This window comes from Amycolatopsis deserti, from assembly GCF_014653945.1.
GTDB classification, from domain to species: domain Bacteria; phylum Actinomycetota; class Actinomycetes; order Mycobacteriales; family Pseudonocardiaceae; genus Amycolatopsis_E; species Amycolatopsis_E deserti.
Map to the genome: position 1 here is coordinate 113931 of NZ_BNAU01000012.1, position 56296 is coordinate 170226.

General features: G+C 71.3%; 55 protein-coding genes and 1 pseudogene (2 of these 56 only partly in view). 23 read left to right on the forward strand and 33 right to left on the reverse strand.

Features of this window, described 5'->3' with window-relative positions:
* Positions 1–242, forward strand: the 3' end of a protein-coding gene (locus IE290_RS35260) for a multifunctional oxoglutarate decarboxylase/oxoglutarate dehydrogenase thiamine pyrophosphate-binding subunit/dihydrolipoyllysine-residue succinyltransferase subunit (protein WP_191249070.1). 3442 nt of this gene lie to the left of the window's left edge; only the last 242 of its 3684 coding nucleotides appear in the window; its start codon lies beyond the left edge, outside the window; its stop codon occupies positions 240–242.
* Between the two features lie 496 nt (positions 243–738).
* Here the strand turns inward: IE290_RS35260 and IE290_RS35265 are convergent.
* Positions 739–1926 (reverse strand): annotated as a pseudogene (locus IE290_RS35265) (S8 family peptidase); the annotation flags it as partial.
* A 185-nt stretch (positions 1927–2111) separates the two neighbouring features.
* On the opposite strand from IE290_RS35265, the gene IE290_RS35270 reads away from it, so the two are divergent.
* Positions 2112–3041 carry a hypothetical protein gene (locus IE290_RS35270; RefSeq protein WP_191249072.1) on the forward strand — a complete coding sequence of 310 codons (930 nt, stop codon included), beginning with the start codon at positions 2112–2114 and terminating at the stop codon, positions 3039–3041.
* Here the strand turns inward: IE290_RS35270 and IE290_RS35275 are convergent.
* Positions 2977–4077, reverse strand: coding sequence for an ABC transporter ATP-binding protein (locus IE290_RS35275; RefSeq protein ID WP_308431413.1), 1101 nt, complete (start codon positions 4075–4077; stop codon positions 2977–2979). The two genes, IE290_RS35270 and IE290_RS35275, sit on opposite strands and share 65 nt — an antisense overlap.
* Before the next feature lie 56 nt (positions 4078–4133).
* The gene (locus IE290_RS35280; RefSeq protein WP_373300628.1) at positions 4134–5354 is read right to left on the reverse strand and encodes an NAD(P)-dependent malic enzyme; all 1221 of its coding nucleotides are present in this window, start codon (positions 5352–5354) and stop codon (positions 4134–4136) included.
* Positions 5355–5747: 393 nt separating this feature from the next.
* Here IE290_RS35280 and IE290_RS35285 point away from each other — a divergent pair, with 393 nt between their 5' ends.
* Positions 5748–6350: a dTDP-4-dehydrorhamnose 3,5-epimerase family protein gene (locus IE290_RS35285; protein ID WP_191249074.1), complete on the forward strand. Its 603-nt coding sequence runs from the start codon at positions 5748–5750 to the stop codon at positions 6348–6350.
* Here the strand turns inward: IE290_RS35285 and IE290_RS35290 are convergent.
* Positions 6347–7945 (reverse strand): GMC oxidoreductase, encoded by a 1599-nt coding sequence (locus IE290_RS35290; RefSeq protein ID WP_191249075.1) that lies wholly within the window; start codon positions 7943–7945, stop codon positions 6347–6349. The genes IE290_RS35285 and IE290_RS35290 overlap by 4 nt on opposite strands.
* A 122-nt stretch (positions 7946–8067) precedes the next feature.
* Here IE290_RS35290 and IE290_RS35295 point away from each other — a divergent pair, with 122 nt between their 5' ends.
* Positions 8068–8712: a hypothetical protein gene (locus IE290_RS35295; RefSeq protein ID WP_191249076.1), complete on the forward strand. Its 645-nt coding sequence runs from the start codon at positions 8068–8070 to the stop codon at positions 8710–8712.
* Here the strand turns inward: IE290_RS35295 and IE290_RS35300 are convergent.
* Positions 8706–9173 carry a hotdog fold domain-containing protein gene (locus tag IE290_RS35300; RefSeq protein WP_191249077.1) on the reverse strand — a complete coding sequence of 156 codons (468 nt, stop codon included), beginning with the start codon at positions 9171–9173 and terminating at the stop codon, positions 8706–8708. The genes IE290_RS35295 and IE290_RS35300 overlap by 7 nt on opposite strands.
* A gap of 58 nt (positions 9174–9231) precedes the next feature.
* On the opposite strand from IE290_RS35300, the gene IE290_RS35305 reads away from it, so the two are divergent.
* From IE290_RS35305 to IE290_RS35315, 3 genes are all read left to right on the forward strand, one after another.
* Entirely contained in the window at positions 9232–9813 is a 582-nt protein-coding gene (locus IE290_RS35305) for an acid phosphatase (protein WP_191249078.1), read from the forward strand.
* 96 nt (positions 9814–9909) lie between these two features.
* On the forward strand, positions 9910–11016 hold the full coding sequence (locus IE290_RS35310) for a cobalamin-independent methionine synthase II family protein (protein ID WP_191249079.1): 1107 nt from the start codon (positions 9910–9912) through the stop codon (positions 11014–11016).
* A 52-nt stretch (positions 11017–11068) separates the two neighbouring features.
* Positions 11069–11551: a GNAT family N-acetyltransferase gene (locus IE290_RS35315; protein WP_191249080.1), complete on the forward strand. Its 483-nt coding sequence runs from the start codon at positions 11069–11071 to the stop codon at positions 11549–11551.
* Here IE290_RS35315 and IE290_RS35320 read toward each other — a convergent pair.
* Positions 11548–12018: a hypothetical protein gene (locus IE290_RS35320; RefSeq protein WP_191249081.1), complete on the reverse strand. Its 471-nt coding sequence runs from the start codon at positions 12016–12018 to the stop codon at positions 11548–11550. The two genes, IE290_RS35315 and IE290_RS35320, sit on opposite strands and share 4 nt — an antisense overlap.
* 265 nt (positions 12019–12283) lie before the next feature.
* Here IE290_RS35320 and IE290_RS35325 point away from each other — a divergent pair, with 265 nt between their 5' ends.
* Together IE290_RS35325 and IE290_RS35330 are read left to right on the forward strand one after the other, a co-directional pair.
* Positions 12284–13195: a diacylglycerol/lipid kinase family protein gene (locus IE290_RS35325; protein ID WP_191249082.1), complete on the forward strand. Its 912-nt coding sequence runs from the start codon at positions 12284–12286 to the stop codon at positions 13193–13195.
* A gap of 264 nt (positions 13196–13459) precedes the next feature.
* A complete protein-coding gene (locus IE290_RS35330; protein WP_094008969.1) occupies positions 13460–13711 on the forward strand; it encodes a WhiB family transcriptional regulator in 252 nt (83 codons plus the stop codon).
* Between the two features lie 726 nt (positions 13712–14437).
* On the opposite strand, the gene IE290_RS35335 is transcribed toward IE290_RS35330, so the two are convergent.
* On the reverse strand, positions 14438–15943 hold the full coding sequence (locus tag IE290_RS35335; RefSeq protein WP_191249083.1) for a sensor histidine kinase: 1506 nt from the start codon (positions 15941–15943) through the stop codon (positions 14438–14440).
* Positions 15944–16056: 113 nt separating this feature from the next.
* On the opposite strand from IE290_RS35335, the gene IE290_RS38625 reads away from it, so the two are divergent.
* Positions 16057–16131 (forward strand): 50S ribosomal protein bL37, encoded by a 75-nt coding sequence (locus IE290_RS38625; RefSeq protein WP_369794341.1) that lies wholly within the window; start codon positions 16057–16059, stop codon positions 16129–16131.
* Between the two features lie 79 nt (positions 16132–16210).
* Here the strand turns inward: IE290_RS38625 and rsrA are convergent, their stop codons facing one another.
* Together rsrA and IE290_RS35345 are read right to left on the reverse strand one after the other, a co-directional pair.
* A complete protein-coding gene (gene rsrA, locus IE290_RS35340; RefSeq protein ID WP_191249084.1) occupies positions 16211–16531 on the reverse strand; it encodes a mycothiol system anti-sigma-R factor in 321 nt (106 codons plus the stop codon).
* On the reverse strand, positions 16528–17163 hold the full coding sequence (locus IE290_RS35345; protein WP_191249085.1) for a sigma-70 family RNA polymerase sigma factor: 636 nt from the start codon (positions 17161–17163) through the stop codon (positions 16528–16530). Before IE290_RS35345 ends, rsrA begins: the two co-directional genes overlap by 4 nt.
* 241 nt (positions 17164–17404) lie before the next feature.
* On the opposite strand from IE290_RS35345, the gene ybaK reads away from it, so the two are divergent.
* On the forward strand, positions 17405–17881 hold the full coding sequence (gene ybaK / locus IE290_RS35350) for a Cys-tRNA(Pro) deacylase (protein ID WP_191249086.1): 477 nt from the start codon (positions 17405–17407) through the stop codon (positions 17879–17881).
* Between the two features lie 112 nt (positions 17882–17993).
* Here ybaK and IE290_RS35355 read toward each other — a convergent pair whose 3' ends face one another.
* Positions 17994–18602, reverse strand: a complete 609-nt coding sequence (locus IE290_RS35355) for an alpha/beta hydrolase family protein (RefSeq protein WP_191249087.1) — start codon at positions 18600–18602, stop codon at positions 17994–17996.
* Positions 18599–19369 carry an SOS response-associated peptidase gene (locus tag IE290_RS35360; RefSeq protein WP_191249088.1) on the reverse strand — a complete coding sequence of 257 codons (771 nt, stop codon included), beginning with the start codon at positions 19367–19369 and terminating at the stop codon, positions 18599–18601. The genes IE290_RS35355 and IE290_RS35360 overlap by 4 nt, the downstream gene beginning before the upstream one ends.
* Positions 19370–19478: 109 nt before the next feature.
* Between IE290_RS35360 and rsgA the strand changes: the two genes are divergently transcribed.
* The 4 genes from rsgA (at position 19479) to IE290_RS35380 (ending at position 23139) form a co-directional block, all read left to right on the forward strand.
* Positions 19479–20468 (forward strand): ribosome small subunit-dependent GTPase A, encoded by a 990-nt coding sequence (gene rsgA, locus IE290_RS35365; protein WP_191249089.1) that lies wholly within the window; start codon positions 19479–19481, stop codon positions 20466–20468.
* 71 nt (positions 20469–20539) lie between these two features.
* Entirely contained in the window at positions 20540–21367 is an 828-nt protein-coding gene (locus IE290_RS35370; protein WP_191249090.1) for an SCO4651 family lipoprotein, read from the forward strand.
* 81 nt (positions 21368–21448) lie between these two features.
* A complete protein-coding gene (locus tag IE290_RS35375) occupies positions 21449–22270 on the forward strand; it encodes an SCO4651 family lipoprotein (protein ID WP_191249091.1) in 822 nt (273 codons plus the stop codon).
* 125 nt (positions 22271–22395) lie between these two features.
* Positions 22396–23139 carry an SCO4651 family lipoprotein gene (locus IE290_RS35380; protein WP_229874904.1) on the forward strand — a complete coding sequence of 248 codons (744 nt, stop codon included), beginning with the start codon at positions 22396–22398 and terminating at the stop codon, positions 23137–23139.
* On the opposite strand, the gene pruA is transcribed toward IE290_RS35380, so the two are convergent.
* The 3 genes from pruA to IE290_RS35395 form a co-directional block, all read right to left on the reverse strand.
* Positions 23136–24764 carry an L-glutamate gamma-semialdehyde dehydrogenase gene (gene pruA, locus IE290_RS35385; protein ID WP_191249092.1) on the reverse strand — a complete coding sequence of 543 codons (1629 nt, stop codon included), beginning with the start codon at positions 24762–24764 and terminating at the stop codon, positions 23136–23138. The two genes, IE290_RS35380 and pruA, sit on opposite strands and share 4 nt — an antisense overlap.
* An 89-nt stretch (positions 24765–24853) precedes the next feature.
* Positions 24854–25354 carry a DUF6912 family protein gene (locus IE290_RS35390; RefSeq protein ID WP_094008946.1) on the reverse strand — a complete coding sequence of 167 codons (501 nt, stop codon included), beginning with the start codon at positions 25352–25354 and terminating at the stop codon, positions 24854–24856.
* On the reverse strand, positions 25351–26757 hold the full coding sequence (locus tag IE290_RS35395; RefSeq protein ID WP_191249093.1) for a WS/DGAT/MGAT family O-acyltransferase: 1407 nt from the start codon (positions 26755–26757) through the stop codon (positions 25351–25353). The genes IE290_RS35390 and IE290_RS35395 overlap by 4 nt, the downstream gene beginning before the upstream one ends.
* Before the next feature lie 35 nt (positions 26758–26792).
* Here IE290_RS35395 and IE290_RS35400 point away from each other — a divergent pair, with 35 nt between their 5' ends.
* A complete protein-coding gene (locus IE290_RS35400) occupies positions 26793–27551 on the forward strand; it encodes a TrmH family RNA methyltransferase (RefSeq protein ID WP_191249094.1) in 759 nt (252 codons plus the stop codon).
* On the opposite strand, the gene IE290_RS35405 is transcribed toward IE290_RS35400, so the two are convergent.
* Entirely contained in the window at positions 27529–27909 is a 381-nt protein-coding gene (locus tag IE290_RS35405; RefSeq protein WP_191249095.1) for an HAD-IA family hydrolase, read from the reverse strand. The two genes, IE290_RS35400 and IE290_RS35405, sit on opposite strands and share 23 nt — an antisense overlap.
* Before the next feature lie 112 nt (positions 27910–28021).
* Here IE290_RS35405 and IE290_RS38135 point away from each other — a divergent pair, with 112 nt between their 5' ends.
* Positions 28022–28447, forward strand: coding sequence for an Rv3235 family protein (locus tag IE290_RS38135; protein ID WP_229874913.1), 426 nt, complete (start codon positions 28022–28024; stop codon positions 28445–28447).
* A gap of 493 nt (positions 28448–28940) precedes the next feature.
* Here the strand turns inward: IE290_RS38135 and secA are convergent, their stop codons facing one another.
* Together secA and hpf are read right to left on the reverse strand one after the other, a co-directional pair.
* The gene (gene secA, locus IE290_RS35415) at positions 28941–31754 is read right to left on the reverse strand and encodes a preprotein translocase subunit SecA (RefSeq protein ID WP_191249097.1); all 2814 of its coding nucleotides are present in this window, start codon (positions 31752–31754) and stop codon (positions 28941–28943) included.
* Between the two features lie 197 nt (positions 31755–31951).
* Entirely contained in the window at positions 31952–32635 is a 684-nt protein-coding gene (gene hpf, locus IE290_RS35420) for a ribosome hibernation-promoting factor, HPF/YfiA family (protein ID WP_191249098.1), read from the reverse strand.
* 1106 nt (positions 32636–33741) lie between these two features.
* Between hpf and IE290_RS35425 the strand changes: the two genes are divergently transcribed.
* Positions 33742–34404, forward strand: coding sequence for a ComF family protein (locus IE290_RS35425; protein WP_191249099.1), 663 nt, complete (start codon positions 33742–33744; stop codon positions 34402–34404).
* A 281-nt stretch (positions 34405–34685) separates the two neighbouring features.
* Here IE290_RS35425 and IE290_RS35430 read toward each other — a convergent pair whose 3' ends face one another.
* Positions 34686–35573 carry a MurR/RpiR family transcriptional regulator gene (locus IE290_RS35430; protein WP_191249100.1) on the reverse strand — a complete coding sequence of 296 codons (888 nt, stop codon included), beginning with the start codon at positions 35571–35573 and terminating at the stop codon, positions 34686–34688.
* 129 nt (positions 35574–35702) lie between these two features.
* Between IE290_RS35430 and IE290_RS35435 the strand changes: the two genes are divergently transcribed.
* Genes IE290_RS35435 through IE290_RS35445 form a run of 3 tightly spaced genes read left to right on the forward strand, consistent with a single transcriptional unit; the run spans position 35703 to position 38736 of the window.
* Positions 35703–37094, forward strand: a complete 1392-nt coding sequence (locus IE290_RS35435; protein WP_191249101.1) for an MFS transporter — start codon at positions 35703–35705, stop codon at positions 37092–37094.
* Entirely contained in the window at positions 37091–37525 is a 435-nt protein-coding gene (locus IE290_RS35440) for a GAF domain-containing protein (RefSeq protein ID WP_191249102.1), read from the forward strand. Before IE290_RS35435 ends, IE290_RS35440 begins: the two co-directional genes overlap by 4 nt.
* On the forward strand, positions 37522–38736 hold the full coding sequence (locus IE290_RS35445) for a metal-dependent hydrolase family protein (RefSeq protein WP_191249103.1): 1215 nt from the start codon (positions 37522–37524) through the stop codon (positions 38734–38736). The genes IE290_RS35440 and IE290_RS35445 overlap by 4 nt, the downstream gene beginning before the upstream one ends.
* Positions 38737–38988: 252 nt before the next feature.
* Here IE290_RS35445 and IE290_RS35450 read toward each other — a convergent pair whose 3' ends face one another.
* The 7 genes from IE290_RS35450 to ahcY form a co-directional block, all read right to left on the reverse strand.
* Complete coding sequence (locus tag IE290_RS35450) at positions 38989–40734, reverse strand: LpqB family beta-propeller domain-containing protein (RefSeq protein ID WP_191249104.1); 1746 nt, start codon at positions 40732–40734, stop codon at positions 38989–38991.
* Positions 40731–42425, reverse strand: coding sequence for an MtrAB system histidine kinase MtrB (gene mtrB, locus IE290_RS35455; protein ID WP_191249105.1), 1695 nt, complete (start codon positions 42423–42425; stop codon positions 40731–40733). Before mtrB ends, IE290_RS35450 begins: the two co-directional genes overlap by 4 nt.
* 7 nt (positions 42426–42432) lie before the next feature.
* Positions 42433–43110, reverse strand: a complete 678-nt coding sequence (mtrA, locus tag IE290_RS35460) for an MtrAB system response regulator MtrA (protein ID WP_191249106.1) — start codon at positions 43108–43110, stop codon at positions 42433–42435.
* A 73-nt stretch (positions 43111–43183) separates the two neighbouring features.
* Positions 43184–43831 carry a dTMP kinase gene (locus tag IE290_RS35465; protein ID WP_191249107.1) on the reverse strand — a complete coding sequence of 216 codons (648 nt, stop codon included), beginning with the start codon at positions 43829–43831 and terminating at the stop codon, positions 43184–43186.
* Positions 43832–43854: 23 nt separating this feature from the next.
* A complete protein-coding gene (locus tag IE290_RS35470) occupies positions 43855–44301 on the reverse strand; it encodes a type II toxin-antitoxin system VapC family toxin (RefSeq protein ID WP_229874905.1) in 447 nt (148 codons plus the stop codon).
* Positions 44298–44585 (reverse strand): toxin-antitoxin system HicB family antitoxin, encoded by a 288-nt coding sequence (locus IE290_RS35475; protein WP_191249109.1) that lies wholly within the window; start codon positions 44583–44585, stop codon positions 44298–44300. The genes IE290_RS35470 and IE290_RS35475 overlap by 4 nt, the downstream gene beginning before the upstream one ends.
* A 58-nt stretch (positions 44586–44643) precedes the next feature.
* Entirely contained in the window at positions 44644–46119 is a 1476-nt protein-coding gene (gene ahcY / locus IE290_RS35480; protein WP_191249110.1) for an adenosylhomocysteinase, read from the reverse strand.
* Positions 46120–46205: 86 nt separating this feature from the next.
* Between ahcY and IE290_RS35485 the strand changes: the two genes are divergently transcribed.
* The gene (locus tag IE290_RS35485) at positions 46206–48506 is read left to right on the forward strand and encodes a hypothetical protein (RefSeq protein WP_229874906.1); all 2301 of its coding nucleotides are present in this window, start codon (positions 46206–46208) and stop codon (positions 48504–48506) included.
* A gap of 4 nt (positions 48507–48510) precedes the next feature.
* On the opposite strand, the gene IE290_RS35490 is transcribed toward IE290_RS35485, so the two are convergent.
* The 4 genes from IE290_RS35490 to IE290_RS35505 form a co-directional block, all read right to left on the reverse strand.
* The gene (locus tag IE290_RS35490) at positions 48511–49386 is read right to left on the reverse strand and encodes a hypothetical protein (RefSeq protein WP_229874907.1); all 876 of its coding nucleotides are present in this window, start codon (positions 49384–49386) and stop codon (positions 48511–48513) included.
* Positions 49387–49438: 52 nt separating this feature from the next.
* Entirely contained in the window at positions 49439–50977 is a 1539-nt protein-coding gene (locus tag IE290_RS35495) for an amino acid permease (protein WP_191249111.1), read from the reverse strand.
* A gap of 80 nt (positions 50978–51057) precedes the next feature.
* On the reverse strand, positions 51058–51972 hold the full coding sequence (locus IE290_RS35500) for a cation diffusion facilitator family transporter (protein ID WP_191249112.1): 915 nt from the start codon (positions 51970–51972) through the stop codon (positions 51058–51060).
* A 55-nt stretch (positions 51973–52027) separates the two neighbouring features.
* Positions 52028–52486, reverse strand: a complete 459-nt coding sequence (locus IE290_RS35505) for a DUF2000 domain-containing protein (RefSeq protein WP_191249113.1) — start codon at positions 52484–52486, stop codon at positions 52028–52030.
* Between the two features lie 80 nt (positions 52487–52566).
* Between IE290_RS35505 and IE290_RS35510 the strand changes: the two genes are divergently transcribed.
* Positions 52567–53019, forward strand: coding sequence for an Lrp/AsnC family transcriptional regulator (locus IE290_RS35510; protein WP_191249114.1), 453 nt, complete (start codon positions 52567–52569; stop codon positions 53017–53019).
* Positions 53020–53104: 85 nt separating this feature from the next.
* On the opposite strand, the gene manA is transcribed toward IE290_RS35510, so the two are convergent.
* From manA to IE290_RS35530, 4 genes are all read right to left on the reverse strand, one after another.
* Positions 53105–54328: a mannose-6-phosphate isomerase, class I gene (gene manA, locus IE290_RS35515; RefSeq protein WP_191249115.1), complete on the reverse strand. Its 1224-nt coding sequence runs from the start codon at positions 54326–54328 to the stop codon at positions 53105–53107.
* A 68-nt stretch (positions 54329–54396) separates the two neighbouring features.
* Positions 54397–55491, reverse strand: a complete 1095-nt coding sequence (locus IE290_RS35520) for a hypothetical protein (protein WP_191249116.1) — start codon at positions 55489–55491, stop codon at positions 54397–54399.
* Positions 55475–55687 carry a Trm112 family protein gene (locus IE290_RS35525; RefSeq protein ID WP_094004745.1) on the reverse strand — a complete coding sequence of 71 codons (213 nt, stop codon included), beginning with the start codon at positions 55685–55687 and terminating at the stop codon, positions 55475–55477. The genes IE290_RS35520 and IE290_RS35525 overlap by 17 nt, the downstream gene beginning before the upstream one ends.
* Before the next feature lie 11 nt (positions 55688–55698).
* Positions 55699–56296, reverse strand: partial view of a phosphomannomutase/phosphoglucomutase gene (locus tag IE290_RS35530; protein ID WP_191249117.1) — the end only. It continues 758 nt past the right edge of the window; the window shows 598 of its 1356 coding nt (coding positions 759–1356); its start codon lies beyond the right edge, outside the window; the stop codon is at positions 55699–55701.

Below are 56296 nucleotides of genomic sequence, written 5' to 3' on the forward strand. Positions count from 1 at the left end.
CGAAGAAGAAGCTGCTGGCGGCGCTGGAGCGCTACACCGGCGCCGAGGTCGTGTGGGTCCAGGAAGAGCCCGAGAACCAGGGCGCGTGGCCGTTCTTCGGCCTCCACCTGCCGCGCATGTTCCCGGACGTGCTCGGCAAGCTGGACGTGGTCTCGCGGCGCCCGATGGCTGCCCCGTCGGCCGGTTCGTCCAAGGTGCACGAGGTGGAGCAGAAGGCCCTGATCGCGAAGGCGTTCAGCTGATCTAGCAACAGAAGAAGGCGCCCCTCCTCAGCCCCGAGGAGGGCGCCTTTTTCTTTGCAACAAACCGCAAGCCGGCAACGAAGAGCAAGCGACTACCCCAACCAGACCTCCCCCGCCCCCGATCCACAGCCGATCTTTGGTCGCCGATCAGCGCCGTGAGGCGTCTTTTTTGCCCGCCCGCAGGGCGGGCTCTTCGCCTGCCCCAAGTCACGTCTAAAGATCAAGAGATGTCCTCGCCGGACGGGCAGGCTCCGGGATGACGGGGACCGTTGTCGCCTCACCTTGTCGAGGTGGGAGCTGGGTGGTCATCCCGTCGCCTTCCGGTTTGTGCATATCACCTTGAGCCAGGGCCGCAAGGTTGGCATGGTCGGCCGCCGGTTGGCGGCCTGGGTTGCGGCCCTGGCTCAAGGTGATTGTTGCGGTGTCAGGCGACGGGATGACCACCCAGCTCCGGGTTTGGTTCACTGCACGGCGCTGGCGCGCCGCCTTTTGCTTATGCGCCGGTGTAGAGCAGGACGTTCGGGCTGTTGGTGCCTGGGCTCGTCACCTTGCCCGTCGTGCCGGCGGATACCAGTGCGTCGCGCACTTGCTGCGGCGTGGCGGCTGTGTGGGTTGCCAGGTAGAGCGCTGCGGCGCCCGCCACGTGCGGGGTTGCCATCGACGTGCCGCTGATCGTGTTCGTGGCGCTCGTGCTGCCGATCCAGTCCGAGGTGATGCTGCTGCCGGGCGCGAAGATGTCCAGGCAGCTGCCGTAGTTCGAGTAGCTCGCCCGGGCGTCGGTGCTCGTCGTGGCGCCTACCGTGATCGCTGCGGCCACCCGCGACGGGGACGACGTGCAGGCGTTCGTGTTGCTGTTGCCCGCCGCGACCGCGTACGTCACGCCCGCCGCGATGGACGCCTTCACCGCGTTGTCCACCGCGGTCGAGACGCCGCCGCCCAGGCTCATGTTCGCCACCGCCGGCTTCACCGCGTTCTGCGTGACCCACTCGATGCCGGCGATCACCTGGTCGTAGGTGCCCGAACCCTCGCAGTCGAGCACCCGCACGGCGGTCAGCTGCACCCCCTTCGCCACACCGTACGCCGCACCACCGACAGTTCCGGCGACGTGCGTGCCGTGGCCGTTGCAGTCACTGGCGGTGGAGTCGTTGTCGACGAAGTCGTACCCGGACTTCGCGCGGCCGCCGAAATCGCTGTGGGTCAGGTTGATGCCGGTGTCGATGATGTAGGCGTGCACGTTCGACGCGGTGGTGGAGTAGTTGTACGCCTTGTTCAGCGGCAGGCTCCGCTGGTCCACGCGGTCCAGGCCCCAGGACGGCGGGTTCGTCTGCGTGGCGGCGATCGTGACGCGCCGGTTCTGCTCCACGAACGCCACCGACGGATCCGCCGCGACCCGCTTGGCCTGCGACTCGCTCATCGTCGCCGAGTAGCCGTGCAGGGTCCGGGAGAACGTGTGGTTCACCCGGCCGCCGAGCTTGCCGGTCACCTCGCTGACCAGCGACGACACGGGCGACGCGGATTCCTTGAACACGACGATGTAGCTGTCGGAGATCGCGCCGGCCGCGTCCGCGCCGACGATCGACCCCTCCTGGGCGGAAGCGGGAGCGGCGAACCCGACGGTCGCGACCGCCGCGGCCGCGACCGCCACACCGAGCGATCTGGCCTTGGCGAGCAGGGACTTGGACATGGATCCTCCTTGGCAGGGCCGGTGCGCTGAGCTGGGGATTCGCCCACCGCACCGCAAGGGGTGAGACTTTTTCACGCTAGGACCGCGTCTGCGCCCCGCGGAAGGACTGGCACCCGGGTGGCTCCCGGCGAAAGTAGGGGGACCAGTAACCCGGTGTGGGAAACTGCTCACCTGGGGGTGACGACATGCGCAAGGTCGGATGGTTGTTCCTGACGCCGTTCGTGGCCTACCTGTACGGCCCGTTCTGGCTGGCCCGCCAGCTCTTCGGCCCGTACCAGTTGCTGAACCTGTTCAAGTTCTCCACGAAAGCCCTGCCCTCCCCGCTCCGGCCCGACGACACCATCGGCGAGGCCGTGGACGTGACGCTGGAGCGGGTCCTCACGAGCCGGGCGCTCGTCGCCGCCGGCTTGCTCACCCTGGTGCTGCGCTTCGCGGTCGACCCGCGCGGCGCCGTCGAGCACGTGGACGAGGCGTTCAACGACGCGCTCACCGACGGGTTCTTCGTCCTGATCATCGCCCCGATCGCGGTCGTGCTGCTGGTGCCCGTGCTCATCGCGATTTCCCGCGACCGCGCCGAAACCGCTCGGGCCGGCCTCTGGCCGATCGGCGTGGGTGTCTTCGGATTCGCGCTGCTGTGCGCGTTCTTCGAGGTGCCGGTGCCGCCGGTGCGGGACGCGGTGCGCGCGGTGATCCGCTTCGTGACGTTCGACAGCTTCCCCATGCCGCTGATCGACCTGGAGGTCGAGAAGCTGACCCCGCTCGCCGCGGGGGCGCTCGTCTGGCTCCTGCTGTTCGTCGTCGCCGCCGCCTACCTCGCGCACCGCAACGGGCTGGCGCGCCGGGGGTTCCGGCAGCGGCGCCGCCTGGCCGTGCTCGCCCCGCTGGTGTCGGTCGTCGTGGTGTGGACGACGCTCATCTGCAAGTTCGCCTGGGACTTCCCCGGGTTCGACGGGCTGTCCGGCTGGCGCCTGGCGGTGATCGCCTACTCGACGCCGGTCGCGGCGACCCTCGTCGCCGGTTACGAGCTGCGGCGGCTCGCGCGCGAGGAGATCACCCTCCGGCAGCCGGTGTGGCGGGAGCCGCCTCGATCACGTCCAGCACCTGCCGCGCCGTGACCGCGCCGACCGCCTTGCCCGTCTCGTCCACCACGACGCCCAGCCCGGCCGGGGACGACAGCGCCGCGTCCAGCGCGCCCCGCACCGAGGTGCCGCGCCGGTAGAGCGAACCGCCGGCGACCAGGTCCGACTCGGCCAGCGCACCGTCCACAGTAGAACCCGGCGAGAGCCACCCGCGCGGCTGGCCCGAGTCGTTCACCGCGAGCAGCCACTCGCCGGCCGGGCCGGCGACCTCGTCGCCCAGCGCGACCGTTGCCACGTCGCGCACTTCGACTCCGGAAGCGTCCACAAAAGACAGTCCACGATAGCCGCGATCCCGCCCCACGAAGGACGCCACGAAGTCGTCCACCGGGTGCCGCAGCACGTCGGCCGGGGTGCCGTACTGCGCGAGCCGCCCGCCGACGCGCATCACGGCCACCTTGTCACCCAGCCGAACGGCCTCGTCGATGTCGTGGGTGACGAACACGATCGTCTTGCCCAGCTGGGACTGCAGCCGCAACAGCTCGTCCTGCAGGCCCTCCCGCACGATCGGGTCCACGGCCGAGAACGGCTCGTCCATCAGCAGCACCGGCGCGTCCGCGGCCAGCGCCCGCGCGACCCCGACCCGCTGACGCTGACCACCCGAAAGCTGCGCCGGATAGCGCTTGCCCAGCTCGGCGGGCAGACCGACGATCTCCAGCAGCTCGGCCGCCCGGTCGCGGGCCTTCCGCTTGCCCCACCCGGACAACACGGGCACGGTCGCGACGTTGTCCAGCACCGTCCGGTGCGGAAACAGCCCGGCGTTCTGGATCACGTACCCGATGCCGCGCCGCAGCACCGGCGGATCCGACTCGCGGATGTCCTTGCCGTCCAGCAGGACCCGGCCCGCGGTCGGCTCGACCATCCGGTTGATCATCCGCAGCGAGGTCGTCTTCCCGCAGCCGGACGGCCCGACGAACACCGTGATGGTGCCGTCCTCGACCGTGAGGCTCAGGTCGTCGACGGCGAGCGTGCCGTCCGGGTAGCGCTTGGTCACGCCGTCGAACTCGATCAACACGCCCTCCCCGCGAAGCCTTCCCGGAGACGCGCTGGAACGCCCCCGGGAAGGCCAGCTTAGCCGGTGACGCCGTCCTCGATCGCCGCCTTCGCCACGGCGGCGGCCACCTCGGGGGCGACCCGCGGGTCGAGCGGGCTGGGCACGATGCGGTCCGGCCCCAGGTCGTCCTGCGCGACGGCGACGATCGCCTCGGCGGCGGCCAGCTTCATGTTCTCGGTGATCGCCCGCGCGCCGGCGTCCAGCGCGCCCCGGAACACGCCGGGGAAGGCGAGCACGTTGTTGATCTGGTTGGGGAAGTCGCTGCGCCCGGTCGCCACGATCGCCGCGTACTTGGCGGCCTCCCGCGGGTGGACCTCCGGGTCCGGGTTGGACAGCGCGAACACGATCGGGTCATCGGCCATGCCGGCCAGCAGCTCCGGCTCGATCGTCGACCCGGACAGCCCGAGGTAGACGTCCGCGCCGCGCAGCGCCTCGGCCAGGCCACCGCGCAGACCGGCCTTGTTGGTGGTCTCGGCCAGCTTCTCCTTGACCGGGTTCAGCCCGTCCCGGCCGGAGTGGATGATGCCGCGCGAGTCCAGCACCGTGACGTCGGCGACGCCGGCCTCCTGCAGGATCTTCGCGCACGCCACACCCGCGGCGCCGGCGCCGGAGATGACCACCCGCTGCTGGGCGATGTCCCGGTCGAGCACCAGGTTCGCGCCACGCAGCGCGGCCAGCGTCACGATCGCCGTGCCGTGCTGGTCGTCGTGCATGACCGGGCAGTCCAGCGCCTCCTTGAGCTTGTCCTCCAGCTCGAAGCAGCGCGGCGCGGAGATGTCCTCGAGGTTGACGGCGCCGTAGGACGGGCGCAGCCGCACCAGCGTCTCGACGATCTCGTCGACGTCCTTGGTGTCCAGCACCAGCGGGATCGAGTCCAGCCCGCCGAAGGTCTTGAAGAGCACCGACTTGCCCTCCATGACCGGCAGCGACGCGCTCGCGCCGATGTCGCCCAGCCCCAGCACCGCGGTGCCATCGCTGACGACGACCACGAGCCGGTGCGCCCACGTGTAGCGCTGGGCCAGCTCGGCGTTCTCGGCGATGGCGCGGCTGGCCTTGGCCACCCCCGGCGTGTAGGCGATGGAGAGGTCACGCGGCTGCGAGATGGGTCGCGTCGCCGCCACCGACAACTTGCCGCCCTCGTGCCCGCGGAAGATCTCGTCGTCGGTCACCGGCGAATCGTCGGTACCCGTCGGCGGCACTGCCTCGGCCGCCGTGCTCTTGCTGACCTCGTCGTCCATCGATGTCCCTGTCCTCGTATCAGAGGTCTGAGCGTAGGTCATGGAAAAGAATCCCTCCCGGGACCGTGTGCGGGGACACTGCCCCATCCCCCAGTGGCGTCGTTGATCTCGCAGCTCGGTAGCCCGGGCGCGGTGGCGCCGGCAGCCGGCTCGGCGTCCGTCTCGGCCGTGCGGAGCCCTTGGTGAGGCGACGGCCGCGGACGCGGCGGTCCCCCCAGTGTTGCAGGCCGCCCACCGGTTGTGTTCCCGAGGTGCGGCTGATGTCACAAAAAGCGGAGGTCACACGGGTGATAGCAAGACGTCCGTCCGGCTTGGGAGTGCCCGGCTAGAGGCCGGCCCCTCGCCCACCACCACCCTCAACGGAAGCGCTTCGCGCTGCTCTATGTTCTGGGTATGGAGGTCCGCCCGCTCGCCGTTCCCGACGCCTACGAGTTCACCCCACGCTCTTTCCCGGACCACCGCGGGTTGTTCGTCGCGCCGTTCCAGGAGGCGGCGCTCGTCGAGGCGATCGGGCACCCGCTGCACGTGGCGCAGACGAACCACAGCGTGTCCCGGCGGGGAACGATCCGGGGAGTGCATTTCGCCGACACCCCGCCCGGGCAGGCGAAGTACGTCTACTGCCCGCGCGGCGCGCTGCTCGACGTCGTGGTGGACGTGCGAGTCGGCTCGCCAACCTTCGGCACCTGGGACGCGGTGCGGCTCGATTCGGTGGACTACCGCGCGGTCTACATCGCCGAGGGCCTCGGGCACGCGTTCGTCGCGCTCGAGGACGACACGGTGATGGCTTACCTCTGCTCGACCGGGTACAACCCGTCCGGCGAGCACGGGATCACGCCGCTGGACCCCGAGCTGAAGCTCCCCTGGCCGTCGGACCTCACCCCGATCCTGTCCGAAAAGGACGAAACGGCCCCGGCACTCGCCGAGGCCGCCGCCTCCGGGCTGCTGCCGGCCTACGCCGACTGCGTCGCCCACTACGAGAAGCTCCGCGCCGGCTAGAAGTCCTCGGCCAGCACGCGGGCGATGTTGCGCTCGGCCAGCGCGGTGATCGTGACGAACGGGTTCACTCCCGTGCTGCCGGGGATCAGCGAGCCGTCCGTGACGTAGAGGTTGCGGTAGCCCTTCACGCGCCCGTACAGGTCGGTCGCCTTGCCCAGCACCAGCCCGCCCAGCGGGTGGTAGGTGAACCGGTTCTCGAACGCCCGCGTGTCGCCGAACAGGTCGTACCGGTAGATCGTCCCGTTCGCCGAGTTGATCCGGTCGAACAGGCTCTTCGCGGCGTCGATCGACGGCTGGCCCTGCGCGACGTCCCACTGCAGCACGGCCTTGTCCGCCCCCGGGTCGTATTTGAACCACCCGCGCTCGGGGTTCTTCGTGATCGCCAGGTACAGGCTCGCCCAGGTCTCCAGCCCGGCCGGCACCGGCGCGATCTCGGCGAACACCGGGTGCACCGGGTCGTCCCAGGCGTCGATGCCCAGCGCCGGCATGCCCGACTCGAGGGCGCCCACCGGGTCCCACACGTGGTTGGCCCGGCCCAGCATCACGTTGCCGTTGGTGCCCCAGCCCTGGCCGACGTCCTCGCCGAGGTCCGGCAGCTTGCCGGTGTCGCGCGCCCGCACCAGCAGCTCGGTCGACCCGAGGCTGCCCGCGCCGAGGAACAGGTACTTGGCGCCGAGCTGGCGCACGCCGAGCACGTTGCCCTCGGCGTCGATCTGCCGCACGGTCAGCGTGTAGGTGCCGTCCTGCTGCTGGGCGATGTCGCGGACCTCGGTCAGCGTCTGGATGGTCACGTTGCCGGTGCCCAGCGCGGCGGCCAGGTAGGTCTTGTCCAGCGAGCGCTTGCCGTGGTTGTTGCCGTAGATGACCTCCGAGGCCAGCGCCGAGCGCGGCACCTCGCCGGCCTCCTCGCGGCGCATGTAGTCGAAGTCGTAGACGCTGGGCACGAACGTCGTCTTCAGCCCGGTCTTCTGCGCGTGCTTACGGGACACGCGCGCGAACTGGTAGGAGGCGCAGGTCTCTAACCAGTCCGGGTCGATGTCGTTGACGCCGAGCATGGAGTTCGCGAGCGGGTAGTACCTGCCGTACATCTCGTCGGCGTCGACCTCGGGCAGGATCTCCTCGAAGTACCAGCGCTTCGGCGTCACCGCCATCGCGCCGTTGACCAGCGAGCCGCCGCCGACGCCGCGGCCGACGTAGACCGACATGTCGCCGAAGTGCACACGGTCCAGCACACCCGCGTACGGGTCGATGTTCCGGTTGGCCAGGTCGAGCCACAGGAACGAGGCCAGCGGCGCCTCCGTGCGGCTCTTGAACCACGACGACCGGCGGTCCGGGCTGAGCATGTCCGAGAAGATCTTGCCGTCCTCGCCCGGCGTGTTCCACAGCTGGCCCATTTCCAGCATGAGGGTCGGGATGCCGGCCGCCCCGAGGCGCAGCGCCGTGACGGCGGCGCCGTAGCCGGTGCCGACGACGACGGCCGGCGAGTAGTCGGGGGCCGCCGAGGCGGAGGTCCGGGTCGAGATCGTGGTCAGCCCGAGCGTGGCGGCGGAGCTGAGCGCGGTCAGGCCGAGGAACCGGCGTCGAGACAGAGACATACGCGAACCATATTCGGATTAGCGGTAAACGGTGTTAAGTTCACCCTAGTGGACCAATGTCAGGGTCCGGTCCGGGATGTTCCGGATAGTGCCCGACCACCTGGTCGGACAGGATTTCGATCATGAAGATCGCACTCGCCGCGGCCGCCGTCGCCGCCCTCGCCCTCACCGTCACCGCCGCCATCCCGGCCCGCGCCGCGGAGAACACCTTCGCCGACTGCCCGGCCCTGCCGGCCGGCGCCGACCCCGGTCAGTGGCGCTGCGAGGTGCTCGACTCGACCGCGACGATGTCGTTCGGCACCGTGCGCGACCTCCCGCTCGGCCCGATGCGCCTCACCTTCGCCGAGGGCCAGCTGGACGGTGAGTACGCGCAGGTGTTCGGCGCGCTGAGATCCGAGCCGGTCGCATTGCCCGGGCTCCCGCGCGCCACCGTGCGGTTCGGCTACGGCGGCCACTCCGACTTCCAGTCCAACGACCAGCGCAAGGGCGAGATCGACCTCGTCGCCGAGTTCGACGCGCCCTACCTGCCGCGCGACTGCGCGACCGGCGTCATCCACTCGGTGCTGCAGGCCGACGGGCCGACGAAGGTCGTCTCCACCGATCCGCTGACGCTGGAGTTCGCCAGCCACGACCGCACCATGGCGGTGCCCGCGACGGAGAACTGCGGCCCGCTGAGCCGGGTCGTGAACCGCCGGCTGGGCCTGCCCGCCGCGTCCGGCACGAACTCCTACACGCAGACGACCACGGTCCGCCTGCGCGACTACTGACGCTTGGGCGTGACCCAGATCGTGATGGTGGCGGTGACGACGGTCTTCCCGCTCCGGTCCGAGATCACGACCGGCACCGGCAGCTCGAGGCCCTCGTCGCCGAACTCCGGGATCTCCGGCAGCTCGGCGACCGCCCGCAGGCTCGTCTCCGCCTTGGCGACGTACCGCACGGTCATGCCCTTGGGCAGCCACCGGTGCGTCGCGGGCAGGGTCGACTCGGCGAGCATGCCCATCGCTATCTCCGCGAGGTTGCACGCCGCGATCGCGTGAAACGTGCGGATGTGGTTGTGAACACCCCACCACTTCGGCGCGCGCACCGCGCAGTAGCCCGGGCGCAGCTCCTCCACGGTCGGCAGCACCGAGCCGAAATAGGGCACACGCAGGCAGATCGCGGTCGAGAACAGTCGTTTGCCGCCGGGCAGCGCGCTCAGGCGCTGCCACAGCGAATAGGTCGAAGCCACCGGCACCTCCAATGTTACCGACGAGTAGCAAAGCAGACCGGTGGCTATATTCGCAAACGTGGACCACGAGCTCTTCCTCTTCCGCCACGGGCAGACCGAGTGGTCGGTGAACGGCAGGCACACCGGCCGCACCGACATCCCGCTCACGCCGGCCGGGGAGAACCAGGCGCGCGCCGCCGGACTGACCTTGCAGACGCTGCGCAAGGGCCCCGCGCTGGTGCTGACCAGCCCGCGACAGCGCGCGGTGCGCACGGCCGAGCTGGCCGGGCTGCGGATCGACGAGCGGACCGAGGACCTGGCCGAGTGGGACTACGGCGACTACGAGGGCGTGACCACGCCGGAGATCCGCAAGACCGTGCCGGGCTGGACGGTGTGGACGCACGAGATGCCCGGCGGCGAGACCGTCGAGCAGGTGACCGCCCGCGCGGACGCGCTGCTGGAGCGGGTGCGCAGGGCACTGGCCGACACCGAAGTGATCCTGGTGGGCCACGGCCACTTCAGCCGGGTGCTGATCGCCCGCTGGATCGGGCTGCCCGCCACCGCCGGCGTCCACTTCGGACTGGACCCGGCCGGGGTCACCGTTCTGGGTGACGAGCGCGGCGAGCCGAAGATCGAGCACCTGAACATCCCGCCGTCCTGACCGTAGCGATCCCGTACCGCCCACGGGGCCAGCTCGCTCGACACGAGGTCAACGAGGACAGCCCGGCGTCATCCGTCCCGCTTAGCGTGCATCGGCATGAACTCCTTCGCGCGGGCCACCCACGTCGGCAGCCTCCTCCGTCCGCCGCCGCTGCTGAAGGCGCGGACCGACCACGCGGCGGGCCGGCTCGACGACGCCGGACTGCGGCGCGTCGAGCAGGAATCGATCCTGGTGGCGCTGTCGGTGCAGCAGGACAGCGGCATCGGCGGATACACCGACGGCGAGTACCTGCGCACGGATTTCATGAGCAGGCTCACCGAGCACGTGGCCGGTTTCGCCGCGCAGGCGCCGTCGCTGGAATGGCAGTCCGGCGACCACGCCGAGGAGGACAGCAGCATCCTCCGGCTGATCGGGGGCAAGCTGGCCTACCGCGAACGGTTCACCGACCGCGAGGCCGCCTTCCTCGCCGCGCACGCGCCCGGCCCGTTCAAGATCTCCATCCCCGAGGTCACGAACTTCGTGGTCGCCAACTGGGACCCGCGGGTCAGCGGCCCGCACTACCCCACCCGGGCCGACATCGTCGACGACCTGACGGCCGTCCTGCTGCAGGAGGCCGCGGCGCTCGCCGAGGACGGCGTCCGGCACGTCCAGATCGACGCGCCGTGCTTCATCGCCTTCGCCAACCCGCGCATCCTCGCGCTCCTGGACTCGGAGGGCATCGACGCGCGTGCCCTGCTGCGGCGCTGCATCGAAGCCGACGCGGCCGTCGTGCGGCTGCTGCGCGACCGCGGCGTCACGGTCGGCATGCACATCTGCCGCGGCAACTACCGCGGCCAGTGGTTCAACGAAGGCTTCTACGACGACATCGCGGCGGATGTGTTCGGCGGCATCCCGGTGGACCACTGGCTGCTGGAGTACGACACCGAACGGGCCGGCACCTTCGAGCCGCTGCACCACGTGCCCGACGGCGTGCGGGTCGTGCTGGGCCTGATCACGACGAAGACCGGTGAGCTGGAGAACCCCGACGACCTCGCGCGCCGGGTGGACGAGGCGGCGCGGATCGTGCCGCTGGCGGACCTGGCCGTCAGCCCCCAGTGCGGCTTCGCCTCCGAGGTGCGGGGGAATCCGCTGACCTGGGACGACCAGCGCCGGAAACTGGACCTGACGGTTTCGGTGGCACAACGGGTCTGGGGCGGGGTCTGAGTCTGGCAGTATCGACGCCGACAGCACCCGCTCCGAACGCCTGGGGACCGCCATGCCCGACAGCCGCATCCGCCGTATCCGCGAGTCCGATGTGGACGAAGTCGCGCAGCTGGTGCACGACCTGGCCGCCTACGAGAAGGCGCCGCAGGACTGCCACCTGACGGCCGACCGGCTGCGCGCGGCGCTGTTCGGCGACGATCCGGCGGTGTTCGGGCACGTCGCGGAGCAGGACGGCGAGGTCGTCGGGTTCGCGCTGTGGTTCCTGAACTTCTCCACCTGGCGCGGCGTGCACGGCATCTACCTGGAGGACCTGTTCGTCAAGGCCGAGCTGCGCGGGTCCGGGCTGGGCAAGGCGCTGCTCGCGACGCTGGCGAAGGAGTGCGTGGACCGCGGCTTCGCGCGGCTGGAGTGGTCGGTGCTGGACTGGAACCCGGCGACCGGCTTCTACAAGTCGCTCGGCGCGATCCCGATGGACGAGTGGACCGTCTACCGGCTGACCGACACCGCGCTGGACAAGCTCGCCGAGCTCGCCTAGTCGTCCTCACCGCGCTCGCGGCGGCGGCCGGCCATCCCACCGCGCTCGGCGGCCTCCTCCTCGGTCTCGTCCTCGTGCTGCCCGAGCGCCCACGCCCGCGCGGGCTGGCGGAACAGCAGCACGATGATCGCGACGCCGAGGGCGATGATGGGTACCCCGAACGCCGGCCGTCCGGACGGCCCCGCCATGTACCAGCCGACGCCGGCGGTGATGAGCGCCATGACGAGGCCCGGCGAGCGGGCCCAGGTGTGGCCGAACAGCAGCCCGATCGCGCAACCGATCACGGCGAGCGCGAACAGCACGTAGAAGGCGCCCTCGGCGAGCACGCTGGTCAGCGGCATGCTGTCCCCGGGCGAGGCGAACAGCAGGACGCCGAAGACCAGCAGGCCGATCCCCGGCAGGACGGTCAGCGCGCCGGCCGCCCTGACCTCGCGCGGAGCGGGTGAAATCTTGTCGGCGAGCGCCATCGCGAAGGGCCTTCCACCAGCGGATACGCGGCACGGGTGACCGTGCGTGAACACCCCCGATACTAAGCCACCCGGTCGGCCGTTTTCGAACCGCGGCCATCCGCGTCAAGATCTGGGTGTCGTCGATGAGCCGGCGGACGCCCGGGGTGCACTTGTCACGACGAACGGACCGTGCCGAACGACGGGAGGTCAACCGGCAGTCTTTTCGCAGTGATGAGGTTCGCGCTCGCGCTTGGGATGTGCCCGATTGGCCTACCCTGCGGGTATGCGCGCGATTCTGGTGGTCAACCCGCAGGCCACGTCCACCACGGCCGGCGGGCGGGACGTGCTCGCGCACGCACTGGCCAGCCAGGTGAAGCTGGAGGTCGTGGAGACCGACTACCGCGGCCACGCGCTCGCGGTGGCGCGGGACGCGTCCCGGGACGGGGTCGACCTGGTGGTCGCCCACGGCGGGGACGGGACGGTCAACGAGGTCGTCAACGGCCTGCTGGCCGACGGGCCCGATGCGGAGCTGCCCGCGCTGGGCGTCGTCCCGGGCGGCTCGGCCAACGTGTTCGCGCGCGCTCTCGGCATTTCACGGGACCCGGTGGAGGCCACGCACCAGCTGCTGTCGGCCATCGAGTCGGGCCGCAGCCGGCGCGTCGGGCTGGGGTTGGCGGACGGGCAGTGGTTCACGTTCAACGCGGGCCTGGGCTGGGACGCCGACGTGGTCGCCACGGTCGCCGACCGGCGCGGGAAGCAGACGAACGCGCTGCTGTACATGCGGGCCGCGGTGGCCTGCTACTTCCGGCCGCGCTCGCCCCGGCTGCCGCTCACCGTGCACGTGCCCGGCGAGGAGCCGGCCGAGGTGCGGATGGCGTTCGTGTCGAACACCGATCCGTGGAGCTACCTCGGTGAGCGGCCCGTTCACCTCAACACCGGCAGCTCGTTCGACCGGGGGCTGGGGTTGTTCGCGTTGCGCAAGCTGTCGTTGCCGCTGGTGTTCCGGCACGTGCGCCAGGCGCTGCGGACGGAGGCCAGGCACCGGGGCAAGGCGCTGGTGAGCCACGACGACCTGGCGAAACTCAGCGTGACGGCCGAGGAGCCGGTAAACTTCCAGGTGGATGGCGACCTGATCGGCCGCCGGACGCGGGTCGACTTCACGAGCGTGCCCGGCGTCCTGAGCGTGCTGGCGTGAGTGATCGGTCCGGCGATCTGCAACTTGCCGTTCGTCGACGCACACGGCCCACTCACCGCATCGTCCTTCCCCCGCGGAGGCCGTTTCGGAGAGAAACCGCAGGTCAGCGGGGTCGCCTGACCAGGTGAGCTGACTCACCGATGTTGCGAAAACACTTGTCGAAAGCGGTGCTTCGTGAAAGCATTCACAAGCACCCCAAGAAACGATCCGCCATGACGACCTGTGGCGCAGCACGCTCTGCGCCCCGAGAAGGAGCTCACAGAAATGGACTGGCGCCACGACGCTGCCTGCCGCGACGAGGACCCCGAGCTGTTCTTCCCTGTCGGGAACAGCGGTCCCGCCGTGCTGCAGATCGCCGAGGCGAAAGCCGTATGCCACCGCTGCACCGTGGCGTCCGAGTGCCTGGCCTGGGCTTTGGCCAGCGGCCAGGACGCCGGTGTCTGGGGCGGGATGAGCGAAGACGAGCGCCGCGCCCTGAAGCGCCGTCGTGCTCACATCGGCATGCGCACCGCCTGACCTCTCCACGCGCTGCGGCGTCGCTTAACGCGTCTCTTACGAGAGTACGCGGGACCTGACGCAGGGGTTTACACGCCCCCACTTAACGTTCCTAGGCCCGGCACCCACCTCCCGCGGGTGCCGGGCCTTCGAACGTCCTGAGCAGGGGTTTTCTTGCTTCGGGTGGCAGTTGCGTGGTCGCGTTCGGCCGACCGGGAGCGGCATCCACCGCAGCGTCTTGCGGCGGCCGCACGAAGCACCCTCTCGCGCGGCCACCGCTGGCCCACTCATGCGGCCACGACTGGCCCTCTCGCACGGCGAGGCTTACCGGTGGCCCACTCGCACGGCCACCACGGGCCCATTCATGCCGCCATCGCTGGTCCCCTCACGCTGGCACGACTCTCCCACTCGCGCCGGCACCACCGGCCCCCTCACGCGCGCACGACCGGCCCACTCACGCAAGCATGACTGGCGATGTCGTAGCTGCACGACTGGCCCACTCGCGCGGGCACCACTGGCCCTCCCGGTCGGGAGCGGCTGGCCCACTCGCACAGCACAACCACCAACGGTCCACTCGCGCAGCCACCAACGGTCCACTCGCGCAGCCACCAACAGTCCACTCACTCAGGCACCAACGGTCCACTCGCGCAGCGACCACCGCCCCACTCACGCGGGCACCACTGGCCCTCTCGCGCGGATACGACGCGCCCACCCGCACACCCCAGCGAGCCACCCGCCGAAGAACCCCTAAGGCCGACGCCCCAGCGGCAACCTCAACGCCGCCTCCGTGCCGCGCGTCGCGCCGTCCTTCAGCTTTCTCAGTGACAGCGAGCCCCGCAGCTCGGACTCGACCAGGGTTCGCACGATCTGCAGGCCCAGCCCGTCGGCCCGCTCCAGCGAGAAACCCGACGGCAGCCCGCGCCCGTTGTCCCGGATCAGCACGTCCAGCCACCGCGCCGAGCGGCTCACCACGATCTCCACCTTGCCCGGCCGCCCATCCGGAAAGGCGTGCTCCACCGCGTTCTGCACCAGCTCCGCCAGCACCATCACCAGCGGCGTCGCGATCTCCGCCACCACGATCCCGAACGACCCGGACCGGCTGATGCTCACCCGCGACTCGGCCGTCGCGACCTCGCCCACCATCGGCAGCACGTTGTCCAGCAGCTTGTCCAGATCGACCCGCTCATCGACCGACACCGACAGCGCCTCGTGCACCATCGCGATCGACGCGACCCGCCGCACCGACTCCGTCAGCGCCTGCCGCGCCTCCGCGTTCGACGTCCGCCGCGACTGCAGCCGCAACAACGCCGCCACCGTCTGCAGGTTGTTCTTGACCCGGTGGTGGATCTCGCGGATGGTCGCGTCCTTCGACAGCAGCGCCCGGTCCCGCCGCTTGACCTCGGTCACGTCCCGGCACAACACCAGCGCCCCCGCCGGCTGGCCGTGCGGCCGCAGCGGCAACGCCCGGAACAACACGACCGCACCCCGCCGCGACTCCGCCTCCGTGCGGCTGCCCGGCTTCCCGTCCAGCGCGTCCAGGATCCGGTGCGCCACCTCCGTCGCGTCGAACGGGTCCCGGATGAGCGACCGCGTCAACGGCGCCAGCCGTGTCCCCACCAGGTCCGACTCGTGCCCCATCCGGTGGTACGCCGACAGCCCGTTGGGGCTCGCGAACACCACGTTCCCCGCCGCGTCCAGCCGGATCAGCCCGTCCCCCACCCGCGGGCTCGTGTGCACGTCGGTCTGGCTGTCCACGTGCGGGAACGTGCCGTCGACGATCATCTGGCACAGGTCGCCCGCGCTGCCCAGGTAGGCGACCTCGAGCGGGCTCGGCACGCGCGGCGCGGCCAGGTTCGTCTCCCGCGACAGCACCGCGATCACGTTCGACCCGAACGTGACGGGAATCGCCTCGCGGCGCATCGGGAGGTCCCGGTACCAGTGCGGGTCCTCTTCGCGGCAGATCCGCACCTCCCGGATGGCCCGCGCGAGCTGCGGGTGGTCCTCGACCGTGAACCGCGTCCCGACCACGTCCTCGGGGTGCGCGGTGGGCGCCGTCGTGGGACGGGCCTGCGCGACGCACACGAAGTCGCCGCCCTGCTCGTTGTGCTCCGGCGAGACCGGCACCCAGAGCAGGAAGTCGGCGAAGGACAGGTCGGCGAGCAGCTGCCACTCGGCCACCACGGCCTGCAGGTGGTCGGCGGCTTCGCCGGACAGGCCGGTGTTCTCGGCCAGCAGGTCGGAAAGTGTCGTCACGCTGGTACTCCTCCTCGGGGCAGCTCAAGTGAACCAGAGCGGGACCTTCCCGGCACCCGCCGGGGCGAGCCTGAGACACTGGTGGGCAGATCGCGACCAGGGAAGGAGCAGGCATGTCGAAGCGAGCCCGCAAGCGCCGCGACCGCCGGAAGAACGGCGCCAACCACGGCAAGAAGCCCAACAGCTGAGTTCGGGCACGAACTGCGCTGTTCAGGCGCGAAAAAGGCCCCGGCGCGCGGCGCCGGGGCCTTCGTCGTGTCCGGGGAGCTACTCCGCGTTCTGCTCCAGCCGCACCTCGGTGCGCTCGACCGTCACGTCACCGTGCCGCCGGACCGTCTGGTAGATCGACGCCCGCAGCTTCTGCTTGAACTCGTCGGGGGCGGTGTCGCCGCCGCACTTGCGGTGCAACAGCTGCTTGAGCTGCTCGTCGATGCCGTACTCCTCGAGGCACGGCGGGCAGTCCTCGATGTGCTTGCGCAGCTGCGCGTCCCGCTCCGGGCTGCACTCGCGATCCAGCAACAGGAAGATCTCGGCGAGCGCCTCGGAACAGCGGACGTCGTCCTTGTGCGGCTCACGACCGGTGGTCATCGCGCTACCTCCTGCTTCGCGCCCCGGATGAAGCCGCGCTCGCGCGCGACGTCGGCGAGCAGGTTGCGCAGCTGGGCGCGGCCACGGTGCAGGCGGGACATCACGGTCCCGATCGGCGTGTCCATGATCTCGGCGATTTCCTTGTAGGCGAAGCCCTCGACGTCGGCGAGGTACACGGCGAGCCGGAACTCCTCCGGCAGCTGCTGCAGCGCGTCCTTGACGTCGCTGTCGGGCAGCCGGTCCATCGCCTCGACCTCGGCCGACCGCAGGCCGCTCGAGGTGTGGCTCTCCGCCTGGGCGATCTGCCAGTCGGTGATCTCCTCGGTGGGCTGCTGCACCGGCTGACGCTGACGCTTCCGGTACCCGTTGATGTAGGTGTTGGTGAGGATCCGGTACATCCAGGCCTTGAGGTTCGTGCCCTCCTTGAACGAGGCGAACGCGCCGTAGGCCTTGAGGTAGGTCTCCTGCACGAGGTCCTCGGCGTCCGCCGGGTTCCTCGTCATGCGCAGAGCGGCCGAGTACAGCTGATCCAGCAGCGGCATCGCGTCACGCTCGAAGCGCTCGGCGCGCTCTTCGGCCGGCTCCTGCTCGGAGCCGGATTCGGGCACCGCGGAGTTCTGCGTGCTCGGCAAACCGTTCCCTTTCCCATCCGCGTCGAAGCGGTCCGCACCCGTGGCCGGGTACGCATACGACAGCTTCGAGGATACGCGGACGGGCTTCGCCGGGCCGGGTACACCGGCCGGCCGGGTGACGGCCTGCACACGGGCTCGTCGATCAGCAAGCTTTGACGGCACGTCCCTCACAACACCGCACGATCCGGGCACATTCCCCGCCGCGGGAAAAGGACTTGCGGCTTCCCGATACCGTGCACCCATGGCCGGGAAGGGAACGCCGGCGACCGCCCTGCTCGCGAAGCAGAAAGTCGCGCACCAGCTGCACGCCTACGACCACGATCCGAAGCACGAGTCCTACGGTCTGGAAGCGGCCGAGGCGCTCGGCCTGGAACCGGACCGCGTGTTCAAGACGCTCGTGGCCGATGTGGACGGAAAGCTGACGGTGGGCGTGGTGCCGGTCACCGGGCAGCTGGACCTGAAGGCGCTGGCCGCGGCGGTGGGCGGCAAGCGGGCGAAGATGGCCGAGGCGGCGGCCGCCCAGCGCGCGACCGGTTACGTCCTGGGTGGGATTTCCCCGCTGGGCCAGCGCTCGCGGCTGCCGGTGGTGATCGACTCCTCGGCGGAGAAGTTCGAGACGATCTACTGCTCGGCGGGGCGGCGCGGACTGGAAGTGGAGCTCGCGCCGGCCGACCTGGTGCGCCTGACCTCGGCGACGGTGGCCCCGATCCGCGCCTGACCCGCCCGCTGTGGCGGCGGCTTGCCCATCCGCCCGCGACAGCGACAGCGACAGCGACAGCGACAGCGGCCACAATGCCCCACCGACTACCCGCGCGATCCGCACTGGCCGCTCAGGTCAGCGGCCGCAGCACCTTCGCCAGCCACTCGTGCACCGTGCGGTACACCGACTCGAGGTCGGCGTCCAAGGAATGCGTCCCGCGCACCACGACCACCTCGTGGTGCGGCCCCGGCTTCGGGCAGCCGAACGCGTCGGTCTCGCCCTGGACGACCAGCGTCGGCACCTCCACGGCGTCCAGCTCGGCCTGCCTGCTCTTCTCCGGCTTGCCCGGCGGATGCTCCGGGAACGCCAGGCACAGCACCGCCACCGCCTGCCCGGCCGCGGCCGTCCGGCACGCCACCCGCGCTCCCGACGAGCGGCCCCCGAACACCATCGGCAGGTTGTCGAACTGGTCGCACAAGTCCTCGGCCACCGCGAGCCACGCCGCGTCCAGCTGCTTCGCCGGCGCAGGCGCCCGGCGGCCGGCCACCCGGTAGGGCTGCTCGACCAGCGCGACGTGCACCCCGGCCGCCTGCCCCGCGCGCGTGGCCGCCACCAGGTCCTTCGCCTCGATCCCGCCCCCGGCGCCGTGGCCGAGCATCAGCACCGCCTCCCCGTCCGGCGCGCAGTGCAGCTCCGCCCTGGCCGGGCCGTGCGGTGTCGGGATCTCGATCCTGGTCATGGCTTCGGCAGGTCGAACAGGGCTTCGGTGGCGTCCAGGTCGGTCGCCGGGTCGACCCGCTCGATGAGCTCGGGGCCGTTGTTGCGCACGTTGTTGACGCGGTCGGACACCGGCCGCAGCTCGATGGTCTCCATCAGGTCCATCGGCGGGGCCAGCAGCTCCTCGACCTCGGTGCGGTCCGGGTCGAGCCAGTCCGCCCAGTTCCGCTCGTGGATCACCAGCGGCATCCGGTCGTGCACCTCGGTCAGCCGGCCCGCCGCGTCGGTCGTGATGATCGAGAACGTGATCAGCTGCGGGGCATCGGGATCCTTCGGGTCGCGCCAGGTGTCCCAGATCCCGGCGAAGGACAGCGAGTGGCCGTCCGGCCGGGTCATGAAGAACGGTTCCTTCTGCTTGCCCGTGCGCCGCCACTCGTACCAGCCGTCGGCCGGGACCAGGCAACGCCGCCGCGCGAGCGACTTCTTGAAGGCCGGCTTCTCGGCGGCCGTCTCGGCGCGGGTGTTGATCATCCGGTTGCCGACGGAGACGTCCTTGGCCCAGAACGGCACCAGCCCCCACCGCATGACGCGCAGGCTGCGCACGGCGGGCTCGTCCTCCAGGACCTGGCCCTCGGCGTCGCGCGGGTGCCGCTGCACCACGGTGACCACGTTCTTGGTCGGCGCGACGTTGTAGTCGGCCTCGCGGGCCTTGCCGTCGGTCTCGTCCACGGCGTCGAATTCCTGGGCCAGGTCGGCCGGGTTCTTCTTCGCCGCGTAGCGGCCGCACATGTCGCCCAACTCCTTCGAACCGGCTGCTGAAAACCCATCGTGACACGGGTGGCGCGCCACTGGCGAGCGGGATGGGGGATCATCTGTGCTCGGAAGGAGGGCACGGGGCTTGGCACGCAGGGACTGGCGCGATCTGGACGAAAGCGACGTCCGCGTGCGCCCGGGAAAGGGTTCGCGCCCGCGCAGCAAACGCCGCCCGACCCACGCCGACGCCACCCAGGCGATGGTGATCGCGGTGGACCGCGGCCGGTGGACGTGCGCGATCGACAGCGACCCCGGCCGCCTCGTCACCGCCATGCGCGCCCGCGAGCTGGGCCGGACCCCGGTCGTCGTGGGTGACCAGGTCGGCCTGGTCGGCGACACCAGCGGCGAGCCGGGCACGCTGGCCCGCATCGTCCGGGTCGACGAGCGCACCAGCCTGCTGCGCCGCACCGCCGACGACACCGACCCGTTCGAACGCGTCGTCGTCGCCAACGCCGAGCAGCTGCTCATCGTCACCGCGCTGGCCGATCCACCGCCGCGGCCCGGGTTCATCGACCGCTGCCTGGTGGCCTCCTACGCCGGGGGCCTCCAACCGGTGCTGTGCCTGACCAAGGCCGACCTGGCGAGCCCGGACGAGCTGCTGTCGCGCTACGCCGAGCTGGACGTGCCCTCGGTGGTGACCCGCTTCGACGAGGATTCGCTGCCGCTGGCCGACACCGTGCGCGGCCGGGTGTCCGCGCTCGTCGGCCACTCCGGGGTCGGCAAGTCGACGCTGGTGAACCGTCTGGTGCCGGACGCCGAGCTGGCCACCGGCGAGGTCAGCGCGATCGGCAAGGGACGGCACACCTCGGTGGCGGCGGTCGCGCTGCCGTTGCCCGACGGCGGCTGGGTGATCGACACGCCGGGCGTGCGGTCGTTCGGCCTGGCCCACGTCACCGCGAACGACATCGTGGCCTCGTTCGACGAGTTCGCCGAGGCGGCCGAGGAGTGCCCGCCGGGCTGCGGGCACCTCGGCCCGCCGGAGGACCCGGACTGCATGCTCGACGAGGTCGCCGACAAGCGCCGCCTGCCATCGCTACGCCGCCTGCTGGCCTCGCGGGCCGGCATGGAGGTTTGATCTTCGCCCGTTCTGCGCACTCCGGTCGGTGACAACCCACTTGGGGGACATTCGACTGAGGGATTCTTGTCATGCGCAAAATCGCTCTACTCGCGGGTGCGCTGGCGCTGGTCGCCGGCACCACCGCCTGCGGTTCCACCACCGATTCCGGGCAGGCGAGCGAGCCGCCCAAGCTGTTCGGCAACGCCCAGGAACTGGTGCTGGCCTCCTCCGGCAAGGCCGACCAGGCGCAGACGGCGAAGTTCACGCTCACCGGATCGGTGGCCGGTCAAACTCTGGACGCCGGCGGGGAAGGCCGGTTCACCGGGCCCTCGCCCGCGATGACCATGACGATGAACGTCGCCGGGCAGAGCCAGGAAATGCGGGTCGTGGACAAGGTCCTCTACCTGAAGCTGCCGCCGGAGCAGGCGGCGCAGGCGGTCGAGGGCGGCAAGCCGTGGGCGAAGGTCCCGGAGGACAGCGAGGCGGGCAAGGCGATCGGCGCGAGCATGGACCAGGCCGCCCAGGGTGATCCGACGCAGGTCCTGGAGCAGATCCAGCAGGCCGGCACGATCACCCGCAGCGAGCAGACCACGCTCGACGGGCAGCAGGTCAGCCACTACTGGGTGAACATCGACGTCGCGAAGGCCACCGACACGCTGAACACCGGTGAGCTGCCGCCGGAGGTGCTGGACAAGCTGAAGAACTCCGGCACCGTCATCCCGATGGAGGTCTGGCTCGACGCCGACCAGCTGCCGGTGCAGGTGACGCAGGACTTGACGCCGCTGATGCGGGCGGCGGGCGCGCCGGCCGAGGCGCAGAACGCCACGATGACGATGAAGTACCGCGACTGGGGCGCGCCGGTGGACGTCGCGGCCCCGCCCGCGGACCAGGTCGGCGATCTGAAGACAATCGGCTGAAAGGCGTAACGCGGGAGTCCTCTTCGGACATATTCGGGGTAGTCACCCGAGGGTGGGTGAACCGATCAAGGGGATTCTCGCATGAAGAAAACCGCTCTGGTGTCCGGCATCCTGGCGCTGGTGCTCGGGCTGACCGCGTGTGGCGGGCAGTCCGGCTCCGGCGGCGGGAACGCCGGCCCGGCGCTGTTCGGGGACGCGCAGGAGCTGGTCCGGGCGGCGTCGGCGAAGACCGGTCAGGCGCAGTCGGCGAAGTTCAGCATCTCCGGCTCGGTCGCCGGGCAGCAGATGACCGGCTCCGGTGAGGGCCGCTTCAACGGCGCGGACAGCGCTATCGCCATGACGATGAACGTCGCCGGGCAGAGCCAGGAGATGCGCATCGTCGACAAGGTGATGTACATCAAGCTGCCGGCGGAGGCGCAGTCCGCGACCGGCGGCAAGCCGTGGGCCACGTTCCCGGAGGGCAGCGAGGCCGCGAAGGCGCTCGGCGCGAGCCTCGAGCAGGCCGAGTCGAACGACCCGACGAAGACGCTGGAGCAGATCCAGAAGGCCGGCACGATCACCCGCAGCGAGCAGACCACGCTCGACGGGCAGCAGGTCAGCCACTACTGGGTGACGATCGACGTCACGAAGGCCTCCGACGAGCTGGCCGCGTCCGGCCTGCCCGCGGAGACGCTGGAGCAGCTGAAGTCGATGAACGTCACCTACCCGATGGAGCTGTGGCTCAACAGCGACCAGCTGCCGGTGCAGATCACGCAGGACCTCGGCCCCGTGATGAAGGCCGTCGGCGCGCCGGCGGAGGCGCAGCAGGCGTCGATCACGATGAAGTACAGCGACTGGGGCGCCCCGGTCACCGTCACCGCCCCGCCCGCCGACCAGGTCGGCGAGTTCAAGATCGGCGGCTGACGCAGGGTGTTGCGGCGCGGTCTCGGTTCGCCGGGGCCGCGCCGTTTTCCGTAACGCGGGTGTCCCTTCGCGACATATGACCGGTAGTTCACCCGGCAGAGGTGATCCGACCGGGGGGAACCCGCGTGAAGAAGTCAGCTCTGGTCATCGCACTCGCGCTGCTGGTCAGCGCCTGCGGCGCGAAGCCCGCGGCCGGGCCGCCCCTCTTCGGCGACGCGCAGACGCTGGTGCGCGCCGCGACCGAGCAGACGGGCAAGGCCCAGACGGTGCGGTTCTCCGTCGCGATGACCGTGGCGGACCGCGAGACCACCGCCACCGGCGAGATGCGCTTCACCGAGCCCGGGTGGGCCATGAAGGTCACGCACACGGCCGACGGCGTCATGTCCGAGATGCGCGTCGTGGACGGCGTGCAGTACGTGTCGATCTCGGAAAGGGCACGCGGGCTCACCGGGGGCAAGCCATGGGGCCGCTACCCGGCGGACAGCGCGAAGGGCAAGGAACTCGGTGCCATGACGCGCGAGTCCGGCCAGAGCGATCCCGCGCAGGTGCTCGACGACGTCCGCGAGGGCGGCACCATCGACCGCAGCGAGCAGACCACGCTCGACGGGCGGCCGGTGAGCCACTACTGGATCACGATCGACCTGGCGAAGACCTCCGGGCTGGCGGAGATGGCCGGCCGGACGGCGCCGATGGAGTTGTGGCTCGACGCCGGCCAGCTGCCCGCCCAGATGCTGTTCGACTTCAGCGGGCTCGCGTCCGCGGGCGAGCCCGAGGTGGGCCCGATGACCATGCGTTACACCGGCTGGGGCGAGCCGGTCGACATCACCGCCCCGCCCGCCGACCAGGTCGCCGAGCTGCCTGCCGGCTAACCCATGTGCGGGTAGCCGATCGCCGTGGGGGCGTCGAACGTTTCCTTGATCGACCGCGGGCTCGTCCAGCGCAGCAGGTTGAACATCGACCCCGCCTTGTCGTTCGTGCCCGAGCCGCGCGAGCCGCCGAAGGGCTGCTGGCTCACGATCGACCCGGTCGGCTTGTCGTTGACGTAGAAGTTGCCCGCCGCGAACCGCAGCGTCTGGTGCGCCTGCTGCACCGCGGCCCGGTCGTCGGCGAACACCGCGCCGGTCAGGGCGTACGGCGAGGTCCGGTCGACCAGCTCGAGGATCTCGCCGTACGAGGCGTCGTCGTAGACGTGCACCGCCAGGATCGGCCCGAAGTACTCCGTCGCGAACGCGGTGTGCGCCGGATCGGCGGACACCAGCACGGTCGGCTCGACGAAGTACCCGATCGAGTCATCGCAGTGGCCGCCGACCAGCACGTCGAGGTCGTTGTCCCCGTCCACGCTGTCCAGCAGCTTCCGGTGCTTCGCGAACGCCCGCGCGTCGATCACCGCCCCGCCGAACACCGACAGGTCCGCGACGTCGCCGTACTTCACCGTCCGCGTCAGATCGGCCAGCTCGTCGCGCAGCCCGCTCTCCCACAGCGACCGCGGGAGATAGGCGCGCGAGGCGGCCGAGCACTTCTGCCCCTGGTACTCGAACGCGCCCCGCACGAGCCCGGCCAGCAGCTTCTCCCGGTTGGCCGAGGCGTGTGCGACGACGAAGTCCTTGCCGCCGGTCTCGCCGACGATCCGCGGGTAGCTCGCATACCGGTCGAGGTTCTCCGCGATCCGCCGCCACAGGAACTTGAACGTCGCCGTCGAACCGGTGAAGTGCAGGCCCGCGAACCCGGGATCGGCCAGCGCCACCTCGCTGACCGCGTGCCCGTCGCCGGTGACCAGGTTGATCACACCCGGCGGCAGGCCGGCCTCCTCGAACACCTGCATCGTGTAGTGCGCGGCCAGCTGCTGGGTCGGCGTCGGCTTCCACACCACCGTGTTGCCCATCAGCGCGGGCGCGCTGGGCAGGTTCCCGGCGATCGCGGTGAAGTTGAACGGGGTGATCGCGACGACGAACCCGTCCAGCGGCCGGTAGTCCATCCGGTTCCAGGCGCCGGGCACCGAGTTGGGCTGCTCGGCGAGGATCCGCCGCGCGTAGTGCACGTTGAACCGCAGGAAGTCGATCAGCTCGCAGGCGGCGTCGATCTCGGCCTGCTGCACCGACTTCGACTGGCCGAGGATGGTCGCGGCGTTGAGGGTGTCGCGGTGGCGGCCCGCCATCAGGTCCGCGGCGCGCAGGAACACCGCGGCGCGCTCGTCGAACGGCATCTCCCGCCAGGCCGGGGCGGCGGCCTTCGCGGCGGCCACCGCGTCCGCGACGTCCTCGGGGGTGGCCTGCGCCGACGTGCCCAGCACGTGCGCGTGGTCGTGCGGCTGGACGACGTCGAAGGTGTCCCCGCCGGCCATCCGCCGCCTGCCGCCGATCGTCTGCGGCAGCTCGTGCTTGTCACCCTCCAGCTCGGCGATCCGGCGTTGCAGGGATTCCCGCTCGGGGCTGCCCGGCGCGTAGGTCCGGACGGGCTCGTTGACCGGATCGGGCACGTTCGTGATGGCGTCCATGCCTACCTCCTGAAATCGGCTCTGCGGCGCTCGCGCCACCGTTGAGGGTGGTGGTGGGCGACGGGCGGGCTTGTGGCCTGCCCCCAACGCTAGAGCAGGTCGAGGAGGAACGGCAGCTCCTGAGGCGCGTACCAGGCCAGTTCGTGGTCCTCGGCCTCGCCCAGGACGAACTCCGCGTCCGGGTCGCCGAGGTCCGCGGCGTCGATGACCCGGGCGGCCGCGCGCACCGCCTCCTCGGCCTCTTCGGCGTCGACGTGCACGGCGGCCACGTCCTCGTAGCTGATCGGCCCGGACAGCTTCACCACCGGCGCGTCCAGGTCCGGGCGCGGGGTCGCGTTGTCGACGTCGACCGAGATCACCACGCGGCGCGGCAGCTCCTTGGCGTCGTCCTCCGCGGCGCCGATCAGCCGCAGCGACGCGCGGGCCGCGTCCAGCAGGGCGACGTACTCCAGCTCCTCGGTGTCCCCGCTGAGGTAGGACTCGCGCAGCGCCGGGGTGAGGGCGAACCCCGTCCCGCCGGGCGGCTGCAGCCTGCCGTCCGCCACCAGCCTGCGCAGCATTCCGATCGTGCCCGGAAGGTAGACCCTCACCAGCTCGCACCCTTCAGCTCTTCCAGCGAATCCTCGATCATGCCCGCGAGGACGTCCACATCGGACAGCGCCTTGCGGTCACCGTTGAGTCCGAAGTAGACGCCGCCGTGGTAGGACGTGACCCCGATGGCCAGCGCCTGGTTGCGCGCCAGCGGGATCACCGGGAACATCTCGGTCATCCTCGCCTGCCCGGCGTACAACGGTACCTGCGGCCCCGGCGAGTTGATGACCAGCAGGTTGAAGATCCGCCCGGAGAACGACCCGGCAGCGCGGGCGGCCAGCGCGTGCATGGTCGCCGGGGCGAACCCGCCCACCTTGAGCATCGCCCGCGCCGCGACCGAGCGGCCGGAGTCGGCGTGCGCGCGCAGCGTGTGGCTGATGTGCTGCAGGCGCAGCACCGGGTTGGGCTCGCCGACCGGCAGGTCCACCAGGTACGGCTCGACCCGGTTGTTGACCAGGCCGGCCGGGGAGAACTCGACGGTGTCCGGTTCCAGCACGGCCAGCGGCACCAGCGCGCGCACGGTGGTGGCCTCCGACACGCCCTCGCCGCGGGAGAGCAGCCACTCGCGCAGGGCGCCGGTGATCGCGGCCAGGACGATGTCGTTGACCGTGACGCCGTGCTCGGCGCGGACCTTGCGGTAGTCCTCCAGGCGCGTGCGGACCACGGCGAACACCCGGCCGCCGGAGACGTGCCGGTTGAGCGGCCCGGACGGCGCCGGCTGCAGGACGCGGTGCAGCGCGGCGGCGACCCCGCCCACGGCGTCGGTGACCTTGTCGGCCGTGGCGGACAGGTCGCTCATCACGTCGCGCACGTTCTCGACGATCTCACCTGGCCGGCGGACCGTCTCGCCGACCGCGTCGAGCACCAGCTGGGTGGCGCTGGGCGGGCGCCGGGGCACCCAGGTGTCCTCGAACGGCTCGCACGCCTGCGGCATGGTGTCGAGGATCAGCTGTCCCAGCTCGACGGTGCCGCTGCCGTCCACGACGGACTGGTGGGTCTTGGTGACCAGCGCGATCCGGTCGCCCGCGAGGCCCTCCACGAAGTAGGCCTCCCACAGCGGGCGCTCGTGGTCCATCGTGCGCGCCATCAGCCGGGCGACCAGGTCGTACAGCTGGTCGTCGGTGCCCGGCGCGGGCAGCGCGGAGCGGCGGACGTGGTAGTTGAGGTCGAAGTCGACGTCGTCCACCCAGACCGGGCGCGCCAGGTGACCGGGCACGTTGACCACGCGCTGCCGGTAGCGCGGCAGGTAGGCGAGGCGCTGCTGGATCAGGCACAGCACCTGCTCGTGGTCGAACCCGTCCCGGGGGCGCTCGAACACGGCCACCCCGCCCACGTGCATCGGCGTCGTCGCATCCTCCAGGTAGAGGAACGACGCGTCGAGTGCGGAAAGGCGGTCGGGCATGAAGCGATCCTGACACATCCTGGTTCACTGGGGGCGTGGCTGAAACGACCGTCTCCCCGAAAGACCGATTCCTGACCGTCTACGGGCGCAAACCGGTGCTGGAAGCCCTGGACGACCCGGAGCTGCGGGTGGACAAGGTCATCCTCGCCGACACCGCCCGCGGTCCGGCCGCGGCGGAGATCCAGCGCGCGGCGAAGGCGGCCGGCGTGCCGGTGCAGCGGGCGAGCGCGCACCGGGTCAAGGTGCTGGCCGGCAACGGCAAGCAGGACCAGGGCGTCCTGGCGGACGTGGTCGCGCCCCGGATGCGGCCGCTGAGCGCCGCGCTGGCCGACGCGCCGGCCCGGGTGCTGCTGCTGGACGGCATCACCACCCCGGCGAACGTCGGGATGATCCTGCGCACCGCGACGGCGGCCGGGCTGGGCGGGATCGTCGTGCCTCGGCGAGGGGTGGCGGCCCTGGATCCGCTGGTCGTGAAGGCGTCGGCGGGGGTCGCCTTCCGGGCGCCGGTCCTCCGCTGCGCGACCGCTGCCGAGGCCGCGTCGATGCTGGTCGAGGCCGGATACGGATTGTATGCACTTGGTGCACAGGGCGGTCCGTCGCTGTTCGAGGCGTCGTTGCCGGAGCGGGCGGCGTTCGTGCTGGGCGGGGAGACGGCGGGGGTGAGCGACGAGGTCGCCGAGCTGGTGACCGGGTGGCTGTCGATCCCGATGCCGGGCGAGGTCGAGTCGCTGAACGTGTCCGCGGCCGCGGCCGTGCTGTGCTTCGAGCTGGTCAGGCGGGGAACAACACGCTGAGTTCGGCGAGGGTGTCCGCCACCGACGTGTGGTGGACGCCGACCATGCCGGCGGCGGTGGCGCCGTCGACGTTGGCGCGGGAGTCGTCGACCATGACACATCCGGTCGCGGGGAGGCCGAGGCGTTCGGCGGTGAGGCGGAAGACGCGCGGATCCGGTTTGGCGATGCCGACCTCGCCGGAGAAGACGAACGCGTCGAAGTGCCGGGCGAGGTTGCCCCGACCGGCGCCGCCGTCCGCATTGGACAGCACGGCGGTCCGGATTCCGCGCCCCCGCAGCACATCGACGGCGGCGAGCAGTTCCGCGGCGTCCGGATCGGTCAGGACACCGGCGTAGTCGAGCACCAGGCCGCGCAGCACGCGTACGACCCTATCGGCCCGGATCACACCATCGGGCCACGGCTGTCCGGTTCTCGCGGGAGTGCCGCTCTAGGGAGCGGTATGACTCGACCGAGGGGGACTGATGAGCGAGATGCGGACGCTGCAACCGTACGAGCCGAACCGGGGCACGGCTCCGCCCGTCGTGATTCCGGAACAGGCGGGAGCGTCACGGATCGGGACACGCGGCCGGCCCGGGGAACCGCTGGAGCTGCGCCACGCACGGACCGTTCTGACGGCGATCCTGGAGGTCCGTGCCGGGCGCCGGGCCCCGGGCCAGCTGCGGACGGTGGTGACGCCGAGGATGTACCAGCACCTGCGGGTGGCGCCCCCGTCGCCGGGCCCGCGCTACACGGTCAGGTCCGTGCGGGCGAGCCAGAGCGCACCGGGCACGATCGAGATCTGCGGCACGGCGCACGCGGACCAGCGGGCCACCGCGGTGATGGCGAGGTTCGAACACTCCGAAGCCGGCTGGCGATGCGGCTTCTTCACGGTGGTGCAACCGCAGAGACGCCGCTGACCTGGGGCGCGGCCGCCTCACGCTGATGCCGCAGAGACGCCGCTGCCGCTGGGTGAACCCCGGCGGCGGTGCGGCTTCGGCACGCTGGTGCAGCCGCTGAACTGGGCAAACGGGTCTAGCGCGGCGACGCCCGCCTCGCGCGCCGGTCTGTCCGCCTCGCGGGCAGACCGGCGTGGCCGCGGACCTCCGCCAGGCTCGGCGCGCGCGCCAGCCCGACTGCCGTGGGGCCGCCGGGCTGGCGCCGTGTGCTCAAGATGTCAAGCGCACCCGCGGGCGGGGTTCGCGGGCGGCCGGCCCGCGAACCCCGCCCCTGCTCGCCGAAGGCGAGCCTCGCCACGCGCAACCACGAAGCCGGCACCGGCCCCCGCGAAACCCCAGCTCAGCGGCGCTTCTTACTCTTCTTCACCTGGCCGGCCGCCCGCGCCGAGCGAAGCCCCCACAAAACACGGCGGCCGGCACCACCCGGCACCGGCCCCCGCGACAAACCACCAGCTCAGCGACGCTTCTTCGTCTTCTTCGCCTGCGTCCGAGCCGCCGCGCGGCGTTCCCGCCGCGTGCCCGCCGCGCCCTGGCCGTCCGAATCCGCCGTCGCCGTCCCGCGGGACTGCACGCCGCCCTGCTCGGCCGGGCCGGAGAACGTCAGGCCCTGCTGCGGGTTCTCGTTGCCGAGCCCCTTGCCGCGCAGCGCGTTCGGCACCGCGGGGCGCGCCGGCTCGGTCTGCTGCGGCGGCACCGGCTGCGCGTGCCGCCCCGCGGCCGCGGGAGCCACCGCGGCAGGCGCGGCCGGAGCCGCCGCCTCCTGCGGCTGCGCCGCCTCGACCTGCAGGTTGAACAGGAAGCCGACGGCCTCCTCCTTCAGCGAGTCCAGCATCGCGTTGAACATGTCGAAGCCCTCGCGCTGGTACTCGATCAGCGGGTCGCGCTGCGCCATGGCCCGCAGGCCGATGCCCTCCTTGAGGTAGTCCATCTCGTAGAGGTGCTCGCGCCACTTGCGGTCCAGCACCGACAGCAGCACCTGCCGCTCCAGCTGGCGCATCGCACCCTCGCCGACGCGGGCGTCGATGTCGGCCTCACGCCGGGCGTACGCCGCCTTCGCGTCCTCGACCAGCGCGTCCCGGAGCACCTCGGCGCTGAGGTCCTCGTGCTCCTCCATCAGCTCTTCCCAGCTCACCGACACCGGGTAGAGCTGCTTGAGCGCGGTCCACAGCTTCTCGTGGTCCCAGTCCTCGGCGTAACCCTCGGACGTGGCGCCCTCGACGTAGGCGGTGAGCACGTCGACAAGCATGTGCTGCATCTGCTCGGAGAGGTCCTCGCCCTCCAGCACGCGGCGGCGCTCGGCGTAGATCACCTTGCGCTGCTGGTTCATGACCTCGTCGTACTTGAGGACGTTCTTGCGGATCTCCATGTTCTGCTGCTCGACCTGCGTCTGAGCGCTCTTGATGGCCCGCGAGACCATCTTGTGCTCGATCGGCATGTCGTCGGGCAGCCGCATGGTCGTCATGACCCGCTCGACCATCACCGCGTTGAACCGGCGCATCAGCTCGTCGCCGAGCGACAGGTAGAACCGCGACTCACCGGGGTCGCCCTGACGGCCGGAGCGGCCGCGCAGCTGGTTGTCGATGCGGCGGGACTCGTGCCGCTCGGTGCCCAGCACGTACAGGCCGCCGGCCTCGCGGACCTCCTCGGCCTCGGCCTTGACCTCGGCCTTGACCTCCTCGAGCACCTTCGGCCACAGCGACTCGTACTCGGCGGAGTTCTCGACCGGGTCCAGGCCGCGCTCGCGCAGCCGCTCGTCGGCGATGATGTCCGGGTTGCCGCCCAGCACGATGTCGGTACCGCGGCCGGCCATGTTGGTGGCGACCGTGACGGCGCCCTTGCGGCCGGCGCGGGCGATGATCAGCGCCTCGCGGTCGTGGTACTTCGCGTTCAGCACCTCGTGCGGCACGTTCAGCTTGACCAGCAGCTTCGACAGGTACTCGGACTTCTCGACGCTGGTGGTGCCGACCAGCACCGGCTGGCCCTTGGCGTGCCGCTCGGCGATGTCCTCGGCGACCGCTTCGAACTTCGCCTGCTCGGTCTTGTAGATCAGGTCCGGCTGGTCCTTGCGGACCATCGGCCGGTTGGTCGGGATCGGCACCACACCCAGCTTGTAGGTCTGGTGGAACTCCGCGGCCTCGGTCTCGGCGGTACCGGTCATGCCGGAGAGGCGGTCGTAGAGGCGGAAGTAGTTCTGCAGCGTGATCGTGGCGAGAGTCTGGTTCTCGGCCTTGATCTCGACGCCTTCCTTGGCCTCGATCGCCTGGTGCATGCCCTCGTTGTAGCGACGGCCGGCCAGGATGCGGCCGGTGAACTCGTCGACGATGAGGACCTCGCCGTTGCGGACGATGTAGTCCTTGTCGCGCTTGTACAGCTCCTTGGCCTTGAGCGCGTTGTTCAGGTAACCGACCAGCGGGGTGTTCGCCGACTCGTACAGGTTGTCGATGCCGAGCTGGTCCTCGATGAAGGCGACACCCTTTTCGGTGACACCGACGGTCCGCTTGCGCTCGTCGACCTCGTAGTGGGTGTCGCGCTTCATCAGCGGCGCCATGCGGGCGAACTCGACGTACCAGCGGGCGGACTGCTCGGCCGGACCGGAGATGATCAGCGGCGTCCGCGCCTCGTCGATCAGGATCGAGTCGACCTCGTCGACGATGGCGAAGTTGTGGCCGCGCTGGACGCAGTCGTCCAGGCTCCACGCCATGTTGTCGCGCAGGTAGTCGAAGCCGAACTCGTTGTTCGTGCCGTAGGTGATGTCGGCGTGGTAGGCCGTGCGGCGCTCCGCCGGCGTCATCTCGGACAAGATCGCGCCGACCTCGAGACCGAGGAACCGGTGGACGCGGCCCATCCACTCCGAGTCGCGCTTGGCGAGGTAGTCGTTGGTGGTGACGACGTGGACGCCCTTGCCGGAGATCGCGTTCAGGTACACCGGCATGACCGAGGTCAGGGTCTTTCCCTCACCGGTCTTCATCTCGGCGACCTGGCCGAGGTGCAGTGCCGCGCCACCCATCAGCTGGACGTCGTAGGGGCGCTGGCCGAGCACCCGCAGGGCGGCCTCGCGGGCGACCGCGAACGCCTCGGGCAGCAGGTCGTCCAGCGACTCGCCGTCCCCGCCGTCGTGCCGCTGGCGGAACTCGGCGGTCTTGCCGCGCAGCTCGTCGTCGGTGAGGTCCTTCACCTCGTCTTCGAGGGTGTTGATGTGATCGGCGATGTTGCGCAGCCGCTTGATCATCTTGCCCTCGCCCGCACGCAGCAGGCGGTTGAGAACCATCCGGTCGACCTCACTAGCTGTTGGGACGCACCCAGGCTCTGTCCCTGGACCGCGCCGTGTCCGAACCCTGTCCGACCCGTGGTACGGGTCGTGCGCACCCTCCATCGTAGGGAAGGAGCGCGCGTCGGCGCACGCAACGTGCGAACACGCGCGAAACGGCCCGCGCGCTCCTGGCGCGCGGGCCGTTTCGGACGCCGCTAGTGGTCGAGGCGGATCACGCCGTAGGCGAAGCCCTTGCGCCGGTAGACGACGCTGGGGACGCCGGCTTCGACGTCGTTGAAGAGGTAGAAGTCGTGTCCGACCAGCTCCATCTCGGAGAGGGCCTGGTCGATGGTCATGGGTTTGGCGGAGTGGTGCTTCTCCCGGACGATCCGGCCGGGGAGGTGTTCGGCCTCGTCGTCCCATCGCTGCTGGGTGGGCAGCTCGATGTCCTCCGGGAGGGCGGTGCTGACCTCTTCGGCCGCGGGAGCGGGCGCCTCGAGCACTGCGGTGGACGCGCGGCCGGTGGCCGGCATCGCTCCCGCCGCGACGGCGCTCGACGTCGCTTCGGCGACGGATTCCGGGCAACGGCGGCCGTAGTGGACGCGCCGGCGGTCGTGCATCTTGCGGAGTCGGTTCTCGAGCTTGTTCAGGGCGGTGTCGAGGGCGGCGTAGAAGTCACCCGCGGTGGCCTCGGCTCGCACGACCGGGCCCTTGCCCCGGCCGGTGATCTCCACGCGCTGGCAGTTCTTCAGCTGCCTGCGGTTGGGCTCGTGGAAGAGCTCGACCTCGTAGCGGTAGACCTTCTTGTCGTAGCGCTCCAGGCGCTCGAGCTTGTCACCGACGTGTGTGCGGTAGTGATCCGGCACCTCGACGTTACGGCCTTTGACGACGATTTCCATACACGACCTCCCTCATTGCGGAATGAGTTCGAGAGCTCTTTCGATGGATCGGCGCCGACGCCGCTCCCGCCCGACCGGTCTGATGGCAGAACCGGGGGTCAATCTTCCGTCGGCGCCAGGGTCATCGGCTGTTCACCTCCCTGCCGGCGGGACTTGCTATAGCGCAGCACGCTAGCGCGGTAACGCGGATCACAAAACCCCCCGAGCCGGGGGATGTCACGGATCGGGAACCGGTGACGGTGCGCGTCTGAACCCGTCCAGGCGCGTTGACCTGCTGCTCCGTTCGGAGCAGGCCGCGCGGCCGGTTTTCACCTTGACATTGCGCCGTTTTCCGGCGTCCCGACCCTTGGGTGACGAGACCGCGTTCCGGCCGCAGCACTCCCCTGGACGCTTGCGGGTGAGCCGCTTCCGCGTTCCAGGGCCTCATGTCCGGACAACGGCCGACGGGAGCCCCGCGTTCCCGGCGGCGTCCGCCCGGGTGGGTGAACACTGGTGGATCGGGCTGGTCGCCGATCGTCGTTCAAGGAGTCGTCGGTGTCCCAAGGGATCGCCGGTCCTGGGCGGTGCGGTCGCGGTGCCACGCCCTCCGGGGGCACGGCCACGCGCACCCCGGATGGCGCGGCCACCACGCCGCCTCCGCACTCCGGGCGGCACGATCACCCCACCACCCCCGCATCCCGAACCGCACGGCCACCGCATCGCCCCCGCCCCCGTGCGGCACCATCACCCCTCGATCTCCGCATCCCCGGCCGGCACCGTCACCTCTCCATCTCCGGACCCGGACCGCACCGTCCCGTCACCTCCTCCCCACCCCCGAGCGGCACACTCCACTCCACCCCCCGACCCCAAGCAGCACGCTGACCACTCCACCGCCCCACCCCAAGCAGCACGCTGACCACTCCACCGCCCCACCCCGAGCAGCACGCTGACCGTCCAGCCCCGCACCACGGGCGGCGCCCACAGCAGCCCCGCACCCCGCCCCAGGCGGTCGCCGATCCGCCTCCGCACCTCTGGCGCGGCCCTCCCATTGCTCCATTTGATCTAATCCACCGCCGCCGGTCGTCCGAGCGCCCAGAACTGTCGGTCCCCGTCCGCACACTCTCCGCATGAACTTTGGATCCCTCGCCCTGGACCTGCTCCTCCCCGCACTGTGCGCCGGCTGCGGCGTGGCCGGCGCCGCCTGCTGTGCGGCCTGCCTGCTCGAACTCGCGCGCCCACACCCGGCGCCGCGCGGCTCGGCCGCGGTGCCGGTCTACGCGCTGGCTCCCTACGGCGGCACCGCGCGCCGCCTGGTGCTGGCCTACAAGGAGCGCGGTCGGCGCGACCTGGCCGATCCACTGGGCCGCGCCCTGGCCGACGCGCTACCCCACCTCCCCGAGGCCCGAGCGGCCCCGGACGGCACGTGGTGGCTGGTCCCGGCACCGTCCCGCCGCTCGGCATCCCGGCGGCGAGGTGGCGCGCACCTGCACCGCCTGGCCCGCCGGTGCGCCGCGCACCTGGCCGAGGCGGGACACGCGGCCGCCGTCGCTCCGGCGCTGGGCTTGTCGTCGCGCGCCCGGGACGCGGTGGGGCTCGACCGCGACCAACGGGCCCAGAACCTCGCGGGACGCCTCCGGCTCGATCCACGGGGCCACCCACCGCCCGGCACCCCGGTCGTCCTGCTCGACGACGTGATCACCACGGGCGCGACGATCGCCGCCTGCACCCGGACCCTCGCCTCCGCCGGTTGGGAGGTGAGCGCAGCACTGGTACTGACGAGCGCGAGCTGACTGTCCCGCCACCAGCGGGAGGGCGACGCCCGCCGCCGACCGTGACAGCACAAGGTGGTGCGGCCAGTGCCGCCGCGGTCAGCACCTCCAGGCGGCGAAGGGTCAGCCGCCCTGACGGCGGTGGTTGACCACCCGGGGGCAGCAGGCTTCCCCGCCCGGACGGCGACGGCCGCTCGCCCACCCCGAAAAGGGTCACCCACCGCCCGGAGGGCGACAGCTACTCCCAAGCAGGAAGCAGCCCTGCCCTACGCCGTCGGCGGCAGCCTTGCCCCAAGGCAGGCTCAATCGTCCTGGGCTCGTCGGCTCGTGGGGCGGCGGTGTAGCAGCTCGAAACGCGACCACATCGCCTCGGCCGCCTCGATGGACCTGTTCGTGCGCTGGGGATCGACCGCGGCCAGCTGGGCCACGATCGCCTGCACCATGGCCATCCCCGTGGTCAACGACGGAAAGAAGGTGACCCCCTCGGCCGGAACCACCAACACCCGCTCGGCGGCGCCCGCCAGCGCCGGGCTCGCGGCATCGCTGATCGCGAACACCCGCGCGCCGCGGTCGTGGGCCTCGTTCGCCGCGCGCACGGTGCTCTCGTACAGCCGCCAGAAGCTGATCGCCACCAGGACGTCGTCGGCGGTGAGCTTCGCCGTGGCGTTGGCCAGTTCGGCGTCGCCGGCTGTCACCGCGTGCACGTCGTACCCGGCCAGGCGCGCGTTGTGCGCGAAGGCGATGCCGACGGCCGCGTAGCTGCCGTCGGCGATGACCGTCGTCCGCCGGGCCGAGGCCACCGCTTCGGCGACCGCGCGGATCCCGTCCTCGTCGAACCGCCGGTTGACCAAGGCCAGGCTGTCGAGGTCGCGCCGCAACGACGCGGACGCGGGCGACCCGGCGCTGTGGTGCTCCTCGGCGACCTGGGGCGCGCTCAACGACGACAGGTACCGCGCGCGCAACTCCTGTTGCAACGCGGGCCACCCGGCGAAGCCGAGCGCCTGCGCCGTCCGGGTCACCGTCGCGACGTTGACCCCGGCCAGCCGGGCCAGGTCACCCGTCGAGCCGAACGAAGCCTGCCTGGGCTGCGAGACCAGCACGTCGACCACCGCCGCGGACTTCGGCCGCAACCCGTGCGGCGGAATCCGCTCGCGCAGCCACTCCTCGAGACCCTCGTCCGCCACCGCCAAGCCCTCCTGCCGGGCACACCGTATCCCAGCGCCCCACTGTTACAGCCATGCAAAGCGTATTGCAGTTTCTCCGATTTGCAGTTTATGTTGACCCGACCATCCCTCCCCCACCTCTACGGAAGGCGTGTCATGACCCTGCTGGCACGACTCGACCGGCTCCCGCTGAGCCGGCCGCACTACCTCCTCCTGCTGATCGGCGGGCTCGGCTACACCTTCGACGGCATGGACTCGGCCGTCGTCGCGTTCCTCCTGCCCAGCGCGAAGGAGGTCTGGGGCCTGAGCAACGGCGAGCTCGGCCTCATCGGCTCGGCCACGCCGTTCGGGTTCCTCTTCGGCGCGATAGCGGCCGGTCTGCTCGGCGACCGCATCGGCCGCAAGAAGGTCATGATGTACGCGCTCGCGTTCTACGCCGCGTTTTCCGTGGTCGCCGCGTTCGCGCCGAACTACGAGGTCTTCCTGGCGGCGCGCGTGCTGGCCGGCGCCGGGGCTGGGGCGGAGAGCGCGATCATCGCCCCGTTCCTGTCCGAGTTCGTACCCGCCAAGCGGCGCGGCTGGTTCGTCGGCGCGCTCGCCGGGTTCTTCTCGTTCGGGTTCGTCGCGGCCGCGCTGCTCGGCCGGTTCGTGGTGTCCCCGCTGCCCGACGGCTGGCGCATCGCCCAGGTGATCACCGCGCTGCCCATCGTGCTGCTGCTGTGGTGGCGTCGTTCGCTGCCGGAGTCGCCGCGGTTCCTGCTCACCCAGGGCCGCGCCGACGAGGCCGAACGGGTGGTCGCGAAGATCGAGCGGGACGTCGAGAAGGCCACCGGCAAGCCCCTGCCGCCGGTGCCGGAATCGGTCACCGAACCGTTGACGAAGACACCGAAGGTCGGCCTGCTGACCGCGCTGAAGTTCCTGTGGGGCCGCAAGATGGCTCGCCGCACCGCGGTCATCTGGGCGGTGTGGTTCGTGATCACGTTCTCGTACTACGGCTTCTTCTCCTGGATCCCGACGCTGCTGATCGAACGCGGCATCACGGTGACGAAGAGCTTCGAGTTCTCGATCATCATCTACCTCGCCCAGGTGCCCGGATACTTCTCCGCCGCCTGGCTGTCCGAACGCCTCGACCGCAAGCACACCATCGCGCTGTACCTGACCGGCTCCGCGGTGAGCGCGTTCTGGCTCAGCCAGATGAACGCGCCGTGGTCGATCACGCTGGCCGGCGCCGTCCTGTCGTTCTTCCTCAACGGCACCTACGCCGGCGTCTACTCCTACACGCCCGAGGTGTTCCCGACCTGGATCCGCGCCACCGGAACCGGCCTGTCCAGCGCGTTCGGCCGCGTCGGCAGCATCCTCGCGCCCTCGATCATCGGCGTCTTCGCGGCGAGCCTCGGGTTCGGCGGGGTGTTCGGCCTGACCACAGCGGTGCTCGCGATCGGCGTGCTGTGCGTGATGGTGTTCGGCCTGTCCACGGCCGGGCGCTCGCTGGAGGAACTGACCGAGGAGGGCGCGCCCGTCGCCGCCACGAAGGAGATGACCAAGTGACCGATCTGTCCACAGTGGAAGCACGAGTGGCGGAGGCCGTCGGGGTGCGGCTGTTCACCGTGCTCGCCTGGTTCCCCGAGCGCCGCGCGATGCGCCGCGTCTACAGCAACCGTCCCGAGCAGTACCCGGTCGGCGGTGAGAAGACCGTGGAGATCTCCGCGGGCTGGCTCCGGCAATGCGTCGAGGAGCAGCAGCCCTACCTGGGTGCCGACCGCGAGGCGGTGCGGGCGGTGTTCGCCGACGCCGAGCTGATCGAATCGCTCGGCTGCGGCGCGGTGATCAACGTGCCGGTGGTCGACGGCGGCCGGACGCTGGGCGCCCTGAACATCCTCGACGCGGAAGGCGAGTACGACGAGGCGTCGGTGGCCGCGGCGGTGGAGCTGGCGCCGCTGGCCGTCCCGGCCCTGCGGAAGGTGGTGGACGCACGATGAGCGGGAACCTGTTGCTGCGCAACGCGACCCTGCTGGATCCGGAGACGGGCGAGTACACCGAGGGCGACCTGCGGTGCGCGGAGGGCCGGATCGTCGAGACCGGCCGCGGCCTGAACGCGGGGGACGCGCGGATGGAGGACGTGCGCGGCGCTGTGGTGCTGCCGGGGCTGATCGACGCGCACGTGCACGTCACGGCCTCGACCGCGGACCTGGGCTCGCTGCCGTCCACCGCGCCGTCCTACGTGGCCCTGCAGAGCGCCCGCACCATGGGCCGGATGCTCGACCGCGGGTTCACCACGGTCCGGGACGCGTCCGGCGCCGACTACGGCCTGGCCGACGCGCAGGCCGAGGGCTTGTTCCGCGGGCCGCGGCTGTTGTTCTGCGGGCGGGCGCTGAGCCAGACCGGCGGGCACGGCGACAACCGCAACCGCGGCACCCGCGTGCACGACGACCACCCGTGCTGCGCCGGCCTGGGCCGGATCGCGGACGGGGTGGACGCGGTCCGCGAAGCGGCGCGCGACGAGCTACGCAAGGGCGCCCACCACATCAAGGTGATGGCCTCCGGCGGGGTCGCCTCGCCCACCGACCGCATCGACTCGACCCAGTACTCGGCTGACGAGCTGCGCGCGATCGTGGAGGAGGCGGAGGCGGCCAACCGCTACGTCGCCGCCCACGCCTACACCGCGCGGGCCGTGAACCGGGCGCTGGAGCTGGGCGTGCGGTCGATCGAGCACGGCAATCTGATCGACGACCGCAGCGTGGAGCTGTTCCGCGAGCACGACGCGTTCCTCGTTCCGACGCTGGTCACGTACTGGGCGCTCAAGCAGGAGGGCCGCGAGTTCGGGCTGCCCGAGACGAGCTGGCGCAAGGTGGACGAGGTGCTGGACGCCGGGCTGGCCGCGCTGGAGCGGGCCGCGCGGGGTGGGGTGCGGATCGTCTACGGGACGGACCTGCTGGGCGGGATGCACCGCCACCAGAACCACGAGTTCCGCCTGCGGGCGGAGGTGCAGTCGCCGCTGGAGATCATCCGTTCCGCCACGACGGTGGCCGCGGAGCTGGTGAACATGGCGGGCGAGATCGGCACGCTGCGGCCGGGTTCGTGCGCCGACCTGCTGGTGGTGGACGGCGACCCACTGGCCGACATCGGCACGCTCGCCGAGCCGAAGCACTTCCGGCACGTGATCCAGAGCGGCGAGATCGTCTCGGGGTGACGCGACCAGCCGTTCTGCCCGGGATGGCGCAGCCCGGGCAGACGCCGGCGCACTCGCCGAGCCCAAGCACCTCCGGCACGGTATCCAGAACGGCGAGTTCATCCCGGGGTGACGCCACCGGCTGTTCTGCCCGGGATGGCGCAGCCCGGGCAGACGGCGGCGCACTCGCCGGGCCCAAGCACCCCCGGCACGTGATCCAGAACGGCGAGATCGCCCCGTGCCGACGTCACCAGCCGTTCTGCCTGGGCGCCCTCAGCCCGGGTAGAACGGCGACGCGTTGCCGCCGAAGCTGTGGGGGTGCGGGCGCCACACTTCGCCCACGTCGGAGGCTGTCCAGAGGCCTCCGTCGTCCGCCACGACTATCGACCGGCCCGGCGCGGCGGTGATCGCGTGGACCGGGAGCGTCAGGTTCGAGATGTTGAACGGGTCCAGCCGCAGGCCGTCGATCGGGATCTTGACCACCGGTTGCGACGGCATGGTCGTCGCGGCGACCAGGGTGTCCTGGCTGAGCCAGTCGACGTCCACGACCCCGCCCAGCGTGCCGCCCTGCAGGATCCGCGGCGCGCGTAGCGTCACCGAGTCCTGGGTGCGCACCACGGACGCCACGAGCAGCTGCCCGCCGGCGACCACCGCGGCCCGCGCGCCGTCCCGGGACAGCCGCAGCACGCTGATCGGCCCCACCTGGAGGATCTCGTCCGCGTTCACCACCTGCGGCACCCAGCTGCCGTCCGGCGTGCGCAGCGCGCGGACCACCGTCTGCCCGTCCACGACGGTCCACACCTCGCCGGAACCGTCCGCCGTGGCCGTGGGCCGCCAGGTGGGCCGGGTCATCGTCGCGCCCGCCAGGTCGACCGCGGCCGCGTCCTTGCCGAACTGGCCGACCCGCAACCGCTGCCGCCCGTCGGCGTACTCCACGATCGCCAGCTGACGCCCGTCGATCGACTGCGCCGCGCTCGCCACCTGGTACCCGCTGCCCTGCCCGGCCGGACCGGAGATCAGCGAACCGTCACCCAGCGACCGCACCCGCCCGTTCACCGTGACCAGCCCGGGCTGGTCCGCGCTCGGCGACGCCAGCGCCGTGTAGGACGGCAGATCGCTCGGCACCCAGTCCTCGTGCCCGTCCACCAACGGCGCACCATCGGACAACAGCCGCACCCGGTTCGTCGTCACCGACTGCAGCGACAGCACGATCTGCGCGGCGATCAGCCGCCGCACGTCCGCCGTCTGATCGGCCACCCCGGTCAGCGGCACCACGAGCGCGCCGTCCGGCGCGGTCGTCACGTTGCCCTCGGTGTTCGCGTCCTCCGGCAGCAGGTTCCGCACCGCGCCCACCAGGCTCGTCGACGGCCCGGCCAGCAGCAGCCCGACCACGCGCCCGGCCAGGCCGGTCTGCGGTTTGCCCGCCACGTACCGCAGGTCCGGCACCACGGTGTTCGAATCCTGCGCGAAGAAGAACGCCTGCACCCGCACGTAGTTCGCGGTGAAGTCGCTGTAGGGCATGACCAGGTTGGGCGGCGGGTTGGTGATCCGCCACTGCCCGTCCGACTGCCGCCGCACCAGCAGCTTCAGCTCGACCGGCGTGCGCAGCGAGATGAACGCCCCGTCCTCGCGCAGCGTGCCCAGGCCGGTGCCGCGCAGCACGACGTTGACCTCGTTCGGGTTCGCCGTGGTGTCCACGCCGGCCGCCGGGACGGTCGCGAACACGTCGTCGATGATCGTGATGACCTTGCCGGGCGTCCACGTCTTCCCGGCGGCCTCGTCGAGGTACATGCGCGCGGCGGCGTTGTTGCTGATCGGCTGGGCGCTCGCGCGGACGAAGTCGCGAACGACGGTCAGCGCGTCGAGGTCCTTCGCCGGCTGCGGCACGTCCGGGTTGACCGGCTGCCCCAGCTCCTGCTGCGGAACGGCGACGGGCTGGGACTCCTCGGGGACGTTCGCGCAGCCCGCGGCCAGCACGAGGCACGCGAACAGGGCGAACAGCCGCGCCAGGGGCTTCACGCGTCCTCCTTGCGCATCTCGCCGATCGTGATCGTGTACTCGGTGGGCAGCCCGATCTGCAGGTGGCCGTTGGTCGCCGGCGCGTCGTCCGGCACCAGCGGCAACGGGCTCTCCTCGAACGGCTCGCCCTGCTTGCGCGGCAGCGTCAGCCGGAAGCACGCCCCGTGCCCCGGCGCGCCCCACGCCTCCAGCTGTCCGCCGTGCAGGCGCGCGTCCTCGTGGCTGATCGCCAGCCCCAGGCCGGTGCCGCCGGTGCGGCGGTTGCGGGACGGGTCTGCGCGCCAGAACCGGTTGAACACCAGGTCGGCCTCACCGGGCCGCAGGCCGACACCGTGGTCGCGAACCGTGATCGCGACCGCGTGCTCGTTCGCGGCCAGCGTGAGCCGCACCGGGTTGCCCTCGCTGTGGTCGACCGCGTTGGCCAGCAGGTTGCGCAGGATCCGCTCGACGCGGCGGGCGTCGATCTCGGCGAGGGTCTCCTCCTCGGGCAGCTCCAGCTCGATCTCGGTCTCCGCGTTGCCCGCGATCACCCGCACCTGCTCGACGGCCCGCCGCGCGATGGACGACACGTCGATGAACTCGGCCGCCAGTTCTTCGACACCGGCGTCTAGCCTGCTGATCTCCAGCAGGTCGCCGAGCAGCGCCTCGAACCGGTCCAGCTCGTCGACCAGCAGCTCGGTGGACCGGGCCAGGCCGGCGGGGAACTGCTCGCGCGAGGCGTGCAGCACGTCGGCCGCCATCCGCACGGTGGTCAGCGGGGTGCGCAGCTCGTGCGAGACGTCCGAGGTGAACCGGCGCTGCAGCGTGCCGAACTCCTCCAGCTGGCGGATCTGGTGCTGGATGCTCGCGGCCATCTCGTTGTAGGACACGGCGAGCTTCGACAGGTCGTCCTCACCGGTCACCGGCAGCCGTTCGTCCAGCTCACCGCCCGCGAACCGGGCGGCGGCCGCGGCGGCCTGCCGCACCGGGCGCACGACCTGGCGGGTGACCAGGTTCGCGATGCCGGCCAGCAGCGCGAGCAGCACCAGGCCGCCGACCAGCAGCGTGTTCTGCACCGTCTGGACCGTGCTCTGCTCTGCGGTCATCGGGAACAGCAGGTACAGCTGGATCGGGCGGCCGGTGCTGGTGACCGGCGCGCCGACGATCAGGTGCGTGGTGCGGGTGCCGTCCGCGTCCGTGTCGGTGTTGATCTGCCAGGCGACCTGGTTGTTCTCCACGAACCGCTGCAGGCCGTCCGGCACCTTCGTGATCGGCCCGGCGGAGTCGGTCGAGTCCACCCCGCCCGCGGTCAGCACCGGCTCGAACGCGCCGGCCGCCGACGCCGCGGTGCCCTGGTCCTCCGACGAGCTGCTGGTGATCTTCTTCAGCGCGTTCTGCAGCCGGTCGGCCAGCGCGTCCTGGTCGCTGATCCCGACCAGCTCGTTCTCCGCGGTGCGCACGACCTGCAGGGTCTGCGCGACCGCGGCCTGCCGCTTGGTGTCGGTCAGGCGCTGGGTGATCTGGTTCTGCAGCACCATGCCCAGCACGAGCCCCACCGCCGAGGACAGCGCGAGCGTCGAGACGGTCACCTTGAACTGCAGCGACCGCCGCCACAGCACGCCGAACGCGATGGCGCGACCGCGGGCGTAGGCGCCCGCGCGGGGGGCCAGCCGCAGCACCGCGCGGACGAAGGCCAGGACTCTTCGCTTCATTTCGCTGTTACGGCGGGCCCGCCTTGTACCCGACGCCGCGCACGGTCAGGACGACCTCGGGGTGCTCGGGGTCCTTCTCGACCTTCGAGCGCAACCGCTGGACGTGCACGTTGACCAGGCGGGTGTCGGCCGCGTGCCGGTAGCCCCAGACCTGCTCGAGCAGGACCTCGCGGGTGAACACCTGGCGCGGCTTGCGGGCCAGCGCGACCAGCAGGTCGAACTCCAGCGGGGTGAGCGGGATGGACTTGCCCTCCCGGGTCACCTCGTGGCCCGGCACGTCGATGGTCAGGTCACCGATGGTCAGCGTCTCGGCCGGCTCGGCCTCGGTGCGCCGCAGCCGGGCGCGCACGCGGGCGACCAGCTCCTTCGGCTTGAACGGCTTGACCACGTAGTCGTCGGCGCCGGACTCCAGGCCCAGCACGATGTCGACCGTGTCGCTCTTCGCGGTGAGCATGACGATCGGCACGCCCGACTCGGCTCGGATCGCCTTGCAGACGTCGATGCCGTTCATGCCGGGCAGCATCAGGTCGAGCAGCACGAGATCGGGCTTCAGCTCCCGCAGGGCGGGCAGCGCCCGGGAGCCGTCCGCCACCACCGCGGTGTCGAACCCCTCGCCGCGCAGCACGATGGTGAGCATCTCCGCGAGAGCGGGGTCGTCGTCGACGACCAACACACGTGCCTTCATGACCACATATTCGCACTACGGAGACCGTTCGTGACGGCCGACCCTGCGAACGGCTCACGGATCCGCACGCCCGTTACCCCGGATGGACGAGCGCGGCGGCGAGCCGGGCGTGGTCGACGCCCGCCGCGCCGTCCACCACGTGCCAACCGGACAACCAGGACGCCGCGGCCAGCTCGTCGTAGACCGCGGCGCAGCGGGACTGGAGGTCGTCGTCGGACTCGAAGGCGTCCTTGGCCCGCCCGGCGTCGGCCGAGGCCCGGCGCTCGGCCCGCTCGGCGGCCACGGCGGGCGGCACGCGAAGCAGGATCTGCGCGTCGGGCAGCGGCAGGCCGAAGCGGTCGATCTCGATCTCGCGGACCCACCGCACGAACTCGCCGTCCGCGTGCTGCCGCAGCCGGGCCGCGCCGTAGGCGGCGTTGGAGGCGACGTACCGGTCGAGCAAGACGACGTCGTGGGTGTCGAGCCCGGCGCGGATCTCGGCGGCGGCGTCCCGGCGGTCGAGGGCGTAGAGCAGGCCCATGCCGTAGACGGAATCGGTGAGGTCGCCGTGGCGGCGGTGCAGGCCCTCGTGGATGAGGTCGGCGTGCACGCTGCGGCCGTACCGGGGGAAGGCCTGGGTGGTGACCGTGTGGCCCTGGTCGTGCAGGGCCTTGGTGAGGCCGTCGGTCAGCGTGCGCTTGCCCGCACCGTCGAGCCCCTCGATGACCACCAGCCGTCCCACGCGCTCAGGTTATCCGGCGGCTCTCAGCGCACTTCGAGGCCGTGCGCCTTCGCCGCGTCGGCCTGGCGCTGGTCGCGGGTGACCATCACGACGGGCTCACCGCCGGTGAGCGCCGCGGTGTCGTTGAGGGCGACCGCGAGGTGGATGGCGTCGAGCGTCCGGAGCGCGTGGTGGTCGGACACCAGCCGGTACGCCGCCGGCATGATCACCTGGGGTACGAGCGGCACGAGGCTCAGCGCGCTCCCACCACCGGTTTCGGCGTCGAAGCGCGCGAGAGCGAGCTTGGCTTCGCGGATCCGGCCGTTGTTCCACGCGGTCGCCATCGCGCTCGCGAACTCGACCCTCGTCAGCTCGCTCGTCAGCACCAGGTTTTCGTTGTCGAGGAGCAGCTCGATCATCTGCTCGTGCTCGGGCTCGTCGGGGAGGAACGCCCGGACGACCGCGCTGGTGTCGGCGTAGAAGACCGTCACCACTCGCCTCGCGACCAGTCCAGGGCCTCACTGACGGAGGTGCCGCTGCCCCGCAGGACCTCGTCGAGTTGCTCGCGCGTCGGAACCGGCCCCTCAGGCGCGAACGCGACGAGCTTCCCGTCGGCGAGCAGGCGCCGCTTGCGTTCCTCGCGGGACTCCGGCCGGTCGACCGCCGCTTTCAGGGTCTCGGTCACGAACTCGTTGACGCTGCGCCCCTCGGCCTCGGCTTTCGCCTTCACCCGGGCGTGCAGCTCGTCGTCGAGACGGGTGATCATCTGCCGCATACCGAGATGCTATCACAGGCAGGCACCCATGATAGCACCTCGAAGCGGCAGGTCGCGGTCAGTAGCGGTAGTGCTCCGACTTGAACGGGCCCTCGACGTCGACGTCGATGTACTCCGCCTGTTCCTTCGTCAGCTTGGTCAGCTCGCCGCCCAGTGCCTGGAGGTGGATGCGCGCCACCTTCTCGTCCAGCTTCTTCGGCAGGCGGTAGACCTCCTTGTCGTACTCCTCGTGCTTGGTGAACAGCTCGACCTGCGCGATCACCTGGTTGGAGAAGGAGTTCGACATCACGAACGACGGGTGCCCGGTCGCGTTGCCCAGGTTCAGCAGCCGGCCCTCGGACAGCACCAGCACGCTGTGCCCGTCCGGGAAGACCCACTCGTCGACCTGCGGCTTGATGTTGATGCGCCGGATCCCGGGGTACCGGGCGAGGCCGGCCATGTCGATCTCGTTGTCGAAGTGGCCGATGTTGCCCACGATCGTCTGGTGCTTCATCCGGGCCATGTGCTCGGCCATCACCACGTCCTTGTTCCCGGTCGTGGTGATCACGATGTCGGCCTCCGGCAGCGCCGACTCCAGCGTCTTGACCTGGTAGCCGTCCATCGCGGCCTGCAGCGCGCAGATCGGGTCGATCTCGGTGACGATCACCCGCGCGCCCTGGCCGGACAGCGACTCCGCCGCGCCCTTGCCCACGTCGCCGTAGCCGCACACCACCGCGACCTTGCCGCCGATCAGCACGTCGGTGCCGCGGTTGATGCCGTCGATCAGCGAGTGCCGGATGCCGTAGCGGTTGTCGAACTTCGACTTGGTCACCGAGTCGTTGACGTTGATCGCCGGGAACAGCAGCTCACCCGCGGCCGCCAGCTGGTACAGCCGCAGCACGCCGGTGGTGGTCTCCTCGGTCACGCCGCGCACGCCCTGGCCGATCCGGGTCCACTTCTGCCCGTCCGCCGCCAGCGAGGCCCGCAGCAGCTCCAGCACGACCTTCCACTCCTCGGAGTCGTTGTCGTCGGGCTGCGGCACCACCCCGGCCGCCTCGTACTGGGTGCCCTTGTGCACCAGCAGGGTCGCGTCCCCGCCGTCGTCGAGGATCATGTTCGGACCCTCGCCGTCGTCCCAGGTCAGCATCCGCTCGGTGCACCACCAGTACTCCTCCAGCGACTCGCCCTTCCAGGCGAACACCGGCACCCCCCGCGGCGCCTCCGGAGTCCCGTGCGGGCCCACCACCACGGCGGCGGCGGCGTGGTCCTGCGTGGAGAAGATGTTGCAGGACGCCCACCGAACTTCAGCACCGAGCGAGACCAGCGTCTCGATCAGCACCGCGGTCTGCACCGTCATGTGCAGCGAACCCGACACCCGCGCACCGCGCAGGGGGTTCACCTCCGCGTACTCACGGCGCAGCGCCATCAGCCCCGGCATCTCGTGCTCGGCCAGCCGGATCTCCTTGCGGCCGAACTCGGCCAGCTCCAGATCCGCGACGGCGAATTCCACCCCGTTGCGGGTGTCGTGCCACTTCGCAACGCTTTCGGGGGTCATAGCGGCATTTCCTCCAACGATCGACTCCACCTGAACAGTACCGTTGTCCGTTCATCGCAGGACACCCGGAAAAGGAGACAGCCGACGTGCCGCTTCCTGGCCCCGACACCCGAGTGGTCGAACTACGCGTGCCGGGCCTGTCCGGCACCACCGGTGAGGAGCTGCTGGACGCGGCCGGCACGGTGGAGGTCGCCGGGGACGGTGTGGGCCGGGTCATCCGCCCGTCGGACCGGCTGCGGCGCCCGGCGCCCGGTCCGGTGCTGCAGGCGCTCGGCCGGTCGGTGCCGCGCACGCTCGAGGGGTACCTGTGGAGCGGCATGACCTCCGGCGGCGCGGCGAAGGCGGCGTGGGCGCTGCTGTTCCCGTTCTCGCTGGCCAACGTGGCGCACTGGATGCTGCCGCCGGTGCCGCAGGGCAGTCGCGCGGCGGCCGCGCTCGGCGGCCTGTGCCGGGGCGTGCTGCGGATCGCCGCGCTGCTGCTGACGATGCTGCTCGTCGCGCAGGTCGCGGTCATCACGCTCGACCTGTTCGCCGCGCAGTGCCTGGCGCCCGGCCGCCGGTGCCTGACCGGCCTGCCGGGCTGGATGCGCGACGTCGAACAGGTCCGCCTGGCCGCGGGGCTGCTGCCGGTCGCGCTGGTGGTCCTCGTGCTGTACCGGGTGTCCGGGACGAACTGGACGGTCCGCGCCCACACGCCCCCGCCGCCCGGCGACACGCTGCCCGGTGACGTGCTGCGCGGCGACACGGATTCGCCCGTGCTGCGCTGCGTGCACACCGTGGCCGCGCTGAGCACCGTCGCGCTGCTCGCCGTCGGCGGGCCGCTCGACGTGCCCGGCGACGTGTTCGGGCGGCTGCTGTGGGCCCCCTCGCTCGTGCTGACCGGGGTCGCGCTGGTCACGTCGGCGTCCGGAGCGCGGGAGCTGCCGCGGTGGGCGCGCGGCGGGTTGCTCTGGGTGGCGGTCGCGTTGCTGGTCGCGGTCGGCGTGCGCGGCGCGGTGCCCACCGGTTCGGACGCGACCGTCGCCGGGGTCGGCGCGGCGCTGATCGGCGCGTGGCTGGTGTTCGCGGTGCTGCTGATCCCCGCGGCGCTGCTGGCCCGCCGGACCTGGCGCGAGCTGCCGAAGCGGCTGCGCCCGTGGGCCGGCGGCTGGGCGGCGGCGCCCGCGCTGGCGCTCGCGGCGCTGCTCGGCGCCGGGTTCGGCGCGGGCCTGGCGACCGGGCTGCGGCGGTTGTCCGGCGCTGGTGACCTCCGCCTGCCGGACAGCTACCGGCTGGTGACCGCGTTGTGGGGTGGCGGCCTGGTGCTGGCGATCGTGCTGGGCGTGCTCGGGTTCGCCGTGGGCGTGCCGCTGCGGCGGCGCTCGCGCGGGGTACCAGAGATCGTGCGGATGCTCCAGTCCCCGGCGGACGAGCAGGCCGCGGCTGCCGCGTGGGCGCGGTCGGCGTGGGAACGGCGGCACCTGCACCACCTCGCGCTCGGCGTGATCGCCGGACTGTCGCTCGGCGCGGCCGCGCTGCTGGTGGCCTGGTACGGCTTCGGCACGCTGCCCGGCTGGCTCGACCCGCTGTCCGCGGCCGGGGTGTTCGGGCTCGGCGCGCTGGCCGTCGGGTTGCTGCGGGTCGTCTACACCGCGGCGACGAAGCCCGGGCGCAACCGGCACCTCGGGGCACTGGCCGATCTCGTGTGCTTCTGGCCGCGGGCGGCGCACCCGGCGATCCCGCCGTGTTACGCGCTGAAGGTGGTGCCGGACCTCGCGGCTCGCGCGAAGGAACACCTGGCCGAGCCGAACACCCGCGTCGTGCTGGGCGGCGAGAAGCTGGGCAGTGTGCTGGCGGTGATCGCGGCCGCGCGGCTGGTGCACAGCGTCTCGCCAGCCGACCGGGAACGGGTCGGCCTGCTCAGCGCGGGGTCGCCGCTGCAGTGGGGGTACCAGCGGGCGTTCCCCGCGGTGCTGCCGCACGCCGCGCTCGCCGCGCTGTACGGGTCGCTGGACGGGCGGTGGCGCGGGCTGGCGCGCGGGACGGACATCTTCGGCGGCGGTGTGACGACCTGGCGGCACCAGGTCGACGGCGACAAGCTCACCGGCGAGGGCTACCTGCCCGACGGCAGCTGGGGCGCGCTCACGCCGGCCGCCACGGGCGCGACCGGGGCCCTCGTCCTGGGCGGCGACCACTGGCTGCCCGACCCGGTGCACCCGCCATCCGGCGCGCGCCGGTGGGCGGCCGGGGTGCTCGGGCACGCGGACTACCTGGTGGACCCGGAATGGGACCAGGCGGTGGCGATCGCGGCCGGCCTGGAGACGCCGGGAAAGCCGGCCCGCGGGGCGGCCGAGCAGGTGCCCCTGTTCCCCGACCTCCCCCGGTTCCACCTGAACCTGGCCCGCTGAGCCGTCAAGCGCCGGGCACGGGGAACGCGTAGAGCCGCACGGTGACCTCCCGCGCCTCCGGCACCGGGTCCCGGCGCAACCGGCAGTACCGGGCCACCAGATCCTGGTACTCCGCCTCCAGGTGACGCAGCTCCGGCTCGGTCAGCCACGCCAGGCCCCGGTGGGCCTTGCCCCACGGCCCGAACTCGTCCCGGTGCCGCGCGGCCCAGGTGAGCAACTCGATCTCGCGACCGTACTTCGCGTCGAGGTAATCGGCGACGCGCCGCTGGTCGGCCTCGTCGAAGTCCTCCGGCCGCGGCTCGCGCACCGACTGCGGGACGGTGCGCCAACGACCGTCCCGGTGGCGTCGCACGTAGCCCGCCTCCGCCAGGGTGCCGAGGAGCGTGACGGCTCCGGCGCCGAACCGGCCGGTCAGCTCCGCGTCCGTGGCGGGCAGTTCGCGGAGCACCTGGTGGTGGCGCGGGTCGCTGTGGATCTCGATGTCCCGCAGCGTGAGGGCGCGCATCCGCAGGTCGCCGGTCAGCAGTCGCCGCGCGGCCATGAGCAGGAACACGGCGATCGGCACCTCGGCGAACACGGCGAGGGCGAGGCTGGTCCACCGGTCGGGCGAGGACCAGTCGAGCACGACGTCGAACCACCCGTCGCACACCAGCAGTGCCGCCGTGGCCGCCAGCAACGGCACGGCGGAGCGGCGGCGGCGCAGACCGAGCCACGCCGCAGCCGCGAAGCAGCACACCAGCCCCACGTCGAACCCGACCCACGCGGTCCGCCACTGACCGGTGTCGAAGTGGTCGGGCAGCGTGTGCGCGAGGTAGACGATCCACGGCACGAGGCAAACCGCCGCGGCGCCGAGGAACACCAGCAACATCCTGCGGATCACCGGTCCGACGCTAGAGGCGCGCCGGACCGGTGACATCCGGGATTTCCCCTGGCTAGGGCTTGGTCGGGTCGGCGCCGTCCACCGGCATCGGCGTCTCCGTCGCCGCGTGGCGCTTGCCCAGCAGCGAGTGCCGGCGGCTGTAGGCGAAGTAGATGACCACGCCGAGCACCATCCACGCCAGGAACCGCAGCCAGGTCAGCACCGTCAGGTTCAGCATCAGCCACAGGCACGCCAGGATCGCGAGGATCGGCACCACCGGCACCCACGGCACCCGGAACGCGCGCGGCAGGTCCGGCCGCGTCCGGCGCAGCACCAGCACACCCGCGGAGACCAGCACGAACGCGAACAGCGTGCCGACGTTGACCATTTCCTCCAGCTTGTCCGCCGGGAAGAACGTCGCCGCCACCGCGACCAGGAGGCCGACCAGCATGGTCGCGCGGCCCGGGGTGCCGCGTTCGCTCGTGCGCGCCAGCGAGCGCGGCAGCAGGCCGTCCCGCGACATCGCGTACAGCACCCGGACCTGGCCCAGCATCAGCACCATCACCACGGTGGTCAGACCGGCCAGCGCGCCGACCGAGATGACGTTCGCCGCCCAGTTGACGCCGTTCGCGGCGAACGCGGTGGCCAGCGTCTTGTGGCTGCCGTCGCCGGCGTCGGTCGCCAGGTCGGTGTAGGGCACCATGCCGACGACCACCAGCGACACCGCCACGTACAGCACGGTGACGATCGCCAGCGAGCCGAAGATGCCGCGCGGCACCGAGCGCTGCGGGTTCTTCGTCTCCTCCGCCGTGGTCGCCACGATGTCGAACCCGATGAACGCGAAGAACACCAGCGAGGCGCCGGCGAGCAGCCCGAACAGGCCGAACGAGCTGCTCGCCCCGCCCGCGATCAGCGAGAACAGCGACTGGTCCACGCCCGACTGGCCGCTGCCCGCCTCCGCGCCCGGCGGGATGTAGGGCGTGTAGTTGGCGCCCTTGACGTAGAACAGGCCGAGCACGATCACGAACAGCACGATGCCGACCTTGATCGCGGTGATCACCATGGAGACCCGGGACGACAGCTTCGTGCCGAGCGTCAGCACCACGGCCAGCGCGACCACCAGGATCAACGCGCCCCAGTCCACCGTGAGGCCGCCGAGGTCGAACGTCGTCTTCGCGCCGTCGCCGAAGATGTAGCCGAGCACCGTCTCCAGGTACACCGACCAGCCCTTGGACACCGCGGCCGCGCCGACGGCCAGTTCCAGCACCAGGTCCCAGCCGATGATCCAGGCCATGAACTCGCCGAACGTCGCGTACGAGAACGTGTAGGCGCTGCCCGCGACCGGCACGGTCGAGGCGAACTCGGCGTAGCACAGCGCGGCGAGGCCGCACGCGATCGCGGCGAACACGAACGCCAGCGACACCGACGGTCCGGCGTAGTCGCCCGCGGTGCGCGCGGTCAGCGTGAAGATGCCGGCGCCGATGACGACCGCGACCCCGAACACCGTCAGGTCCCACGCCGACAGATTGCGCCGCAACCTGGTATCCGGCTCGTCGGTGTCCTTAATGGACTGCTCGATGGACTTCGTGCGCCACAGCCCGTTACCTGGCAAGGGTGTCTCCTCCCGGTGTCCTGGGTCTCAGGTCCGGTTGGTCACCCTAACGCGAACGGGTGAAGCGAGCGAATCGGAGGTCAGACGAGCTGACGATCCAGGTCCGGTTCCAGGTAGATCAGCCGCGCGGACGGCACCCGCTCACGCACCCGGGCCTCGGCCGCGTCGATCTCACCGGCCACCTCCGACAGCTCCAGACGCGGCGCGAGCGCGAGCTTCGCGGCCACCAGCAGCTCGTCCGGGCCCAGGTACTGGGTGCGGATGTGGATCACGCGGTCGACCCGGCCGCCGGCCAGCGCCTCGCAGATGCTGTCCAGCTCGCGGTCGGTCGCGCCCTCGCCGATCAGCAGGCTCTTCATCTCGACGATCAGGATGATCGCGATGATCCCGAGCAGGACACCGATCATCACGGTGCCGACGCCGTCCCACACCGGGTTGCCGGTCAGCTCGGACAGCCCGACGCCGATCAGCGCGAAGACCAGACCGAGCAGCGCGCCGGTGTCCTCCAGCAGCACAACCGGCAGCTCCGGCGTGCGCGACTGGCGGATGAACTGCCACCAGGTCGCGTCACCCTTGATCTTGCGCGACTCCCCGATCGCGGTGACGAACGAGTAGCTCTCCAGCCCGATCGCGACGACCAGGATGCCGACCGCGACCAGCGGGCTGGTCAGCGGTTCCGGGTGCTCGATCTTGTGGATGCCCTCGTAGAGCGCGAACACCGAACCGAGCGTGAACAGCATCAGCGCGACGACGAACGACCAGAAGTACCGCTCCCGCCCGAATCCGAACGGGTGCTCGCGCGTGGCGCGCCGCCGAGCCTGGCGCTGGCCCAGCAGGAGCAGGCCCTGGTTGGACGTGTCGGCGACCGAGTGCACCGACTCGGCGAGCATCGACGAGGACCCGGTGATCAGGAACCCGACGAACTTCGCCGCGGCGATCCCGGCGTTGGCGATCAAAGCCGCGACGATCGCCTTCGTTCCGCCACTTGCCGACACGCTGACCCCCTGGAGTCCTACCCGTTTTGTCGCGATGAGCCTAAGGCCAACGGGTTCACCGCAGCAGAGGGAGTCCGCCGACCAGTTTGTCGATCTTGTTCCGCGGGCCCACCAGGCTCACGGCGTAGTACGCGAAGGCCAACTCCTCGGTACCCGCCATCGCCTCGGTGTACTCCACGTAGGATCGGCTGGCCTGCGCGTGCTTGGACATGTCGGCGACGAAGATCCCCTCCCGGTTCGCGGCCTTCGTGCGGATCTGCAGCAGCTTGGCGGCGTCCGCGGCCAGGATCGAGCAGCCGGTCCACGGCAACCCGGCGTGCGGGCGGCCGGAGGCGTCCGCGACCTCGGGGCCGAGCAGCGACGGCAGGACCTTGCCGACCGCGGCGCCCAGGCACGCGGTGGCGTTGGCGACGAGACCCGGCCCGAGCGAGGGGTCGGCGACGATCACCCACTTCACCTTCGCGGTTCGGGTGGTGGCGTCGAGCTGGACATCAACCTGATGATCTGTGGTCACGAGCGCACAAGCTAGGCAAAGATGTGTGTCGAAGCCAGCAGAGCCGAACTTAATTCGACAGGAGACCCGTTTTGGCCGGTTTGGACGAACTTGATCAGGCATTGCTGCGGGAACTGCAGCGCGACGGACGGCGGACCAACCGGGAACTGGCCGCCGCGACGGGCGTCTCGCCGTCGACGTCGCTGGAGCGCGTCCGGGCGCTGCGCGAGCGCGGGGTGATCCGCGGGTACAACGTGGACCTGGACCTGGCGAAGATCGGCCGCCCGGTCCAGGCGCTCATCGCGGTGCGGGTGCGCCCGCCGTCCCGGCCGGTCATCGATGCCTTCCGGGAATGGGTGACGCTGCTGCCCGAGACGCTGGGCGTGTTCGTGGTGACCGGCGGCGAGGACTTCCTCGTGCACGTGGCGGTGCCGGACAACGACAGCCTGTACGCGTTCGTCATCGACCGGCTCACCCAGCGCCAGGAGGTCGCCGACGTGCGCACGAACGTGATCTACGAGCACATCCGCAGCCGCGTGATCGAGCCGGCCTAGCGGTCGCGAACGGGCCGTCGGTGGCGGCGATCCGCACCGCCACCGGTTTCCGGTCCTGCCGGAATCACCCGGCGCGCTGGAATCGCTACAGGCAGCCCGACGTGGCGCGGAACAGCTGCGTCCGCCCGCTCTCCGCGGGGTGCACGGCGACCGCCGGGTCCGAGGCCGGCACCCACACCGACTGGCCGCGCCGCAGCTCGATCTCCTGGCCGCTCTCCGCCTTGATCCGCACCGAGCCCTGGGTGCACAGCAGGATCTGCGGCTTGCCGTTGTCGACGCGCAGCGAACCGCTCTCCCCGGCCGCCCACTCGCACCGGGAAAGCTCGAACTCCGGCGCGTCCGTCGTGTACACCTCGCCGCAGTCGGACGGCTCGCCACGCAGGATCGGCATGTCCGCGCACGTGAAGTCGACGACGCGGAGCAACTCGGGCACGTCCACGTGCTTCGGCGTCAGGCCGCAGCGCAGGATGTTGTCCGAGTTCGCCAGGATCTCCACCGCGGTGCCGTGCAGGTACAGGTGCAGGTTCCCGGCCGGCAGGTAGATCGCCTCACCGGCGCTCAGCGTCAGCCGGTTGAGCAGCAGCGCGGCCAGCACCCCGGCGTCGCGCGGGTGCGCCTCGCCCAGTTCGAGGATCGTCCGGCACTCGACGTCGAACTCGCCGTGGTCCTTCACGTGCAGCACGCACGCGTCGAGCACCTCGGGCAGCAGCTCGTCCAGCACCGGCTGCGGCAGCGTGATCCACGTGGTGAACAGCGCGCGCAAGCCGTCGGAGTCCGGCTGGGCGGCCAGCAGCTCGGTGTACTTCGCCAGGCCCGGGGTTTCGATGGCGCGCAGCAGCTCGACCGTGCGCTCCGGCTCGCGGAACCCGGCCAGCGCGTGGAACTCGGTGAGCGCGCACACCAGCTCGGGCTTCGCGGTCGGGTCCGGGTAGTTCCGGTTCGGCGCGTCCCGCGGGATGCCGGCGGCCTCCTCGCGCGCGTAGCCCTCGGCGGACTGCTCGGCCGAGGGGTGCGCCTGCATCGACAGCGGCTCCTCGACGGCGAGGATCTTCAGCAGGAACGGCAGCCGGTTGCCCCAGTGCTCGGCGCACTCCCGGCCGAGCTGGCCGAGCGGGTCGGCCTCGACGAGTTCCAGCAGGCTGCGCTCGGCGCCGTCCGGACCCACGATGCGCGACGGGTCGCCCGGGTGGGCGCCCATCCACAGCTCCGCCTCGGGATGCGGCGCGGGCACCTCACGACCCAGCAGCTCGGGGATGGTCGTCCGGGACCCCCAGGCGTAGGGCCGCACCGCATTGCGCAGCAGCTCCACTGTCTTCTCAACTCCTTGGTTCTTCCAACCCCTCGCCCGATTCCCGCGGGATCGGGCCCGAACCGGCGTCAGGCGGACGCGGGCTCGTAGTGCCCGCCACCCCCGGTGGCGCCCGTGGCCAGCCCGAGGTAGACCGCGGCCAGCTCGAACCGTAGCGCGAGCACCCCGGCGCGCACAGGCTCGTCACCGACGATCTCGTCCGCGGGGGCCACCACTCCGGCCCCGGGAAGCGTATGCGAAGCGTCGTGGCGCGCCGCGTCGGCCGCCGGGCCGCTGTGCACCGCGAGCAGCAGCACCCGGTAGTTCGGCAGGTCGGTGTCGAAATCGGGGTCGGCGAAGATGTCCCGCTCGCCGGAGCTGCTCGCCGCCGCCTGCCGCAGAGCGCGACGGGTCAGCGCCTGACGGTAGTCGGCGATGTCGGCGACGACGCCGGCGAACGAACCCAGCGCGTAGCCGGCGTGCTGGGCGACCGCGACCGCGATCGGGTCCAGCCCCCACAGCAACGGGATCCGGTCGGCCAGGCGCAGGGCGAGCGCCTTGGCGGGGTTGGCGAAGGAGTCTCGGCCGAGGTGGCCGCGCTCGGCCTCGGAGTCGAGCTGGTCGGCCAGCAACTGCACGTCGGCGACCAGCAGGCCGAGGGCGTTCGCCGTGAGCAGCCCGGCGGCCAGGCCGCGGGCGAAGGTCAGCTCGGGCGGTACCGGGACCCGCGGCACGAGCTGGACGCCCTTCCCGGCGACCGACGCCGCGACCGGGCCCTCGTTCGGCGCGGACAGCACCACCGTCGCGCCGAACCGCGCGGCGCGTTCGATGCCGGCGGCCAGCTCGCGGTCGAACGGGTCGTCGGTGTGCGCGAAGACGACGTCCAGCGCCCCGATCCACGGCGGCACCGCCTCGGAGACCAGCACCGGCGCCGGGCAGGCCGGCGCCAGCAGCGCGTACAGCAGACGGGCCACGCTGCGGCTCACCCCGGGACGGACGACCAGCACGAGCGCCCGCGGACGGCCCAGGTCGAGCCGGTCGGCCAGCTCGGCGTCCGCGGCGACCTCGGCGGTGGACCGCACCTGGGCGCCGGCCATCGCCGCCGCCCTCAGCAGTCCTGCCGTGTCGGCCTCCGCCAGGCGCGCGGGGTCGTCCAGGAGGGTGTCGTCAAGCACCGTCGGCACGGGACTCACCCGGAATCGTGGCCTCGTCGAGCAACAGCACGGGGATGCCGTCCCGCACCGGGAACTCGCGGCCGCAGGAGGTGCACGTCAGCGCGTCGGCCTCCGGGTCGCTCGCCGTTCCCGGGCGCAGCGGCGCGTGGTCGTCGGACGGGCACGCCAGGATCTCCAGCAACTGGGCATCGAGCGCGACTGCCATGTGGAACCTCCCTAGCTGCGAACGATCGCGAGGACTTCGTCGGTCAGCGCGCGGACCGCGTCGGAATCGGCAGCCTCGACGTTGAGCCGGAGCAGCGGTTCGGTGTTGGACGGGCGCAGATTGAACCACGCCTTGCCCGGCAGTTTCACGGTCAGGCCGTCCATCTCGTCGATCTCCACGCCGGGACGGCTCGCGAACGCGTCCTTGACCGCGAGCTGCTTGGCTACCTGGTCGTCGACCGTCGAGTTGATCTCGCCCGAGGCCGCGTAGCGCGAGTACTCCGCGGTCAGCTCCGACAGCGGCCGCTCCTGCTCGCCGAGCGCGGCCAGCACGTGCAGCGCGGCCAGCATGCCGGTGTCGGCCCGCCAGAAGTCGCGGAAGTAGTAGTGCGCGGAGTGCTCGCCGCCGAAGATCGCGCCGGTGGCGGCCATCTCCTGCTTGATGAACGAGTGCCCGACGCGGGTGCGCACCGGCTTGCCGCCGTTCTCGGCGACGATCTCCGGTACGGCCTGGGAGGTGATCAGGTTGTGGATGATCGTGCCGCCCGGGTCCTTGGCCAGCTCGCGCACGGCGACCAGCGCGGTGATCGCGCTCGGCGACACCGGGTCG

Excerpts from the sequence above, each read along its gene's own strand:
- IE290_RS35360 (WP_191249088.1), bottom strand. The coding sequence starts at position 19,369 with ATGTGCGGCCGCTACGCGGCGAAGAAGAACCCGGCCGACCTGGCCCAG.
- IE290_RS35330 (WP_094008969.1), top strand. The coding sequence starts at position 13,460 with ATGGACTGGCGCCACGACGCTGCCTGCCGCGACGAGGACCCCGAGCTG.
- IE290_RS38135 (WP_229874913.1), top strand. The coding sequence starts at position 28,022 with ATGCGGACGCTGCAACCGTACGAGCCGAACCGGGGCACGGCTCCGCCC.
- mtrB (WP_191249105.1), bottom strand. The coding sequence starts at position 42,425 with ATGAAGCGAAGAGTCCTGGCCTTCGTCCGCGCGGTGCTGCGGCTGGCC.
- IE290_RS35270 (WP_191249072.1), top strand. The coding sequence starts at position 2,112 with ATGCGCAAGGTCGGATGGTTGTTCCTGACGCCGTTCGTGGCCTACCTG.
- IE290_RS35295 (WP_191249076.1), top strand. The coding sequence starts at position 8,068 with ATGAAGATCGCACTCGCCGCGGCCGCCGTCGCCGCCCTCGCCCTCACC.
- IE290_RS35395 (WP_191249093.1), bottom strand. The coding sequence starts at position 26,757 with ATGCCCGACCGCCTTTCCGCACTCGACGCGTCGTTCCTCTACCTGGAG.
- ybaK (WP_191249086.1), top strand. The coding sequence starts at position 17,405 with ATGGCCGGGAAGGGAACGCCGGCGACCGCCCTGCTCGCGAAGCAGAAA.
- pruA (WP_191249092.1), bottom strand. The coding sequence starts at position 24,764 with ATGGACGCCATCACGAACGTGCCCGATCCGGTCAACGAGCCCGTCCGG.
- IE290_RS35475 (WP_191249109.1), bottom strand. The coding sequence starts at position 44,585 with ATGCGGCAGATGATCACCCGTCTCGACGACGAGCTGCACGCCCGGGTG.
- IE290_RS35445 (WP_191249103.1), top strand. The coding sequence starts at position 37,522 with ATGAGCGGGAACCTGTTGCTGCGCAACGCGACCCTGCTGGATCCGGAG.
- IE290_RS35375 (WP_191249091.1), top strand. The coding sequence starts at position 21,449 with ATGAAGAAAACCGCTCTGGTGTCCGGCATCCTGGCGCTGGTGCTCGGG.
- IE290_RS35525 (WP_094004745.1), bottom strand. The coding sequence starts at position 55,687 with ATGGCAGTCGCGCTCGATGCCCAGTTGCTGGAGATCCTGGCGTGCCCG.
- ahcY (WP_191249110.1), bottom strand. The coding sequence starts at position 46,119 with ATGACCCCCGAAAGCGTTGCGAAGTGGCACGACACCCGCAACGGGGTG.
- IE290_RS35320 (WP_191249081.1), bottom strand. The coding sequence starts at position 12,018 with ATGGCGCTCGCCGACAAGATTTCACCCGCTCCGCGCGAGGTCAGGGCG.
- IE290_RS35285 (WP_191249074.1), top strand. The coding sequence starts at position 5,748 with ATGGAGGTCCGCCCGCTCGCCGTTCCCGACGCCTACGAGTTCACCCCA.
- secA (WP_191249097.1), bottom strand. The coding sequence starts at position 31,754 with ATGGTTCTCAACCGCCTGCTGCGTGCGGGCGAGGGCAAGATGATCAAG.
- IE290_RS35290 (WP_191249075.1), bottom strand. The coding sequence starts at position 7,945 with ATGTCTCTGTCTCGACGCCGGTTCCTCGGCCTGACCGCGCTCAGCTCC.
- IE290_RS35325 (WP_191249082.1), top strand. The coding sequence starts at position 12,284 with ATGCGCGCGATTCTGGTGGTCAACCCGCAGGCCACGTCCACCACGGCC.
- IE290_RS35280 (WP_373300628.1), bottom strand. The coding sequence starts at position 5,354 with ATGGACGACGAGGTCAGCAAGAGCACGGCGGCCGAGGCAGTGCCGCCG.
- IE290_RS35315 (WP_191249080.1), top strand. The coding sequence starts at position 11,069 with ATGCCCGACAGCCGCATCCGCCGTATCCGCGAGTCCGATGTGGACGAA.
- IE290_RS35310 (WP_191249079.1), top strand. The coding sequence starts at position 9,910 with ATGAACTCCTTCGCGCGGGCCACCCACGTCGGCAGCCTCCTCCGTCCG.
- mtrA (WP_191249106.1), bottom strand. The coding sequence starts at position 43,110 with ATGAAGGCACGTGTGTTGGTCGTCGACGACGACCCCGCTCTCGCGGAG.
- IE290_RS35370 (WP_191249090.1), top strand. The coding sequence starts at position 20,540 with ATGCGCAAAATCGCTCTACTCGCGGGTGCGCTGGCGCTGGTCGCCGGC.
- IE290_RS35425 (WP_191249099.1), top strand. The coding sequence starts at position 33,742 with ATGAACTTTGGATCCCTCGCCCTGGACCTGCTCCTCCCCGCACTGTGC.
- hpf (WP_191249098.1), bottom strand. The coding sequence starts at position 32,635 with ATGGAAATCGTCGTCAAAGGCCGTAACGTCGAGGTGCCGGATCACTAC.
- IE290_RS35355 (WP_191249087.1), bottom strand. The coding sequence starts at position 18,602 with ATGACCAGGATCGAGATCCCGACACCGCACGGCCCGGCCAGGGCGGAG.
- rsrA (WP_191249084.1), bottom strand. The coding sequence starts at position 16,531 with ATGACCACCGGTCGTGAGCCGCACAAGGACGACGTCCGCTGTTCCGAG.
- IE290_RS35435 (WP_191249101.1), top strand. The coding sequence starts at position 35,703 with ATGACCCTGCTGGCACGACTCGACCGGCTCCCGCTGAGCCGGCCGCAC.